A 56,780-nucleotide genomic window follows, 5' to 3' on the forward strand; every position below is an offset into this window, starting at 1 on the left:
CGGACGTAGTTGTGAAGCCGCTTGTAGGAACTGTCGATCAATGGATTGTTCAGGCTGGCAATGATGGAGTGATGCAGCAAGGTCTCGAGTTGCTCGAGGTCGGCCCTGACCAGGTCGGTGAGCCCACCGCGCTCGATCTCCTCGATGACCGCCAAATGACGTCTTTCCAGTTCCGCCAGGTCCGCCTCGTCCGCGGTTTGCGCGTAAACCCCTGTCGCTGCACGCTCCAGAATGCTGCGAAACTGGTAGGTCGACCTGGTCAGTTCGAACCCGGGCTTGACGAACTGGATGCCCGAGCGCGAATGGATGATGACGATCCCCTCTGCCTCGAGCAGCTTGAGCGCATCGCGCAGCGGCGCAACCGGGATTTGCAGCATTTCGACAAGATCGCCTTGCGACAGAAAGGCCCCCGCGGGGATCTTCCGCTCAAACAGTGTCTCAAGAATGCGCGTGTAGGCACGATCGCCAAGGCGTTGGCCGGCTGCCGCCCCGGCGGCCCCATCGGACTGATCGTCGTGCTGCGCCACTTTTGACCTCGCATCTGAAATATCTAAACATGATTCTAAAACATTACCGGCCGTGCCATCGTAAAGTATCGCATTGCCGGTTATCAATGGACCTTTGCAGGGATACGACTGACCGGGGTACTGCGCTGCGCGCAACCGGTATCCCGGGCTGCTTGCAGGTCGTCGCGCGGCCATCGAGCCAGGGCCGCTAACCGGTCGACGAAGCGTCGCCCACTGCATTTGCGTGCCTGCCTGCCGGACGGTTTTGCGCCTGGCCGCTTGCCTCTTTTCCAAAACTGAAATATCTAAAGCGCATTCTGACATATCAGAGACGCAGTATGCGCATCGCCGAGTATCGCATTACCCGCTATCAATTCGCTCGTGACCGGACCATCGGTGACAGTCAGGTCCGCATCGATGCGGCACACGTGGCCGCGCTTGAGCTCGTTGCCGAGAATGGCCTGGTCGGGCTGGGCTTTGTCCAGAGCCTGTTTCACCCCTTGCCGGACCAGGCCGAGATCGTTCGTGTTTTTGAAGAGGAGGCTTGGCCCGATCTCGCAGGGCAATCGCCTTTGGGGCTCGTGCATCGGGTCCAGCGGCCCCGCGGCGGAAACAGGCGCGCCTTCGGCTTACCTTTCGAGGAAGCCCTCCAGGTTGCGTTGTGGGATCTGAGTGCGAAGCTGGTCGGCCTGCCGTTGCACGAGCTCCTGGGGAGCCGACGCAAACGCGTGAAAGCCTACGCATCCGGTCTCGATTTCCACCTCAGCGACGATGAATTCCAAGCGTTCTTTGCCCATGCCGAGGCGCTTGGTTATCGCGCGTTCAAGATCAAGGTGGGGCATCCCGATTTCGACCGGGATTTGTCCCGGCTGGAGCTGTTGCGAAAGACGGTGCGGCCCGGCTCGTCGATCATGATTGACGCAAACGAGGCTTGGGGGGCCAAGGAGGCATCGGTAAAACTGCAGAAAATTCATAGCCTTGGCTTTGATCTGCTTTGGGTCGAGGACCCTATCCTGCGCCACGACTTCGACGGCCTTCGCAACCTCAAGGCGGCAACGCCGTGGACCATGATCAATTCAGGCGAATACCTCGATGCGGCCGGCAAGCGCCTGTTGATGCAGGCCGGCGCAACCGACATGCTGAATGTCCATGGGCAGGTGACGGACGTGATGCGGATCGGCTGGCTGGCAGCCGAACTCGGCGTTCCGGTGACGCTTGGCAATACGTTTCTCGAAATCGGCGTACACATGGCCTGTGCGCTGCCCGAAGTCGAGTGGCTCGAATACTCGTTCCAGAACTTCGATCACCTGGTCGAGCAAACAATCGAAATTCATGACGGCTGGATTCATGCGCCCGATCGAACGGGCCATGGGCTGGTCTTGTCGGAGACCGGGCGTCTGGATTGGACGCGCCCCGAAATCCTGTCGCGCGAAGACCTTGGTGAAGCGCCCGTCAACCCGCGGGTTGACGGGATCCCAAACTCGCAGCGAGCGCTGGATGAAGCGAAGGCCTGGTAGATAAAAAGGGAGGAATGACGTGCAGAAGCTGAAGATATTGACCGCTATTGCGACCATGGTGGTGGCGTCGCCGGCGCTGGCCCAGGAGATCACCGTCTGGGACGTCAACGTGGACGATGCCGCCCACGCGACATACTACGATCACGCGAAGGCCGCATTCGAGGCCGCGCACCCGGGAGCAACTCTCAACCTCCTGTCTCAACCGGACGCCGAGTACTACACGCTGCTGGGCACCGCGCTCGCTTCGAAGGCAGGCCCTGACGTCATCTGGGCCAATGGCGGCGCCCAGGCCAAGGCCCTGGTCGGCGGGCTGATCCCGCTCGACGACAAGCTGCCCGACCTGATCCCGAAGCTCGTTGGAAAGTCCGCGTTCACCGGACCTGATGGCAAGCTGTACTTCATCCCGACGACGCTGCAGGGTCACGTCGTCTACTACAACAAAGCGCTTTACAAGGCCGCAGGGCTCGATCCGGAGAAGCCGCCGACGAGTTGGGCCGAACTGACCAAGGTCTGCGACGCCTTCAAGGCGCAGGGTAAACCCGCATGCTTCATGATGGCCAACAAGGAAGGCTACAACGCCGAGTTCTTCCTTTCGGAAGCGGCGAACCAGTCGCTGACCGCGCAGCAACAGGCCGATTGGCTGGCAGGCAAGCTCCATTGGTCGGATCCGCCGATCAAGACGATCTTGCAGGCCTGGGTCGATACCGCCAAGAATGGCTGGTACCAGGAGGGCGGTAACTCGCAGACCATGTTCATGGATGAGTTCGCCCTCTTCGAGCAAGGTGTCGGAGCCAACGTGATGGGTCTGCTCTCCAACGTCGCGCATTGGAAGCAGTTCGAGACCAACATGGGCGTCGACAAGGTCGGGGTCTATCCCATGCCCTCGCCGACCGTTGCTGCCGATCAGCATGAAGGTGCCCCCGGCGTTCCGCTTGACGGCGGCGTTGGCTACGGCGTGAACAAGGACTCCGCGAACATCGATCTCGCCGTCGACGCGGTGCGAATCCTCGCTTCGCCGGAAGTCCTGTCATACCTGGTCAACGACACCGGCTCGGTGCCAGCAAACACCGAAGTCAACACATCCGGCATTGACAGCCCTGGCCTCAAGCAGATCATGGGCTGGCTTGCGACCAGGGCCGTTCCGACCACGCATGCCAATTCTTCAGCGGCCGAGCTCGATGAATGGCACCACCAGAGCCAGCTCCTGTTCAACGGTGAAACCACCGTGGACCAGGCCGCGACAGCGCTGGACAAGGTCCAGGCTGAAGCCAAGCCGCAATAGCAATCTTCTCACGCAGACAGTGGGGGCGCTGCGACGCGCCCCCGTCCCCGCATCAGTGACGTGCCCATGACCGCCAATTCGTTACACCAGACTGGCCAAGCCGCGCGGACCGGTACCCGCCCAGGCCGGAGCCGCCGGACAGAGGCGCGCGTTGCGGTGTTGTTCCTGCTTCCGGCCATCCTGCTTGTCCTGGTGTTTCGCATCTTTCCGCTGTTCTGGGGGTTTGGCATCTCCCTGACCAGCGCGACGTCGACCGACCCGGGCCAGTTCATCGGCGCCGGCAACTATCTGCGCGCACTGGACGACCCGAATTTCCGCTCCGCCATGGCCAACGCCGTCGTGGTGCTGCTATCGGTGCCGATCTTTGTGACCATCCCGATGCTGCTGGCCATCCTGATCCACCAGGGCGTGCCGGGGCGCACGTTTTTCCGCTCCGTCTATTTCTTTCCCGCCATTCTCTCGAGCGTCATCATCGGTTCTATTTTCAGCGTGGTGCTGAGCTTCAATGGCAATCTGAACGCGTTGCTGGGCATCGCGGGGATCAGCGGCGTGGACTGGCTGGGCCACTCGGCGACCGCACTTCCGGTGACGCTGGCGATCCAATGCTGGTCGACCTTCGGCATGGGTGTGCTGATCTTCCTTGCCGGGCTGTCGACCGTGTCCAAGGAAATGGTCGAAGCGGCACGTCTCGACGGCGCCAAGATGTGGCAGATCTGGTGGCATGTCATCATCCCGGAGCTTCGCCCCATCATCGAGTTCTCGACGGTGATCACGACCATCGGCCTGCTGACTTCGATGTTCGGCCTGATCTACGTGCTGACCGGCGGCGGACCTGGCACGGCGACGACGGTGCCCGAATATCTCATCTGGGCCGCACAGGGAAAGCTCAACCGGCCCGCCTACGCCGCGGCTGTCTCGATGGTGCTGTTTTTCATGACGAGCATTCTCGCATGGCTGCAGATTCGCATTTTGTCGCGCAACGCGAACATCTGAAGGAGGGGTCGTGCCAGGAGCAGGAAAACGACAGCGTCTGACCCTCAGGATCGCGGCGATCCCGATGGGGTTGCTGGCCTTGAGCTGCCTCTACCCGATCTTTTTCGCCGTCAACAACGCACTCAAGACACGTCACGATTACATGCTCGACCGCTTCGGGCTGGCCACGCAGCCCACGCTCGACAACTTCGTGCAGGCCTGGACCCGGGCGCACCTTGATGAGTATTTCCTCAATTCCGTGATTGCGACGCTCGGGGCGGTCATCCTGTTGATGGTCGTGTCTTCCATGGCCGGCTTCGCCCTCGCGTCGCTGCGCTTTCCCTATCGGCGCTTCCTGTTCGCGGTAATCCTGTCGTCGCTGATGATCCCCGTGCAGGTCGTGCTCGTGCCCTTCATGCGCACGATGCTTGCCCTCAACCTGGTCAACACGCACATCGGGCTCATCCTGTCCTACACCGCATTTTTCCTGCCTTTCTCGGTCTACATGATGACGGCGTTCTACTCCGGGCTGCCGCGCGAGCTGATCGAAGCGGCGCGGATCGACGGGGCCTCGCTGCTGCAGGTCTGGTGGCACGTGATGCTGCCCCTGGGAACGCCGGCATTGGTGACGCTGGCCATCCTCAACACGCTGAGCTGCTGGAACGACATTCTGATCTCCCTGCTGGTCATGCAGAAGCACCGCACCCTCATGGTGGGGATTTCCGCGCTCAAGGGCCAGTACTCGGACCAGATACCCCTGTTTACCGCTGGCATCGTCATCGCGGCGGCGCCGATCGTTGTTCTTTACATCCTGTTCCAGCGACGAATTGTTTCGGGCATCGCCGTGGGCGCAGTGAAAGGTTAGCCGATGGCGCGTGTCGAACTGAAACAGGTTAGCAAGAGCTTTGGATCGACGGACGTTATCCGCGATGTCTCGCTTTCGATCGAGGAGGGCGAGTTCGCCGTATTCGTTGGCCCGTCGGGCTGCGGAAAATCCACCCTGCTGCGCATGATTGCCGGGCTCGAAGAGACGAGCGGGGGCGAGATCTTCATCGGCGGCGACGACGTGACAGACGCCGAGCCTGCCGACCGCGGAGTGGCGATGGTGTTCCAGTCCTATGCGCTCTATCCGCACATGACGGTGGCGGACAACATGAGCTTCGGCCTGCGGATGGCGCACCGCCCGAAGGAGGAAATCGCCAGCAAGGTCGGGCGCGCGGCCAAGATCCTGCAGCTCGAAGAGTTTTTGCAGCGCAAGCCGGCCCAGCTCTCGGGAGGACAGCGCCAACGGGTGGCAATAGGGCGCGCGATCGTGCGCGACCCGAAGGTGTTTCTCTTCGATGAGCCGCTCAGCAACCTGGATGCCGAGCTGCGGGTGCAGATGCGCGTGGAACTCGCCAAGCTCCACCGGGTCCTTGGCAACACCATGATCTATGTGACGCACGACCAGACTGAAGCGCTGACCATGGCCGATCGGATCGTCGTGCTGCGCAGTGGGCGCATCGAGCAGATCGGCACACCGCAAAACCTCTATCAAGATCCCGACAACGCGTTCGTCGCGGGTTTCATCGGCTCTCCGCGGATGAACTTTCTGACCGCCATTGTGCAGGCGGGGGGCCGTCTCGCGTTTGGAGGCCAAGAGATGGACAGCCCGGCACAGACCCCGCTTGAGCCCGGGCGGAAACTGCAACTGGGCTTGAGGCCCGAACATCTCGACCAGGACAACGGAATCGACCTCGAGGCAAAGGTGGAATTCGTCGAAGCGATGGGCTCCACGTCCTATGTCCACGCAACGCTGGCGACCGGCGAGACCATCATCGCGGAGCGGCGGTCGTCGCAACCAAGGACCGGCGACAAGATCATCCTGCATTTTGCGCCCGCATCGTCGCGGCTCTTCGGCGAAGACGGACGCATCCGGTGAGCGTTCACGCGCCTCCTCGACCGCATGAGAACGAGAGCCGACCATCCGCCGCGTGGGACGTGATCAAGACCGGCGACGACTGAAGCGATAATCTTGGGTCCGCCGGCCCGGCGCCGGCACCGGTTGCTCGCTCTGGCTGGCTTGACGCCCAATCAGTCGAAGAACCCGGCGTCCTCTGCCAGCAGATACTGCTTGGCACCCTGGGCGTCGATGTCGAGCCCGAGCCCGGGAGCTTCGAGCAGATCGACCATCGAATCCTTTACCACCTGCTTGGGCAGGCCGATGACGATATCGTTCCACCACGGGTCCGAGGCGCTGGGATATTCGAATGCCACGTAGTTGGCGGGCAAGGTGGCGCAGACGTTGATCAGCGCGCCGAGGCCGAGCAGGCCGTTGGCGGTGCCGTGCGGCGCCATCAGGATTGAGTGCATGTAGGCGTGCTCGGCGACCCATTTGAGCTCGGCAATGCCGCCAATATCGGCCGGATCGGGGCCGATGACGCGCACCGCCTGGGTCTCGATCAGTTCCTTGAAATTGTGGCGCAGGTAGATCTGCTCGCCGGTATGGATCGGCGTCGAGGTGGAGGTCGTCAGCTCCCGGTAGGCCTGCGGATTGACCCAGGGCACATAGTCGCCGGTCAGCATGTCCTCGAGCCACATCAGATTGTACTTCTCGACCGCGCGGGCGAACCTGATCGCATCCGGCAACATCCAGCCCGGGCCGCAGTCGAGCGCCAGGCTGACCTTGTCGCCCAGCACTTCCTTCATCGCGATCACGCAGTCGAGCATGTGATTGAAACCGCGCTCGCTGATCATGCCCTGATCCATGGCGCCGTGATAGCCGGCCTTCTTCTGCGTCACGCCGTAATGGAAGCCCTCGATGGTGTCCTTCATATTGGAATGGAACGAGATTCCCTGCTTGATCATGAAGAAGTTCTGCGGCTGCTCCATCATCCATTTGACGTCGGCGGCGTAATCCTCCGGCCGATCGCCCGTGCGTTTGCGACGGATCGAGCCGTTGTAGACACGCACCTTGTCGCGCACCTTGCCGCCGAGCAGCTTGTAGGCCGGCACGCCTGCCGCCTTGCCGGCGATGTCCCACAAGGCATGCTCGATGGCGGAAACGGCAGCACCATAGGGCTTGAACGAGCCGCGTTGGCGGATCTTAAGCATCACTCGCTCGACGTCTGTCGGATCCTCGCCGATCAGCGCGTCGCGGAAATGCAGCACAAAGGGCTTGAGGTAGGTCTTGGTGAACTCGACCTCGCCAAGGCCATAGAGGCCCTCATCGGTCACGATGCGCACGATCGGGTGCTTGCCTATCACAGCGCAGCGCAGGTCGGTGATCTTCATGGCGCAGTCCTATTTCACAGACGAGAAAGCTGTCGGCGTGAGCAGCTGGCTGCTGATATTGGCAATGATCTGCCCGTCGCGCTCAGACTCGTCCCGGGCCCTGTGCCATGCCGGATCGGTGACGAAAGCCGCCCATTTCGCCTCACGCTCGGCCAGCGATTCCCAGGCGAGGAAATAGGTGAGGCGATTGCTGTTTTCGCCGATCGCCGTGGTGAAAAACCCGGCTTGGCGGATGCCATGCCTCTCCCAGATGGCCAGCGTCTGGTCGGAAAAGCGCTTGAGCAAAGCCGGCAGCCTGCCCGGCAGGCAGTCATAGTTACGCAGTTCGTAGATCATGGTTTCGTCCGTTTCTTTCTTCGCGTCTCCCCTGGGGAGGTCGACACGAATGGTCGGTCGTTGGCCCTGTGAGCCTGGAGGGCAAGGGGTCTGGGCTAACTCCAGGTCCGGTCCCAGCTATATTCATTGTCCCAATGCTCGGTGGATTGCCATATCCCCGTGACACCCGGTTGCAGGTGATGCGAGATGACCTCGTCGACGACGTCGTCGATCCCGAGGCCCGGCTTGTCCGGCACGGTGATGAAGCCGTCCTTGACGAGCGGCCTGGGGAGACCGGTGACGATATCGTCCCACCAGTCGACGTCGGCGGAGTGGTATTCGAGCGCCATGAAGTTTTCGGTCGCGGTGGCGACATGCGCCGCGGCCATCGCGGCGATCGGGCTTTCTGCCATATGGATGGCCATGGCGACGCCGTGGTTCTGCGCAATATCGCCGATCTTCTTGGTCTCGAGAATGCCGCCACTGGTGAGCAGGTCCGGGTGGATAACGGAGAGGCCGCCGCTCTTGAGCAGAGGCTCGAAGGCCTCCTTGAGGTAGATGTCCTCACCGGTGCAGATCGGCACCGTGGTGGCTTGCTGCAGTTGCCGGTATTGCTCGGTGTACTGCCAGGGGATCACGTCCTCGAGCCAGGCAGGTACGTATTTCTCGATGCGGCGCGACAGGCGTATGCCGTCCTGCAGCGAGATGTGGCCGACATGATCGATGGCTAAAGGGATCTCGTAGCCGATGACCTCGCGAACCTCGTGGATATATTGTTCGAGCAGATCGATCCCCTTGTCGGTGAAATGCAGGCCCGTGAACGGGTGCTGCACGTTCTGCGCATCGTAGGCTAGGTTGCGGGCCTTACGCTCCTCGGGTGTGCCGCCACGGCCGCGCGGATTGGCGTGAAACCCGTCGAGAGCGCCGGCGGGCGCGACGACGGCGCCCGGAACGTGGGCGATCTGCATCAAACCCAGGTCCATCTTCAAGAATGTGAACCCGCGGTCCATGCGCTCCTTGAGGCGCTTGCCGGTTTCGGTCCCGCTCGGTTTCTCGGCGTCGGTATCGCAATAGACGCGCACGTGATCGCGAAACTTGCCGCCCAGCATCTGATAGATCGGGACGCCATAGGCCTTGCCTGCGAGATCCCACAGCGCGATCTCGACTGCGGAGACGCCGCCGCCTTGGCGGCCGTGCCCGCCAAACTGCTTGATGCGGCGGAACAGGCGATCGATGTCGCAAGGGTTCTCGCCCAGCAGCCGGCTCTTCAGCATCAGCGCGTAGGTGGCGCTGGCGCCGTCACGCACCTCGCCAAGTCCGACGATGCCCTGGTTGGTGTAAATCTTGAGCAGGGCCGAGGTGAACGGCGCGCCGACGATTTCGGCAACCCGCATGTCGGTGATGCGGAGCTCGGACGGCCTGGAATTCGTGTTCACCCGATCGAGCGCCCCGTCGGCTCCACCCGTCTCTGGCATGACTTATCCTCGTTCTGGTCGATGGGGCTTATGACCCGCACATGGGCCGGCGGGCACGGCTAACTCAGCTCGATCTCGTGAGCCTGCAGGTAGTCGCGGTTCATCTCGACGCCGAGACCGGGTCTCGACGTCAGCTTGAGGCTGCCGTTCGAAACGTCGAGTGGTCTGTCGATCAGGTGATCGTATTTTCCCAGGTTCCACTCCGACGTTTCGAGTTTGTAGAAGTTGGGAACGGTCATCATCACCTGTGCTCCCGCAACCACGTTTATCGGTCCCGCGGCATCATGGGGCGAGACCGGGATGTAGTAGGCCTCGCACAGCGCGGAGATCTTCTTGAGCTCGGTGATGCCGCCGGTCCAGGTCACGTCGGGCATGATGTAGTCAGCGAGCCTGTTCTCGAGCACCGGCACGAAATCCCATTTCGTGTGACCGCGCTCGCCCCACGAGATGGCAGCGCTGACCTTCTCGCGCACCTGCTTGAGCGCGTTGAGGCTTTCGGGCGGACAAGGTTCCTCGAACCAGTCGATCTGGCCAGCCTCCTCGAGGCTGCGACAGAGGCGAATGGCGGTGGGAACGTCGAAGCGGCCATGCGCATCGATGAGGATGTCGACATCGGGGCCTGCCGTTTCGCGGATGAGAGCTGTGAGTTCGGCCGCCTCTCGCTCGTCCTTGCGAGTCATACTGCCGTCGAGGTAGCCGTCCCGCTGCTCGCGCGACAGTCCATCGGTGGTGCGGCCCTGGTGCGGGAACGGATCGAACTTCAGCCCAGTGTGGCCGGACTCGACGATGTCTCGAATTTCACGAACCACAGCCTCCTTGCTGGTGAACTTGGCCTGGTTGGGATGGGTATAGAGGGCGATTTCGTCGCGCAGCGGTCCGCCCAGCAACTCGTAGATCGGCTTGTCGAGGACTTTGCCGCGGATGTCCCAGAGGGCTATGTCGATGGCGCTCACGCATTCGACGGCAGCGCCGCGGCTGCCCATATATGTGAAGCTCCGGAAAATCTTATGCCACAGATGCTCGATACGCGCTGGATCCTCGCCTGTCACGGCGGCACCGATCTGTCGCAAGATCGTGCATAGCGCGCGGTTGGCCAGCTTTGTCGTGGTGGTGATCTCTCCCCAGCCACTCACTCCCTCGTTGGTCGACACTTCGACGAACAGGTACTCCCCCCAATAAGAAGCATCGGACTTGATTAGCCACGGCCGAATGCTCGTGATTTTCATCTCAATTGCCTCTATCTGAAGTGATCGGGATAGCGATGTTCCAGACCGGATATTCTACCCTGCCCGCGCGGCGTTGCGTGCGCGCATGTGTTCGAGGACATGCCGCCCGGAGCCCTCGACATGGCGTGCAATGAGTTCGGCTGCCTCGTCCGCATTTCCCGCTTTGACATGCGCGATGAGCTCTCGGTGCTCGCGAATGATCGCGGCGCGCCGGGCGAGCGTGAAATTGAAGCGCCGGCTCACCGCCCGTAGCACTTCCCGATGCTTCCACCAAAGCTCGGCGGCATGGCGATTATAGTGCCTCTGGTACATCACGGTATGGAAGGCGGTATCCAGTTCGCTGTGCCTGAGCGTGTCGGCAAAGTTATTCTCTTCGATCAGGCCCTGGATGCGTTCGAGCTCAGCAATGTCCTCGACGGTAGCCATATTCACGAACCATCGCGTCAGAGCCGGCTCGATCAGGACTCCGATCTCGTAGATATCCCGGACAAAATCCTGATCTATAGGTCGAACGCGCGCCCCGCGGTTGGGAACGAAGGTGACAAAGCCTTCGCCGCGCAACAGTTGCAGGGCTTCGCGCACAGGGTTGGTCGAGGTGCCGTGACGCCGGGCGAGATCGGTTACCACAAGCCGCTCGTTGGCGGCGAGCCGCCCTTCGATGATGTCTTCCCTGATCAGTTGATAAAGCGAGGCGCCCTCGCTTGAGGCCCCGAGAGGGTCAATCCCCTCGGGTGGCTCTGCTTTAAAATCGCGTGTTTCGGCCAAGACCGGCTCCCCTCGATCAATACACGTTTTGTTCGATATCACGCACGGTATCCATAAACAATGTACGATTTATCGCGTTGACAGACAACCCGCGATCTGAAAACGTACAAATTGCTCGAAGGGATACATTGATTGAGCTTGTCCCGCGGTCGACGAGCAAAGACCGCTCGCCTCGATGCAGAGCGGCATGGGAGAGAAACCTGGAGGATACCTATGACGAGGATTACACTCGGCGGTGCCGTCCTGCGCGGCACTGTCTCCACTGCCTTAGTGGCATCGTTGATGTCCGCACCTGCGCTGGGCGCGGCGCCGGTCGACTTGAGCAAGTGGTCGCCGGAATATGTGCGCTCCATTGCCGGCACACAGGATTTTGATACGGCGGCCGATTGCGGCAAGGTCACCCCGCTCGACTACAAGGGGCGACTGACTTTCTGGTATCAGGGCGTGTTCGAGGGCGACCCCGACCTCCTGCGCCAGTACTACAAGGACTTCTTCGAGACCTTCCGAAAGACCTATCCGAACATCCAGCTCGAGGAACAAGCCCTCACCTATAACGATCTCCTCGACAAGTTCCGCACGGCGCTCCTTGGCAATGCAGCGCCGATGGCGGTCCGCCTGCAAATCCTGGGTGGCACCGAGTTCGCCTCAAAGGGCTATCTGGAGCCGCTCAAGCCCGAGGATGTCGGGTATTCGACCGAGGATTTCTGGCCTGGCGCCATGAAAGCCGTGACCTGGGACGGGGTGACCTACGGCATTCCAACCAACAATGAGACGATGGCGTTCATCTGGAATGCCGACATCTTCAAGCGCGTGGGCCTTGATCCGAACAAGCCTCCGGCGACCTGGGACGATGTCGTCAAATATTCCAAGCAGATCCACGACAAGCTCGGCATTGCCGGATACGGCCTCGTGGCACGCAAGAATGCCGGCAATACGCCGTACCGCTTCATGCCGCAGCTGTGGGCCTATGGCGGCGGCGTCTTCGACGAAGCAAAGGCGAACCCGACCTATAAGGACATCGAGCTCAACAGCCCGCAGAGCAAGGCGGCGCTGCAGGCCTCTTACGACATGTATGTCCGCGACAAATCGGTTCCGGTTTCGGCACTCACCAACCAGCAGGCCGACAACCAGCCGCTGTTCCTGGCCGGCCAGCTCGGCATGATGATCTCGCACCCGTCCGACTACAATGTCATGCTCGACCTGCAGAAGAAGGCAACGGGCACCGACAAGGACAAGGCGCAGACGGTCATCGACAACATGCGCTACGGCCTCATCCCCACTGGCCCCGACGGCAAGCGCGCAGTGGTGTTCGGCGGCTCGAACATTCACATCCTGAAGCCCGAATATGTCGAAGGCGGCAAGGTAGACGAGCCGGCCGCGAAGGCCATCATCTGCATGTGGACCAGCCCTGAATGGTCGCTGAAGATGGCCTACGCCGGCTCGAACCCCGGCAACCTTAACGGCTTCAAGACCAAATGGATGAAGGAACGTCTGGACAGCATCAAGTTCCTCGATGTCACCACCTCGATGCTGCCATACGGCATCCCGTTCCCAGCGCTGCCGCAGTCGCCGGAGATCATGAACATCATCGTCCCCGACATGCTGCAGAATGCACTGACCGGAGCAATGACCGTCGACCAGGCAGCCGACGACGCGGCCAAGAAGGTGAAAGACCTGATGGGCGGCGGCCTCTAGCCGAAGCCTGACCCGATCTTGCCGGCTGCGCCGAGAGCGCAGCCGGTTCGCTCCGAAAAACAAGGGCACGCCAAAGTGACGATCGTGGCCGGAAAGACCGGGGCTCGGCGAAGATTGCTACCCCTGCTAGGCAAGATTTGGGAGCATCGCGCTGACTACGCGTACGTGCTTCCTGCGATTGCTGTGATGCTGATCGTCATCGCGTATCCGATCTACTACACGATCGAGCTGTCGTTCTTCAACACGCCACCCGGCCTGCAGCTCCGCGACAAGATCTTCGTCGGCTTCGGCAACTACACCGCCATCCTCACCAGTCCGGTGTTCTGGAAGGTCACCTCCAACACCCTTATCTGGACACTGGCATCCACCTTCATCTCCTTTGTCCTGGGATTTGGCTGCGCGCTGGCGCTTCATCGCGAGTTTGTCGGCCGGGGCGTGCTGCGCGCGGTCCTGATCATTCCCTGGGTCATCAGCGCGGTCGCCGCATCCTATATCTGGAAGTGGATCTACCATTCGGACTTTGGAATCATCGGCGCGGTACTGGTCGGCCTCGGATTGGCCGACCGGCCGCCGAATTTCATCGACAGCGTCAGCACGGTGCTGCCCTCCCTGATCGTCGTCAATATCTGGCGGGAGTTTCCGTTCGCCATGATCATGATGATGGCAGGTCTGCAGACAGTCCCCGAGCAGTTGTTGCGCGCCGCCAAGGTAGACGGAGCCAATGCATGGCAGCGCTTCTGGCACGTCACCTTCCCGCATTTGAGAAACGTCTCCACAGTGACGATCCTGCTGCTGGCGGTGGCCAACTTCAATTCCTTCATCATCCCCTGGATCATGACCGGCGGCGGGCCGTCGAACGCATCGCACATCTGGATCACCCACATCTATGAGCTCGCCTTCGGCCGGCAGCGCTGGGGAGTGGCATCGGCCTATTCGGTGCTTCTTTTCCTCATCCTGATGACGCTCGGCTACTTCTACGTCCGCGCGCTAAGCGGAAACGAACGCAAGGATGCGAGCACATGAGCACGATCGCCGAGACAGCCCGTCTGGGTCAGGCCCGTCGACATGCGAGCATCGACGGATGGCGGTGGGGCGGGCGTATCTTCCTCACATTCATGCTGCTCTACACCGCGTTGCCGATGGTCTGGATGCTAATCACCTCGATCAAGTCCGGCTTCGCCGCGATGCAGCTCCCGCCGCAATGGTGGCCTGACCAACCAACCCTTGCCAGCTACCAGAAGCTGCTCGATCCGCAGAACAGTGTCGGCCAGGACTTCCTCCGCTTCTTCTGGAACAGCCTTTTCGTTTCCACTGCCACGACCATCCTTTCGGTGATCGTGGCGGTTCCTGCGGCCTACGCGTTTTCGCGCTTCACGTTCCCGGGCCGGAACTTCCTGTTCTTCGCCGTCTTGCTGCGCAACATGTTCCCGGCGGTGATCTTTCTCGTGCCGCTCTTCATCCTGATGCGCGCGATCGGGCTGGTGAACACGCATGGGTCGCTCATTCTCACCTACCTCACATTCGGCCTGCCGCTGGCAATCTGGCTCCTCAAGGGCTTCTACGACAACATCCCAGTGCAGCTCGAGCAGGCGGCGCGCATCGACGGGGCGACGCGGTTCCAAGCCTTTGTCCTGATAGTGATGCCGCTATCGGCGCCAGGCATCATCGCCACGGCGATCTATTCCTTCATCGGCGCATGGAACGAATACATCTACGCGTACACCTTCCTCTCCAAGAACGAGCAGCTGACATTGCCGGTCGGTATCCAGCGCTTCTTCTCGGAAAACACGACCGATTTCCCGGGTCTGATGGCTGCCAGCTTCATGATGAGCGTGCCCGTCGTGGTCCTTTTCCTCGTCCTGCAACGATACTTCGTACGCGCCCTTACAGAAGGCGCGGTCAAGCACTAGGGAGTTGCCGATGGCCCACGTGGTCCTCAAAGATCTCGTCAAGACCTATGGCGGCTTCAAAGCCGTCAACGAGGTTTCGCTGACGGTCGATGACGGCGAGTTCGTTGCGCTCGTCGGCCCTTCAGGCTGCGGCAAGACAACAACACTCAACCTCATCGCCGGGCTGATCCCGATCACATCGGGCGACATCCTCATCGGCGACCGGGTGGTCAACGACCTCGACCCCAAGGACCGGGACATCGCAATGGTGTTCCAGAACTACGCGCTCTATCCGCAAAAGTCGGTCTATATGAACCTCGCCTTCCCGCTGCAGATGCGCAAGCTGCCCAAGGACGAGATCGACAGGAAGGTCAGGGAAGCGGCGCGGGTGCTCGACATGACGCAACTGCTTGAGCGCAAGCCGCGCGAACTTTCGGGCGGGCAACAGCAGCGCGTGGCGCTCGGCCGCGCGCTGGTTCGAGATCCGGCGGTATTCCTGATGGACGAACCGCTCTCCAATCTCGACGCAAAGCTGCGCGTGCAGATGCGGTCCGAAATCAAGCGCTTCCATCAGGACCTCGAGGCGACGATCGTCTACGTGACGCACGACCAGCTGGAGGCCGTCACCATGGCAGACAGGATGGCCGTGATGAACGGCGGCTATCTGCAGCAATACGATTCGCCGGCACAAGTTTTCGCCCATCCCGCCAACATGTTCGTCGCGAGCTTCGTGGGCAGCCCGGCCATGAGCCTTATTCCGCTGGAGGCATCGACGGCCAACGGCGCCACCGTTCTGACGAGCGCTGAAGGCTGGAGCCTTGCACTGTCGCAACTCAACGCGCGCAAGGTCCAGGGAGCGACCACCAGGAAGGTCGTGCTCGGTGCGCGACATTCGACGATCAAGCTGCACAAGAGCGCCGTTCCCGGCGCCATTCCGGCCAAGGCCTACACGGTGGAACCGACGGGAGACATCACCTTCGTGCAAGCGTTCCTCTCCGGCGCGATCGTCAATATCAGCGTGTCCCCCACAATCGCCGTCGCACCCGACGAGCAGATCTGGCTCGAGTTCGACCAGGAGCGCATCCACCTGTTCGACGGCGAAACGGAGATGGCCCTCGAGGCCAACTGAGACAGGGCGGATGCGTGTGGAACGAGTGTGAATGACCACGAAGCTCAAGATCACGGCGATCAAGCCCTATCCGGTGTGGGTGGGGACCCGCAACCAGATGCTCGTCAAGATCGAGACCGATCAGGGCATCTTCGGCTGGGGCGAGAGCGGCTTGAGCGGTCGCGAGAAGGCCGTGGCCGGCGCGATCGAGCACTATCGCGAGTTCCTGATCGGCCGTGACCCGATGCAGATCGGCCGGATCTGGCAAGAGATCTATCGCAGCCAGTACTTCGAAGGCGGGCGCGTCCTGCAGGCGGCCATCTCGGCGATCGACATCGCCCTTCACGACATCAAGGGCAAGGCGCTGGGGGTGCCGGTTTATGAGCTGCTCGGCGGCAAGCAGCGCGACCGCATCCCGACCTTCGCCTCGACCGGAGACGAGGCCGAGGGCGATGCTGCCATCGAACGGGCCAGGGAACTGCGCGCGCAGGGGTGGCAGGCGATACGCTTCTTCCCGGTCGGGCAAAGCAGCAGGGACATCTTCGAGCCGCGCGAATCGATCGGCGCCACCGCGAGCATGCTGAACAGGGCACGCGAGGCGTTGGGCAACGACCTCGTGCTCGGCATCGACTACCATCATCGGCTATCGGTGGCCGAGGCGGCAAGCTTCTGCAACAAGCTCGGCCGCGGCGTGCTTGATTTCCTCGAGGAGCCGATACGGGACGAGACGCCGGAGGCCTACGAATCCCTGCGTACGATGACCGACATCCCATTCGCCATCGGCGAGGAATTTGCCAGCAAGTGGCAATTCCTGCCCTACATCGAGCGCGGCATCCATCAGTTCAACCGGCTCGATGTCTGCAATGTCGGCGGGCTCACCGAAGCGATGAAGGTCGCTGGCTGGAGCGAGACGCACTATGTGGACCTGATGCCGCACAATCCCCTTGGTCCGGTGTGCACCGCCGCGACCATACATCTCGCCGCCGCGGTGCCGAACTTCGCCTGGCTCGAGACCAGGGCGCCGGAAAGAAAGCTGGGTTTCGACAGTTCCGAGTTCTTCCCGGTGCAACCACAGCTCGACGGCCCCGATTATCGGGTCAGCGATCTGCCGGGGCTCGGCGTCGAGATCAACGAGGCGGCGATCCAGGCGCAGAGTTTCCGTTTCTGGGAAGCACCCCACCTCAAGCGCCGCGATGGTTCTGTCACGAACTGGTAGCTCAATTACAATCGGAGGCCACCATGACGCATACTCCCGACATCACGCGGCCGTCCAAAGACCTGATCGACGCACTGAGGGAGATCGGTGCCGCGACCGTTGCCGGCACGCTTGGCCACATGGGCTTCCGCAATCCGCATATGGTCGGTCCGGTGGCGCAGAACCACGGCAAGTCGATCGTCGGCCCGGCGCTGACGCTGCAGTTCCTGCCGCAGCGGCCTGACCTCTTCAACGAGGGAGAATATGCCGATCCGGAGACACAATTGCACCGGCACGTGCTCTACCACGCTCAGGAGGGCGATGTGGTCGTGGTCGACGCGCGCGGTGACATGAGTTCAGGTGTCTTCGGCGATATGATGTCGACGTATTTCAAGGGCAGAGGCGGCGCTGGCATCGTCATCGACGGGTGCATGCGCGATCGGCCCAATGTCGAGAAGCTCGATCTGCCCCTATGGCTGCGCGGCTGGACGCCCAATTACCATGTGCAGACCAGCATCTATCCCAATGCCGTCAACGTTCCGATCGCATGCGGCAATGTCACGGTGATCCCCGGCGACATCATCGTTGCCGACGATGACGGGGTGGTGGTGGTTCCCGTCGCAATGGCCGCGAAGGTGATCGAAGAGGCGCAGAAGCATCACGATTGGGAGGAATTCTCGCGCGAAAAGCTCATGCAGGGCGGGTCGTTGCAACGCTATTATCCGCTGCATGACGATGCCCGCGGAGAGTACGAGGAGTGGCGAAAAACCAGATCCTGATAGACGTTTTTGCCACCCCTTAGTGTCAAATCGGAAAATTATGGCGGACCAAAAACGGTAGCGAAGGTGATGTCCTTGAACCGTCGGAGCGGTTCGCCGGAACGCTCCACTTTCATGCGCAGGATCGCGCCTTCCCAGGAGGCAAGAAGAAACTCCGCCAGATCCCGTGGAGTGAACGTGCTGTCGATTTCCCCGGCAGCCTGGGCCTCCGCGATGCAGTCGCTAAAGGGCTGAAGCCACTCCCGGTACATCGCGACGAGATGTTGGCGCAGCGGCTCGCTCTCCTGGACCACCTCCAGGCTGAAGTCGCCGATCAGACAGCCCCGCACATAGCCATCGGCAGCGAGCCGATCCGAGATGATGTCCAGGTACCGCAGCAGTCGTTGCCGGGGCGCAAGACCAGCGTCAAGGAGCGACTCGGAGATCCGCTTTTGGATCGAGGCAAAATACAGGTCCAAAACCTCGGCGGCGAAATCCTCTTTCGATCGAAAGTGGTTCGTAAACGAGCCCTGGGCGACCCCGGCCTCCGCAACGACATCTCTGACGCCGGCGCCGTGATAGCCCTGGCGGAACATCACGGCCAGGCCAGCTTCGAGAATCTTGCTTCTAGCGGACGGTTTGGGCATGCTTGCAAACTACGTACGACCGTATTTTTGTCAAGCTGTATTGACTTTAATACGTACGTACGTATTGTATCGCCATATGAGCTTTAGGGGAGGGAATAATGTCATCCGACCAGACACTACCCGCAGTTCGCGTGCTCGATTCGACCATGGCCTATCGGGAGGCTGGTGAGCCCGGATTGCCGGTGGCCCTGTTTCTCCACGGCAACCCAACCTCCTCCTTCATTTGGCGTCACATCCTTCCGATCGTGGCGGGATCGGCACGCTGTATCGCGCCCGACCTGATCGGGTTCGGCCAGTCCGGCAAGCCCGAAATCGGCTATCGGTTCTTCGATCACGTGGCCTATCTCGATGCATTCCTCGAGGTTATGGGAATCGAGGCCGCTTACATCGTCGCGCAGGATTGGGGCACAGCTCTGGCCTTCGAACTGGCGGCCCGGCGGCCCGACATCGTGAAGGGATTGGCTTTCATGGAGTTTATCCGGCCAATCCCGACATGGAACGATTTCCATCAGAGCGAGGTCGCGCGGGATACGTTCAGAAAGTTCCGCACGCCGGGAATCGGCGAGGACATGATTCTCGGACAGAACGCGTTCGTCGAGCGCGTGCTTCCCGGGTCCGTCCAGCGGGGGCTTAATGTGCAGGAGATGGAAATCTACCGCGCCCCCTTTGCGACGCCCAAGTCGCGCACCCCGACCTGGCGCCTTCCGAACGAGTTGCCGATTGCGGGCGAGCCGGCGGACGTCTGGCATACGCTGGACGAGGCACACGCCGCATTGCGGGCATCGGACTATCCGAAGGTGCTGTTTGCCGGCAACCCGGGCGCTCTCGTTTCGCCTGCCCATGCCGAAGCGTTTGCGGCTGGGCTCAGGAACTGCCGCTTGATCAAACTGAACTCGGGCCTGCACTACCTCCAGGAAGATGAACCCGACGCAATCGCTGCTGGCGTCTTAGATCTGATCGTGGGTGCCGAGCATTCTGCCGGTCATGGAACGGCTGAAGTCGAGCCCTGCCAGGGGATCACCATCACCTATTGCGGGCCGTGCGGATATGAGAGCCGCGCCACCCGGGCTGCCAGGAGCTTGACTGATGAACTCGGTCTTCCCGTGGAGTTGAACGCTGGCAAAGGGGGCGTATTCCAAGTCGCGGTTGCCGGTCAGGTCGTGACATCGAGGCGTAGGGGATACTTTCCCGACAACGCTGACATCGTGCGCGCGGTAAGAGAAGCTCTCCAAAGGCGTCGCGAGAACGATCGATAGCGGTCGCCTCAAAATCATAGCCGGAATTGGTGGAGACGGCCGTGGTCACGGTCGAAGGATGCGTCAGCTTTCCGGCGCGCGTCATTTGTTGGTCGGCCACGCCGCTTTGATCCACGAGCGGTCATGATCTGCCGCTACGCCGGTTCCCTGCGCTTGTGAAGGAACTTGGGCTCATGCGCGCGAGGCATTTCCGACCGACCGACGCCCAGGTTCGGATCAGATTTCCAGGTCGTCGATGATGCGGGAGAGCGTCGAGCGGCCAAGGGCACTCATGGCGGGGTTGGTGCCCCGGTAGTACCAGACCAAGCCCATTGCCTGCTGGAAGGCCCATGCCGCTCCGCGCTGCCACTCGACTTGGCTTGATCCAAGATGGGAACGCACGGCTTCGCGCCGACTGCTATCGAAGAGATGCCATGCGGCAACAAGATCCAAGGCCGGGTCGGCCGGTCCGAAACTGCCGCTGTCGAGCACACCAACAAGGCGGTCACCACGCACGAGGAGGTTGGCCGGAATAAGATCGCGGTGGCTCATAACGTCGAGACCGGACGGCGGCAGTTCACGCAGCCGAGCCCATATGCGACGGAGCCGAGACACGTCCAGGAGACCCTCGCTGTTCTTGAAACAGATCGACATCCAGTCGTCGTGGTCAGGAAGGCTGCCGCCCCTCCCTTGCCCATCAAAACGACGGCCATGCGTGTCCGCTGCTCGTAGCGACGCAATCAGTTTGGCAATGTCGAGTGCGAAGGTCGTAGAGGCAGCAAGCCCATCGTGCGTGGCAACGTCACCTTCTATCCAACTCTGCATTGCCCACGGCAACGGATAGAGCGGACCCGGTTGACCAATCCCGATCGGTCGAGGACAGGCAAACGGGGAATGCGCAGCAAACTCCGTCATGGCCGCGGCTTCGTTGCGTAGCATATTGGCGCACTCGACTGGCTCCATTGCGCGCAGGGGGAATCTTGCCGCTTCGATCCAATCCTGAAGATTGCATTGACCGTACCAATCGCGCCAAGCTGCACGATCCGCTCGTGGCGATACTCTGGGAACTGGTCGAAGATCATCTCGCGAACGATATCGGCATCGATATGGACCTGGTCCGAGTGCATCATGGTGCTGGCGTCTCCCTGCCAATTTTTCGCCGAATAAACCAGACAAGCGTCGAACCTGCGCGCCCATCGTGAGCGGCACCGCGGCCCAAAGCGCCTGCGTGATCCAGTCAAGCATCCTAGACGCTTGGAAGATGGTGGCCCACGCCCAACGCGATGAGGAGTGCCGCGCCAATTCGTTGCACGACCATCGCGGTCATGGCTTTCGCTGCATGGAAGTAGCCGACGCGATGGATTCCTGGCCAGCTCAGTTTCAGCTGTTAATAGCCGCCGCAAGATGCTCCACCGTTCTGAGGTAGTGCTCTCTCAGCAGAGCAGAGGCCTTCGCCGCGTCCCTGTCGAGCGTCGCTTGCGCGAGTGCGCTGTGCTCGGCCTGGACATCGCGGCCAACCGGCAGCGCGGACGCAAGCAGAACCGGAATGCGATAGCGCTCGGTCGCTGCATAGAGCCGTTCGAAGAATTCCAGCGTCCAGGGCGAATTGCAACCGGCCAGCAAGGCGCGGTGGAACGCGTGGTGCCGCTTTTCGAGGGTCCAGATATCGGCTTCGGGGCCCGTTCGCGCCGCCTGCACATTCAAGGCGTAGAGCGAGGACACGATGCCCGACGCCCAGGCGTCGTCGCCGTTCTTGATTGATGCCTTGAGCGCTTCCGTCTCGATGACGATGCGCAGTGACGTGGCGTCGTGCAGCTCGTCGAGCGACAACGGCGCTACACGGAAGCCGCGCAGCGATTCGGCCGTCACCAGGCATTCGGCCTGGAGGCGGTTCAGTGCCTCGCGCAGAGGCGAGAAGCCCATGCCGTAGCGCTCGCCCAGGTCGGCAAGTCGCAACGGTCGGCCAGGCGGAAGTTCGCCGCGTATGATGTCGTGGCGCAGGGCATCGTAGGCTTTTTCGGCAAGCGTCATTCAGGTTTCCTCGCCCGTACAGCCTTACCTTATAGAGTAACGCGTCGGCAATTTCATTTATTTTCGAAAATTTCTGTTGCAATCGAAAATCCTAGACGTCATGCTAGACTAACGGGCTACAAGCAGGAGGATCCCATGGCACAGGAGCGCGAAAACCATCGCGAGGATGTCGTCGGCCGGGCGAACGTCGAGGACACGCCGGAATTGCTTGCCTATTACGACGAGCTGGCGCGCCACAAGGCAGGCGCGCTGTGGACCGTCGCCAACAAGATCGAGCCCTGGGAGCCGAAGTCGCAGTCGGTGCCGGTGGTCTGGCGCTATCGCGACCTGCGCGCGCATGTCCTTCGCTCGGTCGAACTTGTCACACCGGAAAAGGCCGGACGGCGGGTGGTCTATCTGAACAATCCGGGGCGCACCGACGTGGCCGCCGCGGTCGGCTGGATCTATGGTGGGCTGCAGGTGATGAATCCTGGCGAGGTCGCGTCGGCCCACCGCCACTCGGCCTCGGCAATCCGCTTCATCATGGAGGGTTCGGGCGCCTATACGGTGGTGGACGGACACAAAATGACGCTCGGCGCGAACGACTTCGTGCTGACGCCCAACGGCACTTGGCACGAGCACGGCGTGGAGGCGACCGGCTCACCCTGCATCTGGCAGGACGGCCTGGACATCCCTTTCGTCAACGCCATGGAAGCCAATTTCTATGAGGTCCATCCAGATCTCAGCCAGGCGGTCGGTTACGCGGTCGACGACATGACCAAGACCTGGGGAAATGCAGGTCTCAGGCCGATGGGCGAGAACTGGGCCAAGGGCTACAGCCCAATGTTCAAATACGAATGGGCGCCGACCTACGAAGCGCTGACGAGATACGCGGGTTGCACCGATGGCTCGCCCTTCGACGGCGTGCTGATGGAGTATGTGAACCCGGTGACGAACGGCCCGGTCATGCAGACGCTCGGCGCATCGATGCAGATGCTGCGTCCCGGCGAGCACACAAAGGCGCACCGGCACACGGGCAGCGGCCTCTACCATGTGGCGAAGGGCAACGGTCATTCGATCATCAACGGCCGCCGCTACGATTGGCAGGAGCACGACATCTTCTGCGTGCCTTCCTGGGCCTGGCACGAGCATGCCAACGGCTCGGATCGCGAGGCCGCCTGCCTGTTCTGCCTGTCCGACCTGCCGGTGATGCGGGCGCTCGGGCTCTACCGCGAGCAGGCATTCGGCGACAATGGCGGCCTGCAGCCGCTCCTTTGAAGGAAAGATCATGAAACTTGTGACCTATCGCGCCTCGGTCGAAGCGGCGGCAAGGCTCGGCGTCCTCGTCGACAATTTGGTGGTGGATGTGGGGGCGCTCGCCACGGCGCAAGGCACGATCCTGCCCGACACCATGCTCGGCCTGATCGATGCCGGGCGCGGCGGACTGGAGACGCTTCGCGACTGCCTCGGCAGGGCAGCGGGGCGCTTCCCGGCCGGAACCGCCACCGCGGTGGACAATGTAAGGCTGCTGGCGCCCATTCCCCGACCGCGCAAGAACATCTTCGGCATCGGCCTGAACTATATCGAGCATGTCGCGGAGAGCGCGAAGTCGCTCGACACGTCAAAAGACCTGCCGAAGCAGCCGGTCGTCTTCTCGAAGCCGCCGACCACGGTGATCGGGCCTGGCGACGGCATCGAGCACAACAAGAAGATGACGCAGCAGCTCGATTGGGAGGTGGAACTTGCCGTCATCATCGGCACCACCGCCCGCCGCGTGCGCAAGGAGGACGCGCTAAGCCACGTCTTCGGCTATTCGGTGATGATCGACGTTTCGGCGCGCGACAACCGGCGCGCCGGTCAATGGATCTTCTCCAAGGGTCAGGACACGTACGCGCCGTTCGGGCCGTGCATCGTGACGGCCGACGAGATCCCGGACCCGCAGGTGCTCGACCTGTGGCTGACGCTCAACGGGGTCGAGAAACAGCGGTCCAACACCCGCCACATGCTGTTCAAGGTCGATCACCTGATCGCCGACATCTCGTCGGCGATCACGCTGGAGCCCGGCGACATCATCGCCAGCGGCACGCCGGAAGGTGTCGGCGCCGGGCGTGATCCACAGGAATGGATGTGGCCAGGCGACGTGGTCGTGGCCTCGGTCGAAGGGATCGGCACGCTGCGACACCCCGTGGTGGACGCGACGCCCGAGTAGACACGTGCCCACGCCGTTCAAGACAGCCGTCGTGCGGTTGGTCCCGGATCTGAGCGATCAGAAGGCCTCTGGCGTCCAAGACAGCCCGCCTGGTGGCTCGATGAGAGCAGGAGAGTTGCCATGCTGAAGCTACCAAAGTTCGTTGCCGCGGCGGTGCAAGCCGCACCCGTTTTTCTCGATACGCCGGCGACGATCGAGAAGGCCGTCTCCCTGATCCGCGAGGCAAGGGCCAACGGCGCGGATCTCATCGCCTTCCCGGAGGTGTTCATCCCGGCCTATCCGTACTGGAGCTGGATCACCGATCCGGTGACCGGCGGAGCCTGGTTCGACAAACTGGCGCGCGCCGCCATTACCGAGCCCGGTCCGGAAGTCGAAATCCTGCGCAGTGCGGCACGCGAAGCCGGCATCCACGTCGTGATCGGCATCAACGAGCGCAGCACGAGTTCGATTGGAACTCTCTACAACACCCTTTTGACCATCGGCCCGGATGGAACGCTGCTTGGCAAGCACCGCAAATTGATGCCGACCTGGGCCGAAAAGTTGACCTGGGCGCCCGGCGATGGAGCCGGCCTGAAAGTCCACGACACTGCAATCGGGCCACTCGGCGCGCTTGCTTGCGGCGAGAACACGAACACCCTTGCGCGCTTCACCCTTCTCGCCCAAGGCGAACTGGTTCACGTCGCCAGCTACATTTCGCTGCCCGTTGCGCCGCCCGACTACGACATGGCGGAGGCCATAAAGCTGCGCGCCATGGCCCACTCGTTCGAAGGCAAGGTGTTTACGATCGTTTCCTGTTCGACCGTCTCGGAAGAAATCATAGCCGCAATGGAAGGTGTCGTTCCGGATGCAAGGGCGCGCCTGCAGCGCAAGTCCAGCGCCTTCTCTGGGGTGATCGGCCCGGACGGACGCGTGGTTGGCGAGCCGCTGATCGACGAAGAAGGAATCGTTTACGCCGAGATTGATCTCGGACGCTGCATCCAGCCGAAGCAGATGCATGACATAGTCGGCCACTACAACCGGTTCGACGTTTTCGACCTGCGGGTAAGCCGCCGCAGGCTGGAACCGATTTCCCTGACCGAAAGGGTGCAGACCTTCGACAGCGACGACGCCGGCTTGATCGAAACGGCACAGCCAGGCCCATTCGGCATAAGCCGAAGCCTACCAGTTACAGCAGTCAGACGGAGCGGATCCAGCATGGCAAGCACTTTTCGCATCGGGCAGATCGTGCCTTCCTCCAACACCACAATGGAGACGGAAATCCCGGCGATTTTCCGCACGAGGGAAATATTCCTGCCTGAACGTTTCACTTTCCATTCCAGCCGGATGCGGATGAAGAAGGTGGTCAAGGAAGAGCTCGAGGCCATGAATCGTGACAGCGACCGCTGCGCGATCGAGCTTTCCGACGCGCGCGTCGACGTCCTCGGCTATGCCTGTCTGGTCGCGATCATGAGCATGGGCAAGGGTTATCACCGCACCTCGGAAGCGCGGCTGCATATGCGCACAGCGGAGAACGGCGCTCCTGCTCCAGTTGTCACGAGTGCAGGTGCGCTCGTCGACGGCCTCAAGGTGCTCGGGGCGAAGAAGATCTCGGTGATATGCCCTTACATGAAGCCGCTTACCCAGCTGGTGGTCGACTACATTGAGCATGAGGGAATAGCGGTGAAGGACTTCGTCGCCCTCGAAATTCCCGACAACCTCGAAGTCGGCAGGCACGATCCGAACAACCTGCTCGATATCTACAAGAGGGTCGACACAACCGGGATCGACGCGTTTGTTGCGTCCGCCTGCGTGCAGATGCCTTCCTTACCGGTGATCGACGAACTCCAGAAGGCGCTGGGCCTTCCCGTTGTCAGTGCCTCTGTCTGTACCAGCTATCAGATGATGTCACGGCTTGGACTGCTCGCCGCGTCACCCGGCGCCGGGGAACTGCTCTCCGGCAGGTATTGAGAGCGCAGGTTCAGTCTAGGCCCCTGGATCTAAGATAGACCCCGGTTACCAGTCGGCAATGCAGTCCGGATTTCCGCGATGCCCGTCCCACCGCCTGACCGCGTTGGTTAGCCCGGATTCCTGTGACACGTCATTATTCTCGAAAAAAGAAGAATCTTCGAAAATTTCATTGACAGGCTTATGCGAACGTGAAAACTTAACTGACAAGTAAAGAAATCCGAAACAAGCCGGATCGTCAATGGGAGTTTAACGATGCTGCAAGAGCGCATCGAAGGACGGTGGCTGGACTGCTTCCGCCGCGTCTTCGTGCTAAATGCTATCGGCAAAGGGACAAGGGTGGCGATCCTGTCTGAGACGCAGTCGCGTCCGGTGCTGGTCCACCTGTCGGAACTCGCCCTGCACGATCTCGGTGCCGAATTCTGCATGATCCAGATGCCGACGCCGCGCCAAACGGCGCCGGTGCCGGTGAAGTCCACCGGCACGTCCTGGGCGATCCAGGGCAACCGCGCCGTGATCGAGGCGCTGAAGCTCTGCGAGGTGATCGTCGACTGCACGGTCGAGGGGCTGATCCATGCCCCGGAATGGCCCGAGATCGAGGCGGCAGGACGAACCCGCCTCCTGGTCGTCACGAACGAACATCCTGAAATTCTCGAGCGCACCGAGCCGACGGCCGAACTCGGCCCGAAGGTGGCGCTCGGCGTGCAGATGCTGCGCGAGGCGGGCGAGATGCGCGTCACCTCGCCGGCCGGTACCGATCTCGTCATCGATCTGCGCAACGCACCCTGCGGCGGTACGCCGGGCTTCGGCACCACGCCCGGCGCGGTGGCGCACTGGCCGGGCGGGCTTTGCCTCGCCTTTCCCGGAAAGAACTGCGTCAACGGCCGGATCGTCATGGACGTGGGCGACATGAACCTTACGTTCAAGACGACGCTCACCAGCCGCATCGACTTCACCATCGAGGACGACTTCGTCACCGCCATCAACGGCGACGGCGTCGATGCCATCCATTTTCGCGAATACATGGAAGCCTGGAACGACCGCAACGCCTACGGCATGAGCCATGTCGGCTGGGGTATGCATCCGCGCGCCCGCTGGGTCTCGGCCGCCATGTACGACAAGCGTGACATGCAGGCGGTGGAGTTCCGCGCGCTGGCGGGATCGTTCCTGTGGTCTACAGGCGCCAACCAGTATGCCGGCCGCTATACGCTCGGTCATTTCGACCTGCCGATGCGCAACTGCACGATAACTCTGGACGGGAACGTCGTCGTCAAGGACGGCCTCCTGCAAGGCGAACTGGCGTCCTGACGCCCCTCGGAGAAGACCATGAGCGACATTGCCGATTACTACGACCTCTCCCGCATCCGCCCGCAGGTGCAAGCCAAGCTGCGGCTGGTCAACGAGCTTGGCCGCGATAAATTCGCGTCGCGCGCCAAGGGGATCGACGATGACGCCTCCTTCCCGGTCGAGAACTACAAGGATTTGGCGGCTGACGGCTTTCTCGGGCTCTGCATCCCGGAGGAATTCGGTGGCTGGGGCTTCTCGATGTTCGAGTATGCCATGGTCGGCGCCGAGATCGGCAAATACTGCGGCGCCACCGCACTGACCTTCAACATGCACAACTCGTCCATGGCTTGGTCGCGTTTCATGTTCGATATGCCGAACCTGACGCCCCAGGAGAAGGCGGCATTCGCGCCGCTGCGCGAGCGCCAGTTCCGCCGCGCCATCGCCGAAAAGGCGATCTATTCGCAGCCTATCTCCGAGGGTGGCCAGAACTGGACCTCGAAGCCGAACCAGACGCAGTGCCGCAAGGTCGACGGCGGCTGGAAGATCAACGGCTTCAAGAAATTCGCCTCGCTGGCCGGCTATTGCGACTACTACACCATCGTTTGCACCGAGGTGTTCGAGGGCCGGGAGCCGCGCCACGAGGACACCATGCTGTTCGTCGTCCACAAGGATGCGCCGGGCCTCAGCGTCAAGGGCGACTGGGATCCGCTCGGCATGCGCGGCACCAACAGCCGCGACCTCATCCTCAAGGACGTCTTCGTCACCGAATTGGACCTGTTGATGCCGCGGGGCATCTTCGGCAAGACGCTGCCCAACTGGCCTCACATGATGGTGACCCTTTCGCCCACCTATATGGGTGTCGCGCAGGGCGCCTTCGACTTCATGGTCGACTATCTCAAGGGCAAGGTGCCCGGCCAGCCACCGATAGATCGGCGCATGTATGCGACCAAGCGTATCGCGGTGGGCAAGATGTACGCCCGGCTGGCGAACATGCGCGCGCTGTGGTGGCAGGCTTTCGGCGAGTCGAAAGGCTTTCCGACCAAGGGCGAGGTGCTGCGCATGTACGCCGCGCAATACAACGTCATGGAAGGCGCGGCCGAGATGACGTCGATGGCCATCCGCACCTGCGGCGGCCAGTCGATGCTGAAATCGCTGCCGCTGGAGCGTATGTACCGAGACAGCCGTTGCGGCGCGCTGATGCTGCCCTTCACATCCGAGATCATGGAGGACTACCTCTCGGTACTGGCGCTCTACGAGATGGACGAGATCGACTCCGCCCCTGGCGATGAAGGCGGCGCCCGTATGTCGCTGTGGCGCGGCGAGCACGGCGCCGCGCGGTCGGCCCGGTAGACGCCAATGGCGCGCGAAACGGTCGAGGTCGTCGGCGTCTCAGCCGCCTCGCCGGAGGCGGTGTGGTCCGTCGTTTCGGATTTCTGCGGACAATGGCACCCGGCCATCGCCACCATCTACGCCGAGCACGACGCACGCGGCACGCTGGTCCGCGCCTTTACCGCCCATGGGGAGGGTACCGTCTATCGCGAGCAACTCACCTGGCTGAGCGACAGCGACCGCACGCTTGCCTACACACATCTCGAAGGCATTGCCGGTGCGCAATCCTATGACGGCCGCATTGCCATTGGCGCCGGCGATCATGGCGGCAGCACGCTGCGCTGGAGCGCGCGGGTCGAAGCCGCGTCGCCGCGTCTGCAGGCGATTTGCGAGGGCACGAAGGCGATCTTCGAAGCGGGCATCGCCGCCCTGTCGGAGACAACGCTCGCTACCGACGCGGCGGAGCAGCCAAGGCCCCTGCCCGCCTCTGCCGCCACGCGGGACATAGTCATCGATGGCGAGCCTCGCCTCGCGCTAACGACGACGGATAGCGACGGGCCGCTCTGCCTGTTCCTGCACGGCATCGGCGGCTCGCGCGGCAACTGGCTGCCGCAACTCGCGGCCGCAGGCGGCGTTATGCGCGCGGCGGCACTCGACTTGCGCGGCTACGGCGACAGCGCGCTCGGGCGAATGCAGTCGACCGTAGGGGACTACTGCGACGACATCCTGCGCGTGAAGGAAGAACTTGGCGCCGATCGGCTGGTGCTGGTCGGCCTCTCCCTGGGCTCGTGGATCGCCACCTCCTTCGCCATGCGCCACCCGGAGATGCTGGCGGGGCTGGTCCTTTCGGGTGGCTGCACCGGCATGTCGGAGGCAAGCCTCGAGGAGCGTGAGACCTTCCGTGTCAGCCGCAAGGTGCCGCTGGATGCCGGCCAGACGCCGGCCGATTTCGCTCCCACGGTGGTGGAAGTGCTGGCGGGGCCGAACGCCTCCGACGCGGTGAAGGAACAGCTCTTCCGGTCGATGGCGGCGATCCCGTCCGCCACCTATCGCGACGCGCTCGTCTGCTTCACCAATCCCTCCGAGCGTTTCGATTTCTCGCGCCTGACCATGCCGGTGTTGATGATGACGGGCGAGCACGACCGGCTGGCGTCGCCATCGGAGATCCGCGGCGTTGCCGGACGAATACTCGACCAGGCCTTTCGGCCAGACATCCGCTACGAGACCATCGCGGATGCCGGCCATGTCTGCAATGTCGAGCAGCCCGCAGCCTACAGCCGCATCCTGCTGGACTTCCTGAGGAAACTGCCGCGATGACCGCCTTGTCCCGCCGACAGCAAAACAAAATCGAGCGCGAGCGGCGCATCCTGGAAGCCGCGCTGAAGGTCTTTTCCGAAATGGGCTATTCCGGCGCCAACATGGATGCCGTCGCTCTCGAGGCGAACTTGTCGAAGCCGACGCTTTACCAGTACTTCCAGTCCAAGGAGGCGCTGTTCTCGGCCATGATGCTTGGCGAGCGCGACCAGATGCTGGCGGTCTTCGAACATCCTTCCGATCGCGGCATGGTGGCGGACCTGCTGGAATTCTCATGGGACTACGCCGACACCGTGCTGCGTCCGGACCTCCTGTCGCTGGCAAGGCTCATCATCGGCGAGGTGCAACGCTTTCCGGAGATCGGCCGCGCCTATCAGGAGGTGGGGCCGGACCGCCTGCTGCGCGGCATCATGGATTATCTGGAAGGCCAGCGACGCGCCGGCCGGCTGGCCTTCGACGACGCCGAACTCGCCGCGCAGGATCTATGGGGCCTGATCCTGTCGGCGCCGCGCACGCAGGCCCTCTACATGCCGGACCACTCTCCCTCGCGCGCCGAGATCGCTCGTTATCTGCACAACGGCCTCAAGGTATTCCTCAAGGCCTATTCGACACAGCCCGAGACCGATCTCGCCGAACTCGCACGACTTATCGGCGCCCATTCCCTCAATCAGGTGCAACATGACGCTTGACGATTACCTGGCCGACCAGGCCAGCCGCTTTGCCACGGTCGCGATGACCGACACCAACGGGCTGCTGCGCGGGCAGATGGTCTCGGCCAACAGCCTCAAGGGCATTGCCAAGAACGGCATGGGCATGGCCCCCGCGCAACTGGCGCTGGACCCGACCGATGCGATGCTCATCATTCCTGGCGTCAATGACGATAAGGGTGATTTCCACGATGACCCGTTGCAGCTCGATCCCGGTTCCGCCCGCCGCCTGCCGTGGTCGAAGGCCGGGCATGACCTGCTGGTGCTGTCGAACTACACCGGCGCTTCAGCGCAGATATGCCCCCGCGCGATCCTGAAATCCGTTCTTGCCCGTGCCGGCGAAGCGGGGCTGGTGCCGAAATACGGAATGGAGCTGGAATACACGCTGTTCGACGAGACGCCGGAGAGCGCGAAGGCCAAGGGCTACCGCAATCTGAAAACCGCGACGGCGCATGCAAGCCACGACCTGATCCTTTACCAGGTCGTCCAGACCGAGTGGTACGAGGCCGTGGCCGCCATGTGCGAGCCGCTGAGGATCGACCTCGCCAAGATGCACGAGGAGATCGGCGCTGGTTTCATGGAGGCTTGCATCGGCGCCGGCGAAGGCCTGGAGCCGGCCGACCAGCTGGTTCTCCTGAAGAACTTCATCCGCGCGCTGGCGCTGCGGCAGGGCCGGTCGGTCACCTTCATGCCGCGCTGGAACGAAAAGGCGGATAGCCAGTCGATCCACCTGCACATCAGCCTGAAGGACAAGACAGGCAGATCGCTGTTCTGGGACGCGAAGGAGAAGAACGGCGTCAGCCGCACTTTCCGCCACTTCCTCGGCGGCCTGCAGGCCTATGTCGGCGACACGACGCTGGTCTTCCAGCCGACGGTGAACAGCTACCGGCGTTTCGCCCCCGGCACCTTCGCGCCACCCGGCCTGACATGGGGTTTCGAAAACCGCACCACCTGCTTTCGCCTCGTCGGTCACGACGCGGGGTCCCTGCGGGTGGAAAATCGCCTGCCCGGTGCAGACTCCAATCCCTACCTCTCCGCCGCCGCAACCATCGCGGCCGGGGTTGCTGGCGTCATCGGTGAGATCGAGCCTAATCCCGAAACCATCGGCTCGGGTTATGCGCAGCAACCCGCCCGCGACTTCGCCCGCTCGATGCCGGAGGCGATCGACCGGCTGCGCGGCTCCGCCTTCGCCAAGGACTGGCTGGGCGCACGCTTTGTCGAGGCGTTCACGGCCACCCGCGAAAGCCAGCACAACGAGTTCCGCCGCAAGGTTCCGGACGTCGAACTGGAACGCTTCTTCGACCTGGGGTGAATGACCATGGATACCGATCTGCGCGCCCGTTTCATCGAAGGCATGAGCCGCGTGGCCGCCGCCGTCACCGTGGTGACCACGGACGGCGAGGCAGGTCGTTTCGGTGTGACCGTTTCATCGATGACGTCAGTGTCCGCCGATACCAGCCGGCCTTCATTGCTGATCAGCGTCCATCACCTCAGCCCGGCATGCGAGGCGATCAAGAAGAACAGGCGGTTCTGCGCCAATGTGCTCAGCGGCAACCAGAGTTTCGTCTCGGATCTCTTCTCCGGCCGCCTCAAGCATTTGAACCAGGACCGGTTCGACGCGATCGCCTGGCATCCCGGCGTGACTGGCGCGCCGATCATCGATGGCGCCGTCGTTTCCCTCGACTGCGAACTCAAGACGGCGCTGATGTGGGGAACCCATTTCCTCTTTATCGGCGAGGCCGGGACCATCGACCTTTCGGCGCAGCGCTCGCCGCTGGTCTATGGCAATCGCGGCTATCGGCGCGCCATCCCGATCGCGCCGGATGACCATCGGCCGCCACACCCGGAGAACCATCTCAGCATCGGCTTCTTCATCACGCTTGGACCGCAATTCGTGCCGGGCCTCGTCGCCGGCTTCGCCAGCCAGCAGCCGGATGTCGACATCCGCCTTCTGGAAGCCGACCATGACGATCTCATCGAGCAGATGCGCGCCGGCAGGATTGAGGCAGCGATCACTTTCGGGGCGGTGAACGAACCTGACCTCGATGCCGAACTTGTCTGCCCTCCGGCTCCGCATGTGCTGTTGAACGCCACCCACGCGCTGGCCGGCAGATTCAGTCTGCGGCTCAGCGATTTGGCTGATCTGCCCATGATCCTGCTGGATTATCCCTCGGTGCGCTCGGCCACGGACACCCTGTTCAAGCGCGGCGGGCTGCAGCCGCACATCCGCTTCCAGTCGCCTTCCTTCGCCATGGTGCGCGGCCTGGTCGCGCAGGGTCTTGGGTATTCGATCGTCCCGCAGGCGCCGCAGGCCAGGACCGCGCCCGACGGCAAGGAGATCCTCGCCATACCGCTGGACGAGGACTTCCCGGAAGGAGCGGTCGTGGCGATTACGCCACGCGGCAACGGCCGCAGCGAATGGGTCGGGCAGTTTCTGGCCAAATGCCGGGGGTCCTTCGGGCATGCCGCCAACGGAGGGGGATGACGGCCGGACGAAACGGCCGAGCCGTAACAGACACCAACAAACAATGGACCGGTCAATCGGCCATGGGGAACAGAGAGGGAGAACGACAGAAATGAGTACCGCAGGAAGCAATCAACTTCGCAGGAATTCGCTAGGCCTGATCGCCGTGACCTTCATGGTGATCTCGGCGGCGGCTCCGCTGACCGGCGTAGCCGGCGCGATGCCGCTGGCGTTCATGCTTGGCAATGGCGCCGGTATTCCAGCGACCTTCATTTTCGTGACGCTGGTGATGCTCGCCTTTTCGGCCGGTTACGTGGCCATGTCGCGGCATGTCACGAATGCCGGCGCCTTCTACGCCTATGCCGCGCGCGGTCTCGGCGGGCGCTCCGCCGGCGCCGTGGCGGTCGTCGCGCTGGTCGCCTACAACGCCATGCAGTTCGGACTGATCGGTCTGCTGGGTGGCATCGCCTCCGGTGTCTTCAGCGAGCTCGGACTGGTCCTGCCCTGGTGGGGATGGAGCCTGATCGCCGTCGTCCTGGTCGCCATTTTGGGCTACCGTCAGGTTGATCTGTCGGCAAAGGTCCTGGTCGTTGCCGTCGCGCTCGAATATCTGATTGTCCTGATTGTCGACTTTGCAATTCTCGGCAAGGGCGGCGCCAATGGGCTGGCGCTGAATATCTTCGACCCGAATGCGATGTTTTCGGGTTCGCTGACCGCTGCGATCCTGTTTTGCCTGGGCTCCTTCATCGGCTTCGAAGCAACCACGATCTATGCCGAGGAAGCCCGAGACCCGGAAAGCACCATTCCGCGCGCCACTTATCTTTCGGTGCTGATGATCGGCATATTCTTCGTGTTCACCACCTGGCTGATGATCGTTGGCATAGGTGCCGACAAACTGGTCCCGACCATCCAGGGCTATGGCGATCCTTCAGCGCTCTTCTTCGATCTGGCCGGGCGCTATGTCGGCGGGCCGATACCGACGATTGCCGGCATCTTGCTCGTATCGAGCCTCTTTGCCGCGTTGTCGGCCTTCCACAACTACATCGCCCGATACAGCTACGTGGCAGGACGCGAAGGCCTGTTGCCCGCCGCCTTCGGGCGCACCCATGCAGATCACCAGAGCCCCCACATCGGTTCGGTCGTGCAGACGATCGGCGCCCTGATCGTGCTGGCGATCTTTGCCGGCCTCGGGCTCGATCCGGTGCTCAACATGTTCACCTGGATCAGCCAGGTCGGCACGCTCGGCGTGCTCGGCATGATGACCGTCACCTCGCTTTCGGTGATCGTCTTCTTCCGCAACAAGCAGGCTGGCGCGCCGGCGCTGTCGACTGTGGTCCTGCCTGCCTTGTCGGGGCTGATCATGGCGGCCCTGTTCGTCTACATCTTCCTGCATTTTGGCGACCTCACCGGCACCACCGGCGGCGCGCTCGGGCTCATCCTGCCGGCATTGATCCCGGCCGCCGCCGTGGTCGGATATGGGCTGTCGCTGCGACTGGAGAGGGCAGATCCGGCCCGCTTCGCCCGCATGGGTGAAAATCAGGCCTGATATTGCCTATGCGGAAGCGTGCGTGGTCGCGCTTCCGCCAGCAAACGGAAGTGATATCAGCGCCAAACATTTTAAGCTTTAAACAACTGGACTCCTGTGCCACCGTCGGCTGGTCGTTTCCATTGCACATTTCACGACGGGTGGAGGTTTGCGAATGCTTGGTCGGTCTGCACATGTCGATACGTTCGCGCGTGACAATCTTCCGCCCGGCGATCAATGGCCGGACCTTCCGCTCGATGGGTTCGACTATCCGGAGCATCTGAATGCCGCGGTCGAGCTTACCGATCGGCAGGTCGAGCGCGGCTTCGGTGATCATGTCGCGCTGATCGGCAACGGTCGCCGCAGGACCTACAAGGAACTGTCCGACTGGACCAACCGCCTGGCGCACGCGCTCGTAGAGAACTACGGCCTGCGGCCGGGCAACCGCGTACTGATCCGCTCAGCCAACAACCCGGCAATGGTGGCGTGCTGGCTGGCCGCCACCAAGGCAGGCGCGGTCGTGGTCAACACCATGCCGATGCTGCGATCAGGCGAACTGTCACAGATCGTGGACAAGGCCGAGATCACGCTTGCGTTATGCGATACGCGGCTGATGGACGAGATGGTGGCTTGCGCCAAGGACAGCCGCTTCCTCAAGCAGGTCGTCGGCTTCGATGGCACGGCCAATCACGACGCAGAACTCGACCGCGCGGCGCTCGACAAGCCGGTCGTCTTCGATGCGGTGGAGACCGGCCGCGACGACGTGGCCCTGCTTGGGTTCACCTCGGGCACCACCGGCTCGCCGAAGGCGACGATGCATTTTCATCGGGACCTGCTGATCATCGCCGACGGTTATGCGCGCGACGTGCTGCAGGTCACGACCGAGGACATTTTCGTCGGCTCGCCGCCGATCGCCTTCACCTTCGGCCTTGGCGGACTTGCCATTTTCCCGCTCCGCTTCGGCGCCACGGCGACGCTGCTGGAGCACGCCTCTCCGGCCAACATGATCGAGATCATCGAGAAATATGGCGCGACCATCGTATTCACGGCTCCGACGGCCTACAGGGCGATGATCGCCGCGCTCGATGAAGGGGCCAATCTTTCGTCGCTGCGGATCGCGGTCTCTGCCGGTGAAACCCTTCCCGCGCCGGTGTTCGAGGCCTGGGTGCAACGGACCGGTAAGCCGATTGTGGACGGCATCGGCGCAACCGAGATGCTGCATATCTTCATTTCCAACCGGCTGGACGATCTCGCGCCGGGCAGGACCGGGCATCCGGTTGCCGGCTACGAGGCCCGGATCGTCGATGCCGATATGAACGAGTTGCCGCGTGGCGAGGTCGGCCGGCTTGCCGTCCGTGGCCCGACGGGATGCCGGTACCTGAATGATCCCCGGCAGAAGGACTATGTGCGCGACGGCTGGAACCTGACCGGAGATTCATTCATCCAGGACGAAGACGGCTATTTCCATTTCGCCGCCCGATCGGACGACATGATAGTCTCCGCTGGCTACAACATCGCGGGTCCCGAAGTTGAGGCGGCGTTGCTTTGTCACCCCGATGTCAGGGAATGCGCGGTCATCGGCATACCGGACGTGGATCGGGGGCAGATCGTCGAGGCACATGTCGTCCTGAGCGATGGGATCGAGCCTGGCGAACTGGAACGAAAGCTCCTGCAGGACCATGTCAAAGCCACCATCGCCCCTTATAAATATCCGCGATCGATCAAGTTCACCGACGCGCTTCCCAAGACCCAGACCGGTAAGATCCAGCGGTTCAGGTTGAAGGTAAAACAATAGTCGGCAAGGATGATGCATGCGATGCGGTGTTCGTAGAGGCTTTGCCGATTTGCGCGCCTTGGTACGCCAAAGCCCCCTGCGACAAGGTCACGGGACCAAAACGCCAATCACAGCGGCACAGTCCCCCGCTTTGACCAAGCCCGGAAAGTGACGTGCGGCCAGCAGGCCCGACAGTCTCGCCTTGATTTCCCGGGGCGCGTTGCCGGTGCGGCCGGTTGAATGAACGCGCGCCACGACCTGACCCTCTTCAACCGTCTCCCCGAGATCGACCATGGTCTCGATCATGCCGTCGTCTTCGGCAAAGGCAAAGCAATCGCCGGACGGCATATCGAGCCATTGTGTTTGAGTCTTCTCGACCGCACCATCGACGATACCGGCATGGCGAAGCACATTGACCACACCCCGACGCGCGATGCGCACGGTTTCGGCGCGAGACGTGCCGCCGCCGCCGAGCTCGGTGGTGACGAACACCTTGCCCATCGCCTCGGCGGCCGTATCGTACATGCCGACCGCATCGATCTCCGTCATGCGCATCGAGAAGGGCGCGGAAAAGGCCTCGACGGCCGCGAAAGCCTTCTCCTCCTGCGCCTTGTCGGGAAGCGTGTGGGCGGCGCAGAACGGCACGAAGTCGAGCGTCTTGCCGCCCGAGTGGAAATCGAAGACGATGTCCGCGCGGGGAAGCAGATCGCGTTGAAAATAGTCGGCGATCTTCTCCGTCACCGTGCCATCGGGCCGGCCAGGGAAGCTACGGTTCATGTTGCCCTTGTCGATCGGCGAAGTCCGCGTGCCGGCGCGGAAGGCCGGATAGTTCATTGCCGGCACGATGATCACGGTACCGGCGACGTCCTTCGGATCGAGCGTGCGGGCAAGATCGTAGAGCGCCAGCGGCCCCTCATACTCGTCGCCGTGATTGCCGCCGGTGAGAAGCGCCGTCGGTCCCTTGCCGTTGCGGATGACACAGACCGGGATCATCACCGAGCCCCAGGCGGAATCGTCGCGGCTGTAGGGCAGGCGCAGGAAGCCGTGCTGGACGCCGTCCTTGTCGAAATCGACGGTCGGGGCGATCGGTGAGGGACGCAAGGCCGGCATCGGGATCAATCCTTCGCGACCAGCTTGCGCGGCACATTGGCCAGGCACTCGACGCCGGTCTCGGTGATCAGGATGGATTCGGTGATCTCTAGCCCCATCGTCTCCAGCCATAGGCCGGTCATGAAATGGAAGGTCATGCCGGGCTGGAGCTCGGTGCGGTCGCCGGGGCGCAGGCTCATGGTGCGCTCGCCCCAGTCCGGCGGATAGGAGATGCCGATCGGGTAGCCGGTTCGGTTGTCCTTGACGATGCCGTACTTCTTCAAGACGGCGAAAAAGGCATTGGCGATGTCTTCGCAGGTGTTGCCCGGCTTTGCGGCGGCAAGGCCTGCCTCCATGCCTTCCAGCGTCGCCTTCTCGGCATCGAGGAAGGCCTGCGTCGGCTTGCCGAGGAAGACGGTGCGCGACAGCGGACAATGGTAGCGGTTGTAGCAGCCGGCGATCTCGAAGAAGGTGCCCTCGCTGGCCTTCATCGGCCGGTCGTCCCAGGTCAGATGCGGCGCCGAGGCGTCGGCGCCCGACGGCAGCAGCGGCACGATCGCCGGATAGTCGCCGCCGATCCCATCGACGCCGCGGGTGCCGGCATCGTAGATCTCGGCGACCAGATCGCATTTGCGCATGCCGACCTCTATTCTGTCGACGATGCGCTGGTGCATGGCCTCGACGATGCGGGCGGCCCTGCGCATGTAGTCGATCTCGGTCGGGCTCTTTACCGCGCGCTGCCAGTTGACCAGCGCTGTCGCATCGACGAAGCGGGCGTTGGGCAGATGCTTCTGCAGGGCGGCGAAGGCGGCGGCCGAGAACCAGTAATTGTCCATCTCGACGCCGATGGTCAGCTTGCCCCAGCCGCGATCGGAAAGCACGCTGGACAAGAAGTCCATCGGGTGGCGCTCGGTCGACTGCACATAGTGGTCGGCGTAGCCGATGATGTTGTCGTGAGCGAGGTAGGCGGTACGCTTGGCGCCATTGGCGTCCTGGCCGCGGCCATACCAGACCGGCTCGCCCGAAGGCGGCACGATGACCGCCTGGTGGACATAGAACGACCAGCCGTCGTAACCCGTCAGCCAGGCCATGTTGGAGGGATCGCTGACGATCAGCAGATCGACCCCCTTGGCCGCCATGGCTTGCCTTGTCTTGGCGAGGCGATCCGCATATTCGCCGCGCGTGAATTTAAGGTTCGGCTGCATTGTTCTTGATCCTCGTTTGTTGGGCCTGGCGGCCGGTATCAGCTTTCGAAAATGGTGCCGGCATTGGCCGCTTGGGCGCGGTCACGGGCCAAGGTGGCGATCGCCGTGTCCTGCACGCCGGTGCCGGTGAGGTCGGCGATGGTGATGTCGCTGTCCGAGCGCCGGCCGTGCTTGTCGCCGGCGATGATCTGGCCGAGTTCGGTCACATCGGCGTCGGCCGTCATCACCCCTGTCGCGATGGCATGATGCAGTTCGCCGAGCCGTTTGGTTTGCCTGGCGCTGTCGGCAACATAGAGATCGGCCATGCGCAGGATCGCCGGCGCGATCTCGTTCTTGTGCTCGGCATCCGAGCCCATGGCGGTGATGTGCTGGCCGGCCACGACGAAGCCGGCCTTGATCAGCGGCTCGGTCGATGGCGTCGTTGTGACGATGATGTCGGCGCCGGCTGCCGCCTTCGCCGCGTCCGGTTCGGCGCGCACCAGGATGCCGAGCTTCTCGCGCAGGCTGGCGGCGGCCACCTCGGCCTTGGCGGCATCGCGCGCCCAGATGCGGGCCTCCTCGATTGGCCGCACCAGGCGCAGCGCCTCGAGCTGCAGCCCGGCCTGCAAACCAGCGCCGAAGATCGCCGCCACGGTAGAGTCTTCGCGCGATAGATGCTTGGCCGCGACCGCGCCTGCGGCGGCGGTGCGGATGTCCGTCAGATAGCCATTGTCGAGCAGCAGCGCCTCGACCACTCCGGTTTTCGCCGAGAGCAACACCATCATGCCGCCGCCGCTCGGCAGGCCGAGCTTCGGATTGTCGAAGAAGCCGGAGCTGATCTTGACGGCGAAGCCGTCGATGCCGGGCACATAGGCGGACTTAACGTCGACCTCGCCGTGATGTTCGGGAATGTCGAGACGCAGGATCGGCGGCATCGCCACCGGCAGGGTGGCAAGCGCGCGGAAGGCGTTCTCGACGCAGGCGGCGGTATCGAGATCCAGGGTCACAATGTTGCGCAGTTCGGCCTCGGTGAGGATCATCATCCGGCTCATGCGGCACGCTCCACGGTTGATGGCGCCTCGCCGCAGACGATCTTCCTGTGCAGCGCCATGTCGATGTTGCGGCCGGAAAGGATGAGCACGGCAGGCCCGGCCGTCTTGACCTTGCCGGCAAGCAGCGCTGCGATGCCGACGGCACCGGCGCCTTCGACGATTTCGCGCTCCTGCTCATAGGCATGACGGATGCCGGTGGCGATCTCGTCCTCGGAGAGCAGGATAACATCGTCGAGCAGGTTGCGGCACATTCCAAAGGTCAGCCGGTTGTCGAGCCCGATGCCGCCGCCGAGCGAATCCGCCAGCGTCGGCAGTTCCTCGACCTCGACGGGACGGCCGGCGTCGAGGCTCGCCTTCATCGCCGCGCCCCGCGCCATCGACACCCCGATGACCTTGGAGCCGGGGCTGACCCCCTTGACGGCGGCGGCGACGCCCGAAGCCAGCCCGCCGCCAGACAGCGGCACCAGCACGCTTGCGGCGTCCGGAACCTGCTCGATGATCTCCAGACCGAGCGTGCCCTGGCCGGCGATGATGTCGGCGTGGTCGAAGGGCGGCAGCATGACCAGGCCTTGTTCGGCGACCAGCCTGTCGACCTCGGTTTGCGCATCGTCCTGGCTGTTGCCGACGATGCGTATCTCGGCGCCGAGGCGGCGGATCGCGTCGAGCTTGTTCTCGGGCACCAGCCGCGACATGCAGATCACCGCGCGGATGGCTTCGAGCCTCGCCGCATGCGCGAGCGCCCGGCCATGATTGCCGGTTGAGGCGGCGACCACACCGCGCGTCTTATCCTCAGGGCTTAGTGAAGCGATCGCGTTCGAGGCGCCGCGCAATTTGAAGGCGCCAGTGGTCTGATGGTGCTCGAGCTTGAGGTGGATGGGTTGGCCGACGCGATCCGTAAGGCTTTGCGACTGCACGGTTGGCGTGCGCTCGACCTTGCCGGCGATTCGCTCTCGGGCGGCGCGGATGTCGGCGAGGGTGGTGGCGCTCGTCATCGGGCGACCCCTTCTGGCCTGCCGGCCATCTCCCCCTCAAGGGGGGAGATAAGCAGCTTTGGCGCTGGCGCTCTTCCTGTGACTTCAGCGATTGGCGAAAGCCGGGCCGCAGTTGATCTCCCCCCTTGAGGGGGAGATGGCCGGCAGGCCAGAGGGGGTCGCTCGTGAATGCGGGACATCATCTTACTGCACCAGCGACTTCGTCATCAGCCGGCCGAACTGAGGCCGCGCCGTGGCGTCGCCGCACAGTCTGAGGCAATTCCAGGCGCTGGCCTGGTTGCTGGTGACGACCGGGCGGCCGATCGCCCGTTCCATGCCGGCGACCGCGAGCGCCGAGCGCAGCGCAGTGCAGGACACGAACAGCGCGTCAGCCTCGGCATCGGTTGCCTTGCCGGCCAGTTCGACAAGCGCGGCCGGCGGGATGCGCGCCATCTCGCGGTCGTCCTCGAAGCCGAGGCAGGTGAAGCTCACGATCTCGAAGCCGCGCCCGGCGAAATAGGCCGCCATCGGCCGGCTGGTCTCGACCGTGTAGGGGGTGAGCATGCTGATCCGTTTCGCGCCCAGCGCCTTCAGCCCGCGCACACCGGCCATCGGCGGCGTCACCACGGCAACGCCGGGCCTGGCGGCCCGGATCGCCGCCTCGATCTCGGCGTCGCCGATCACCACCGAGGCCGAGGTGCAGGAATAGCAGACGGCGTCGAGCGGCTCGTCCGGCAGGATGAGCGCGGCGGCGGCCTCCAGCTCCGGCTGCATCCTGCGCAGGTTCTCCGGCGTGGTCGGGTTCTTGTAGGGGATGCGGGCGACGTAGACGCCGATCCGCTCGCTCGCCACCATGCGATGGAAATCCGGCTCGCTGGTGTGGTCGGTGGCAAGGATGATCAGGCCGACGCGCTTTGCCAGCGGGCGCGCATCGAGGGCCGGCCTTGTCGGCAACAGCCTGATTTCGGGCAGCGGTTTCATCAAGACTACCTTTCGATCTTGCCGTAGCGATGTTCCAGCCAGCGCAGCAGCACGACCGAGAAAAGGCTGATGATCAGGAAGAAGGCGCCAACCAGCGTCATTGGCTCGACGTAGCGGTAATAGGTGTTGGCGACGCTCTTGGCCTGGTTCATCAGCTCCAGCACGGTGATCGCCGAGAGCAGCGGCGTCTCCTTGAACATGGCGATGAAGTAATTGGCCAAGGCCGGGATCATCGGCGGGATGGCCTGCGGCAGGATGATGTGCGTCCAGGTCTGGCCGGCGCCGAGATTGCAGGCCTTGGCCGCTTCCCACTGGCCGCGCGGGACGTTGTCGATGCCGGCGCGGTAGACCTCCGCCGTATAGGTGCCGTAGTGCAGGCCGAGCCCGATGACGCCGGCCACCAGCGGCGGCAGCAGGATGCCGAAGTCGGGAAGCACGTAGAAGATGAAATAGAGCTGCACCAGCAGCGGTGTGCCGCGGATGAATTCGGCGAGGAAGCCGACGGTGCGCGACACGGCCCGGTTCGGCGAGCGCCGCGCCAGCGCGATGGCCAGTCCGACCATCGCCGCCAGCACCGAGCCGAGCAGCGTCGCCAGGATGGTAATCTTCACCCCCTGGATCAGAGTCGGCAGGATCTCCCTGACGAAGTTCCAGTCCCAATCCATCAGACGCGCACTCCGTCGATGCCGCGCGCCATGCGGCGTTCCAGCGAGCGCACGCCCCAGGAGATGGCGAGCGCCAGCACGAAATAGATGATCAAGATGGTGGTGAACGGCATCAGCGTGTTGCCGGTCTGCGAGCGCACCACCTGCGCCTGGAAGGTGAGGTCGGCGAGCGAGATAAGCGAGACGACGGAGGTCGCCTTGAGCAGTTCGATGGCGTTGTTGCCGAAGGTCGGGAGCATGACCAGCAGCGCCTGCGGCAGGATGACATGGCGCATGCCTTGCCAGCGGCCGAGGTTGAGCGCGGTGCAGGCTTCGTACTGCTCGCGGCCGACCGACTGGATGGCGCCGCGCACCACTTCCGCCGCATAGGCGCCGACATTCAGGCCCAGCGCCAGCACGCCGGCCTGCAAAGGCGTCAGAGAAATGCCGGCAAGGGGCAGGACGAAATAGGCCCAGAACAGCTGCACGAAGATCGAGGTGCCGCGGAAGAACTCGATATAGGCGGTGGCCAGCGCGCGCAGCACGAAGAAGCGCGACAGCCGCCCCATGCCGGCCAGGAAGGCCATGATCAGCGCAAGCACCGACCCCATCAGCGTCAGCTCGATGGTGACAAGCGCTCCCTGCAATATCAGGCCGAGATAGCCGGACCACTGGGTCATTTTGCGTTTAGGACTTCCTGTCGTTTGCGGTTATGCGGGGCAGCCGCGACAGCCCCTTCTCCCCGTTCACGGGGAGAAGATGCCGGCAGGCAGATGAGGGGCAGAGCCGCCTTCTGATACCTTGGCGCTGCCCCTCATCCGTCACTTCATGACACCTTCTCCCCGTGAACGAGAGAAGGAAGAAAGCGCCCTACTTCGCCGCGCAGAGCTTTTCGCGCGTCGTCGACATCGCGGCGGCGGCCGAGAAGCCGTAGGGCTCAATGATCTTGGCGAACTCGCCGGACTTCTTCAGCTTGGCGAGTTCGACATCGTAGGCATCGCGCAGCGCCTCGTCGCCTTTCTTGAAGGCTGCGCCGTCGCAATAGACCGGCGCGCCCAGCACCGGAGCGATGACTTCGAGGTTCGGATCATTGGCCTTCTTGACCAGGTCATTGATCGACAGCACGGGCAGCGAATAGGCGTCGATGCGGCCGTCCTGCAGCATCTTCAGGCCGCTCTGGCCGTCCGGCACGACGATGACGCGCTCGCGCGGCACACCGGCATTGAGCGCCAGCTTTTCCTCGGTGCCGCCGCCCGGGGCGCCGATGGTGGCGGACGAGTCCTTGGCGACGTCCTCATAGCTCTTGAAGCCCTTCGGATTGCCCTTCTTCACCAGCATTGCCTCGGCGTCGCACAGCACCGGCTCGGAATAGGCGACCGCCGCGCAACGCTCCGGCTTCATGAACAGGCCGGCGGTGACGACGTCGAAACGGCCAGCCTGCAAACCCGGGATCATGGCGCCATATTCGGAGATCGAGGCGACGATGTCGTTGACGCCGAGGCGCTTGAATATCTCGCGCGCCACATCCGGCGCGGCGCCCGAGACCTTGCCGTCGGCGGCGACAGCCGTGTAGGGCGGCTCGTTGGCGATGGCGACGCGGGCGAAGCCCTGCCCCTTCAATTGCTCGAGCTTGGCGTCGTCGGCCGAACGCGCGCCGGAGGCCAGCAGCATCGTTGTCGCCGCGAGGCCGGCGACGCCGGCCAGAATGGCAAGTTTCTTCATCGTTCCCAACTCCTTGTTGTTGTCTTGGTTGTTCGGTTTAGGCGCTCAGGTTCCGCGGACGGCTTCTTCGCCTTGGGGACGGCTTTTTCCCCGTTGGTCAGACGCGATGTCCGGCCGCGATGATCTTCTTCAGGAAGCCCTGCGTGCGCTCCTGTTTCGGGTGGCGGAAAATCTCATCGGGCTTGCCTTCCTCGACGATGCGGCCGCGGTCGAAGAACAGCACCCGGTCGGCGAAGTCGTGGGCAAAGCCCATTTCGTGGGTGACGAGCAGCATCGTCATGTCGGTCTCGGCGGCGAGCTTGCGCATGACGTTGAGCACCTCCTCGACCAGTTCCGGATCGAGCGCCGAGGTGACCTCGTCGAACAGCATGATCTTCGGCGACAAAGCCAGCGCGCGGGCGATCGCCACGCGCTGCTTCTGGCCGCCTGAAAGCTGCGCCGGCATGCTCTTGGCCTTGTCGGCCATGCCGACCATGTCGAGCAGTTCCATCGCCCGCTTCTCGGCGGCGGCGCGAGCGACGCCCTTGGTCAGCATCGGCGCCAGGGTGACGTTGTCCATGACGCATTTGTGCGGAAACAGATTGAACAACTGGAAGACCATGCCGATCTTCTGGCGCATTTTTGCGAGGTGCCGCTCATCTGCCGGCAGTAGCTGGCCGTTGCGCTCCATGTGGTAGAGCTGCTCGCCGTCGATCTGGATGTGGCCGCCATCGATCTTCTCCAGCGTCATCAGGATGCGCAGGATCGTCGTCTTGCCGGAGCCGGACGGACCGATCAGCGCCAGCTTCTCACCCGGCATGACCTGCATCGACAGGCCGTCCAGCACCTTGAAGGCACCGAAGCTTTTCGAAATGGCGTCAACCTTGATGATGGGTGCGGGCAATCAATTTCCCCGTTCTGGAGAAGCCTATGCCCTTAACGATGCGGAACGCGCCAAATCATGTCAATTAGGAAAATAATATCATGACAATATTTCCGGCACGGCACAAAATCAGGGCAATTCGCGCATCAGATGGCGAGCAGCAGATGCTCCGCATCGCCAAGCAGGAGCTTGGCGACAACGCTCAGGCCCGCGCGCAGTTCCCCTTCGGTTGTAGAGCCGAGAGAAATGCGCACGGCCGGATGCCAGGGTGACTCGGCGATGCGGAAGGAGGTGCCGGGTGCGATCGCCACGCCGCGCAGGCGGGCCTGCGAGACAAAGCTCTCCTCGGCGCGGTCGCCGGGAAGCTCGAGCCACAGATGCAGCCCGTCGCGCTGGACGCGGTAGTCGATGCCGGCCAGCACTTGCGAAGCGATGTCCTGGCGCCGCCTGAGCGCCGAGCGCTGCCAGCGGACGAGCTCCATCGCCGTCCCGTCGGTGACCCAGCGCGTGGCGATCTCGGCCACCATCGGCGTCGCCATCCAGTTCGAGACGAGGTGGCGATTGGCCACCGCCGCGACATAGCGGTCTGGCGCGGCCAGGTAACCGATCCGCAGCCCGGGCACGGTGATCTTGGTGAAGGAGGTGACATAGAGCGTGCGCTCGGGCGCAAAGGCGGCTACCGGCGGCGGCCGGTCCTCGACCAGCGGCCCCAGCACGTCGTTCTCGATGATGGCGATGTCGTGCTTGCGCGCCACGGCCGCAATCTCCTCGCGCCGCCTGGCGTCCATCAGCGTCGCCGTCGGGTTGATGACCGAGGGCTGCACGAAGACGGCGCGGATGTCGGAAAGGCGGCAGGCCTCGTCGAGCGCTTCCGGGATGAGGCCGTTGCCGTCGATCGGCAGGCCTTCGAGGTTGAAGCCGAGATAGCGCGCGAGCGGCACCAGCGTATGGTGGCCAATGGCCTCGGTGGCGACCGTCGAGCCGGGCGGCGCCACGCTCATCAGCGCCACTGTCATGCCGGCGGTGGCGCCGTTGGTCAGGCTGACGTTCTGCGGCGAGGCGTCGAGGCCGCAGAGGCGCAGCCACTCGACCGCCACGGCGCGGTGGCGCGGAAAGACCATGTTCGGGCGGAAGGACAGCGCCGAGCTCGCCGGCAGGTTTTCGGCGAGCCAGCCCAGCGCCTGCTTCAGCCGCTCCAGGTGCATCGGCTCGCAGACCGGCTTGAGGATCGAGAGGTCGATGACCTCGCCCAGTCGCTCGGGAATGTAGGGCGGCTCCTCCTCGCGGCGTTGCGTCTGGACGAAGCTGCCGCGGCCGATCTCGCCGGAGATAAGGCCGCGCCGAATCAGCTCCTCATAGGCGCGGCTCACCGTTTGCACTGACAAATTCAGGTCTTCGGCCAGCCGGCGATGCGTCGGCAGACGGGCGCCATTGGCGAGGCGCCCGTCATGGATGGCGCGGGCAAACTGGTCGGCGAGCGACTGATAGGCCGGGCGGCGGATGAGGGCGGGATCTGGCTGCCACAATGTCATGACTTATTAGAGATCGAAATCAGTGCAATTGACAATCGAAATCATGCGCCGCCATGGTGGCGGGCAGCAAAAGGTGGACGCCGATGGCCGCAGCGAAACTCGATCCGATCGACCTCAAAATCCTCGACGCCATCCAGCGCGACGGGCGCATCACCAAGCTGGCCCTGGCCGACAAGGTCGGCCTGTCGCCGACGCCCTGCTGGATGCGGCTGCGCAAGCTGGAAAAGGCCGGCATCGTGGCCGGCTACCATGCCTCGATCGCCATGCGCACGATCGCGCCGGTGGCGACCGTGCTGATGGAGGTGACGCTAGCCAGCCACCGCCAGGCCGATTTTGACCGCTTCGAGCGCGTCATCCGCGACATCCCCGAGATCGTTGCCTGCTGGTCGGTCGGCGGCGGCGTTGACTACGTGCTGAAGGTGATGGCGCGCGACATCGATGCCTATCAGCGACTGGTCGACGCCCTGCTTGAGCGCGAGATCGGAATCGACCGCTACTTCACCTACATCGTCACCAAGACAGTGAAGGAGGGGACCGTGCTGCCGGTGGCGGATTTGTTGCCGGGGCAAGGGTGAGGGCTCAGCAAGGCCCCCTCATCCGCCGCTTCGCGGCCACCTTCTCCCCGAGGGGAGAGGTCGGATTGCCCCGATTGCCCTCGCAATTCGGTTGGCAATCCGGGTGAGGGCCTCTGTCTCAGTTGCGGTGGCTAGAGAGATCGCCCTGCTCTCCCGGCGAATAGAGACAATCTCTCTACCTGCGGCTGCCGAAACAGCCTCTCTGTCTCGGCCACGGGGCTAGTTTCTCCACATCGCCTTGGCACCCGGAGACCTGATCGATGTCCGCGCATCTTGCTTGCACGAACCGCCATGAAGCGCTCGACCGGCTTGCCGACCGTCGGCTGCTGCGTGCGCTCGCCTATGTCGACGGCCATTGGACGGCGAGCGAGGCGGCGGAAAGTTTCGAGGTGACCGATCCCGCGACCGGCGCCACCATCGCCTTCATTGCCGCGCTAGATTCCGGGCAGACGACAGAGGCGATCGATGCCGCGTCCCGCGCCTTTCCCGCCTGGCGGGCATTGCTACCGCAGGAGCGCTCGAAGATTTTGCGAAAATGGTTCGAGCTGATCATTGCCGCCAAAGAGGATCTGGCGCTGCTTATGACGCTCGAACAAGGCAAGCCGCTGAAGGAGTCGCTCGGCGAGATCGACTATGCCGCCTCCTTCGTCGAGTGGTACGCCGAGGAAGCTAAACGCCTCAACGCCGAAAACGTCACCAGCCATCTGCCGGGCGCCGAGATGATGGTCCGGCGCGAGCCGCTCGGCGTCGTCGGCGTCGTCACACCGTGGAATTTTCCATCGGCTATGCTCACCCGCAAGGCGGCCGCCGCCCTTGCCGCCGGCTGCACCATCGTCGCGCACCCCTCCTCAGAAACGCCGCTGTCGGCGCTGGCGCTGGCCGAACTCGGCGAGCGCGCCGGTCTTCCCGCCGGTGTCTTCAACGTCGTCACCGGCAATGCCCGCGCAATCGTCGGGCGGATGTGCGAAGATGTCCGCGTGCGCGCCATGAGCTTCACCGGCTCGACCGAAATCGGCCGGCTGATCGCCGCGCAAAGTGCGCCGACCATGAAGCGACTGATCATGGAGCTCGGCGGCCATGCACCGCTGATCGTGTTCGACGACGCCGATATCGACAAAGCGGTTGCGATCGCGCTCGACGCCAAATTCGCCACCTCCGGCCAGGATTGCCTGGCCGCCAACCGGATCTATGTGCAGCGGCCGCTCTATGACCGCTTCTGCGCCGCGTTCGCCCACCGCATCGAGCGGCTCCGCACCGGCAATGGGCTTTCTGGCGACGCCGATATCGGTCCGCTGATGCATGAGCGCGCCGTCAAGAAGGTGGAGGAGCAGGTGGCCGATGCACTCGCGCGCGGGGCGCGGTGTCTCGCCGGCGGCAAGCGCCACGCCGCCGGCCCGCTGTTCTACCAGCCGACGCTGCTTGTCGACGTGCCGGACGAAGCCCTGATCATGCGCGACGAAACCTTCGGCCCGGTCGCCGCGGTGACGCCCTTCGACGACGAGGCAGAGGTCGTCGCCCGCGCCAACGCTACCGAATATGGGCTCGTCGCCTATGTCGTGACCGAAAGCGGCGCCCGGCAGGCGCGCATGGGCCGCGCGCTGGATTACGGCATGGTCGCCATCAACCGGGTGAAGATCACCGGCGCGCCGATCCCGTTCGGCGGCGTCAAGCAGTCCGGCATCGGCCGCGAAGGCTCGCGCCACGGATCAGAGGCCTTTACCGACCTAAAATACCTGTGTCTCGATGTGGCCTAGGACCGCCCGGACCGCCGTCCTCAAGGAGTGAAAAAGATGCTTGAACAATCCAACGAACTCTCAGCCTGGGACCGTGACCACTTCTTCCATCCCTCGACGCATATGGGCACGCATGCGCGGGGCGAGTCACCGGCGCGCGTCATGGCCGGCGGTGAGGGCGTCACCGTCTGGGACAACAATGGCAAGAAAAGCATCGACGCCTTCGCCGGGCTCTATTGCGTCAATGTCGGTTATGGCCGCCAGAAGATCGCCGATGCCATTGCCACCCAGGCAAAGAGCCTCGCCTACTACCACGCCTATGTCGGCCACGGCACCGAGGCCTCGATCACGCTCGCCAAGATGATCGTCGACCGTGCGCCCGAGGGCATGTCGAGGGTGTATTTCGGGCTCTCCGGCTCGGACGCCAACGAGACCAACATCAAGCTGATCTGGTACTACAACAACGTGCTCGGCCGGCCGGAGAAGAAGAAGATCATCTCGCGCTGGCGCGGCTATCACGGCTCGGGCGTGATGACGGGCTCGCTGACCGGGCTCGACCTGTTCCACAACGCCTTCGACCTGCCGCGCGCGCCGATCCTGCACACCGAGGCGCCCTATTACTTCCGCCGCGCCGACCGCTCGCAGAGCGAGGAGCAATTCTCGCAATATTGCGCCGACAAGCTGGAAGAAATGATCCTCGCCGAAGGTCCGGAGACGGTCGCGGCCCTCATCGGCGAGCCGATCCTCGGCACCGGCGGCATCGTGCCGCCGCCGGCCGGTTACTGGGAAAAGATCCAGGCGGTGCTGAAGAAGTACGACGTGCTGCTCGTCGCCGACGAGGTGGTGACCGGCTTCGGCAGGCTCGGCACGATGTTCGGCTCCCACCATTACGGTATCAAGCCGGACCTAATCACCATCGCCAAGGGCCTGACCTCTGCCTATGCGCCGCTTTCCGGCGTCATCGTCTCCGACAAGGTCTGGCAGGTGCTGGTCAAAGGCTCCGACAAGCTCGGCTCGCTCGGCCATGGCTGGACCTATTCGGCGCATCCGATCTGCGTTGCCGCGGGCGTCGCCAATCTCGAACTGATCGACGAGATGGACCTGGTCAGGAACGCCGGCGAGACCGGCGCCTATTTCCGCGCCGAGCTTGCCAAGGCGGTCGGCGGCCACAAACATGTCGGGGAGGTGCGTGGCGACGGGATGCTGGCGGCGATCGAATTCGTCAAGGACCGCGACGACCGCGCCTTCTTCGATCCGGCGCTGAAAGTGGGGCCGCAGATCGCCACGGCACTCGCCGCAAGCGGCGTCCTCGGCCGCGCCATGCCGCAGGGCGACATCCTCGGCTTCGCGCCGCCGCTCTGCCTGACGCGCGAGGAAGCCGACACGGTGGTGGCGAAGACAGCGGACGCGGTGAACGCCGTGTTTGCCAGCCTCTGAGACGGGGGATGAATGCCGTGACCAGAACCATTCCGGCCACAATGGCCGCGGTCCAGCTCACCGGCCATGGCGGTCCGGAAAAGCTCGTCTACCGCACCGACGTCAAGGTGCCTTGGCCGGCTGCCGGCGAGGTGCTGGTCCAGGTCAGCGCCTGCGGCATGAACAACACCGACGTCTGGGTGCGGCAGGGCGCCTATGGCACGGAAGAGGACGCGGCGGCGGTGTCGACCTGGCGCCGGCAGGGCAACACGCTTGTTTTCCCGCGCATCCAGGGCACCGACACGGTGGGGACCATCGCCGCCGTCGGCGACGGCGTCTCGCCCGACCGTATCGGCGAGCGGGTGATGGTCGACTTTTCCATCTACAACCGCGACGACAATTCGCTGGCCGACATCGACTATATGGGCCATGGCCGCGACGGCGGTTACGCCGAGTATCAGACCTTGCCGGCCGAGAACGCGCATGTCGTCGACACCTATATGAGCGACGTCGAGCTCGCCACCTTCTGCTGCGCATATCTGACCGGCGAGCAGATGCTGGAGCGCGCGGCACTGAAAGCCGGCGAACTTGTGCTGGTCACCGGCGCTTCCGGCGGCGTCGGCTCGGGTATCGTGCAGTTGGCGCGGGCGCGCGGCGCCATCCCCTATGCCATTGTCGGCAAGGGCAAGGAGCAGGCGGTGCTCGATATCGGCGCCGAAAAGGTGATCACGCGCGGGGTGGCCGACCTGCCGGCCGCCGTTAGCGAAGCGACGGGCGGAAAACCGATCGACGTGGTCGCCGACCTTGTCGGCGGCGCCATCTTCAACGACCTGTTGCGCATCCTGCGGCCCGAGGGGCGCTACACCACGGCTGGCGCTATCGCCGGTCCAGTGGTGCAGTTGGATCTCCGTACCATGTACCTGAAGCAGCTGCAGCTGCACGGCTCGAGCCAGGGCACGCGGGCGGATTTTCGCCGCATCGTCCGCTACATCGAAGACAAAAAGATTCGGCCGCTGGTCGGTGGCGTCTACAAACTGTCTGACTTCCACCGCGCGCAGACGGATTTCGTGGCGAAGGACTTTGTCGGCAAGCTTGTCGTGGTGCCGGACGCGATGTGGAACCGCGGCGAAGATAACTGGTCGGGGACCGAACCGAGATCAGCTCAAATTGCAATTGAATAGTGCCATCTTGAGTCATCGCAGCTGACGCCATTCTCTACCTCAGCGCAACGAGGCGACAACAGACAAACCCAAGGTAATCAGTCCTCCCGGGAACAGTAGCGCTGTTTTCGAGTTGATAGTCTGATCAACCAGCAGCTCTTTTGCAGGATGCACGACAGGGCGAACGGGAGAGTTCCATGGGTCTCGGCACAATTCTGATAGTTCTGCTAATTCTTGTTTTGCTTGGCGGCTTCAGCGGCCTCGGCGGCGGTCCGTTTTACGGCACCGGTTATTACGGCGGCGGCGGCCTTGGGTTGGTATTGCTGATCGTCATCATCCTGGTTGTGCTCGGCCGCCTCTAGCGCCGCTGAGGCAGACATAGCGTTGCCCGCTGATCGAGCAGGGATCGGCGGGCAATTGGCGATGGCGACCGCGGAGGGAGCATTGGGCCGCAAACTCGACCTCAGAAGCGGCCGGCCGGTCTGGTTCGCCTATCGCGCGCCGCCCGTCCGAGTGGGAAAGCTGACACGAGACGTAAAGAGCGAAGTGCTGGTCGTCGGCATGGGCATCAGCGGCGCCATGATGGCGGAGGCGCTGACGCGTGCGGGCCATGAAGTGATGTGCATCGATCGACGCGGCCCGGTTCTCGGATCAACCTCGGCGACGACGGCGCTGGTGCAGTTCGAACTTGATCAACCGCTGGTCAAACTTTCCGCCATCAAGGGCAAGCTCGACGCCGCGCGCGCATGGCGGCGCTCGCGCTTGGCGGTGATCAACCTTCGCGGGCGGATCGCCGAACTCGGCATCGACTGCACCCTCGCCAACCCGCCTTCACTCTATCTGGCGGGCAACATGCTTGGTCCGGCGGAATTGCGCGCCGAAAGCAACGCACGCCGGCAGGCCGGGATTGCCGCGACTTATCTGACCCGCCAGACTCTGGCCGACAGTTTCGGAATCGATCGCGCAGCAGCCATCCTCAGCCACGACAACATTGCGCTCGATCCGCGCAAGCTCACAGCCGGACTGTTGCTGCGGGCTTTGGGGCGGAAGGCACGTCTTTATGCGCCAGTGCAAGCGACCGAGATCGAGCACGGTCGCGATCAGGTTGTTGTCAAAACCAGTCTCGGTCCGACGATCTCGGCACGACATCTGGTGCTGGCAACCGGCTATGAGTTGACCGACATCATTCCGGCGACCGCGCACAGCATCGTTTCAACCTGGGCGATCGCCACGAACCGCCAGCCCCAAGGCCTATGGCCTGCGACTACTCTGCTATGGGAGGCATCGGAGCCGTATCTTTACGTTCGGACAACGGCAGACGGCCGGGTCATTTGTGGTGGTGAGGACGAGGATTTCACCGATGAGGAGCATCGCGACGCAATGATCGCCGAAAAGGCCCAGCGCCTGGCGGCCAAGCTGGGCCATCTGTTGCCAAAGCTGGACACCAGACCGGAATTTGCATGGACCGGCTCCTTCGGCACCACGACCTCCGGCCTGCCCTATATAGGCGCCCTGCCCCGCTTCCCACGCATTCACGCCGTGATGGGCTATGGCGGCAACGGCATCACCTTCTCGCAGATCGCTTCTGAGATGGTTTCATCTGCGATTGGCGGCCTCCAGGACATCGATTCCGAGCTTTTTGCGTTCCGCGGCTGCTAGATCGACAGGCGAGAGCGCCGAAGGCCAGGACTACCTCCTGGGTGACTGAACTAGGTCCACTCCGACAGGATTGTCTCCATCTCCACTGTCTCGACCTGCTGCGCAAATCGTTGATGATAGACCGTTAGCAGCGCGTCGTGAGTGGCATCCGAAGTGCTGCACAGAGCGTCCGTCACCAGCACCACCCGGTAGCCGAAATCAATGGCGCCGAGAACGGTTGCCAGCACGCAGACGTCGGTCTCGCCGCCGGTGATCACCAGCGTGTCGATCCTATGCTGCGCGAGAAAGTTCCTGAGCCTGCCCTCGAACCAGGGCGAATAGATGTGCTTGTCGAGAACGGTTGCCGGCGGAGAGTGCCGCATCAGCGAAGGCAGAAGCTCAATCATTTCCGGGTCGAGCTCGGACATGGTCATCGACGCCCATCGGTCATAGTAGCGCTTCCACGTGCCCACCCCCTGCCCCGGCCTCTGTGCAGGCAGGAAGCGGGTAAAGATGGTTTGCGCCGCATGCCTTGCGACCAGCGTTTCGATGAGGGGCAGGACGCGGGCCATCCACGGCGTCGCCCAGGGCGATGGCTCCGCGAACAAGCGCTGCATGTCGACGCAGAGATGGACGCAACTGCTGCCCAATGGTCCGTAGGTCAATCCATGCGCTGACATTGAGGACCTCTTCGGTCCGACCTCTTTCCGACACGACGCCTGGTTAGGCCTTGCAGGCTTGCGTGCCGCTTCTTTGCGTCGCTGCAGCTATTCGGGGAGGTGCGGCGTATGCTGTTTGTCCTCGGCCGGATCGGCGTCGATGCGCGCCTTGTGCGGATCGAAAACGCCGTGCCGAGCGATAGCCAAGGCGGCTGTCTCAGGCGTCTCATAGGCCCACATGAAATTGTCGGCGGATGCACCGGCGGCATGAACGCGCCAATAGCTGGCCGTGCCCCATGGAGAATCCGAGGTGGTGTTCGTTTTCTCGAAGAGCTCGAAATAGATATCCTCGAACGGGATGTAGAAGACCGGATTTCGCCCATCTTCATAAAGCAGCTTTGCCCGCTCGCTGGACGCAACGATGGCGTCTGAAAACCTGACCGTCACTGTGCCGTCAAAGGGCACGATGGCAGGGGCGGTCGGAAAATGCATGGAACTCGCCGGTGAGGTTTGCATTCTCGTACTCCTTGACTGCGTGTTCATGGAAACGTTGCTCAGCCATGGCAGTTCCGGCCAAGCGCGCAATTGGCGCAAACCTTTTCGACCCCGACGGTAGACCGTCAGGGCTCGTCCTTGGAGTTCATGATTTGAATGGCGGGCGCGACCACCCGCCACGGCAGGTGGGCTTTTGCCCTGAACTGAGCCGGAGACGTCCAGCGCGTTAGCGTGAGCGCCAGGGTCGGACAAAAAGCGTCGTCAGCAAACTGCTGAGGACCATCCACGCAGCCACCTCGCGTCCGGATGCCCCAGGCCTGCCCCGCCTGGTGCTTGCGTGGGCCGCCATCACGGGCGCGAGGTCGGGTCGACTTCCGTGCCTGACAGAATAGGCGCGGGTTATCTCGGCGCCGAACAGGAAGATCTGGGCCGAATAGTAGACCCACAACAGCACGATTATCAGCGCGCCGGCCGCACCATAGGACGTCGCTATCGCACTCGTCCCGATGTACCAGCCGATCAGAGCCTTGCCGATCGTGAACAAAAGCGTGGTAACGAGCGAACCGACGGCGACGTCGCGCCATTGCAACGTCCTGTCAGGCAGGACCTTGTATATTGCCGCAAAGAGCAGTGCGATCAGCACGAAGGAAACCACTGTGTTGATGGCGCTGACTATCAGTTCGCCGAACGGAAGACCTGCATTGATGAGTTCGCCGAGGGCGGAGATTGCCGTGCTCGCAGCCAGCGATACCAGAAGCATGAAGCCGAGGGCGGCGACAAGCCCAAGGCTTGCGGCCCGCGCCCGCACCAATCGCGACAGCGACGTGCCGCCCGGCTTCACCTTCCAGATTTCGTTGAGCGAGAGCTGCATCTCGCCGAAGACGCCCGACGCGGTTACGAGCAACGTCACCATCCCCAATATGGCGGCCAGGGTACTCGATGATCCGCGCGAGGCGGTCTCGATCGTCGCCTGCAGGAGATCGGCGCTCTGCGCGCCCATGACGCCCGATATCTGCGCCGAAAGGGCCAGCCGGGCGGCGTCGTTGCCGAAGACCAGGCCAGCAATCGCCACCACGATCAGCAGGATCGGCGCAAGCGAGGTGGCGGCATAGAAGGCCATCGCCGCACCATGGCTCAGTGCGTTGTCGTTGACGAAGCCGCTGATGGCCTCTTTCAGCAGAACCCAGCCTTCACGAACCCACGCTCGCATCTTCGCTCTGCCGCCACATCTGGGACGCAAAATCGCGCACAGGACAAACCCGGGATGGGCACGATGGTTCCTTTGGGCATTGTTTCACCGAGCGCCCGACCTGCCCAGAAAGATGCTTCCGTGTTCGTGGAAGATGTGTTGCGCTAATCCTCTGTTTGTTCGCTTCGGCCAGCCGATTCGCACGCCCTAGCACCGCTGGCGCCGCAAGCCGCTCGATGATTTCAGGGTCGATCGCTTCAATCCCGCCCAGGTGCAATGAACTCGGCGGTCGAAAGCCTCGATTGGGATCTGCGTGGTGAACGTTGACGGGCAGCGTGCGGCAGTTCACCTTCGCGCGGATTGCCTGTCCAAGGCGCGTTGTTTTTCGGACCCTTCGCACCCTATGCAAAACAAGACTACGCAGGCGACAAGGCAGGCTACAAGCGCCAATCAGAGCCAGGCCGTCGGCGCGGATCTGATCGCTGTCGTCATTGCCGTAACCGCTGGCGAGCCACGTGTCCTGACCATTGAGCAAGCTCAAGCCTTGCCGTCCGGCCCTTTTGAGCTCGGCCATCGTTCCCTGCAGTCAGGCCTGAGGGCATGGGTGGAGCGGCAGACAAGCCATCCGCTGGGCTATATAGAACAGCTCTACACCTTTGCCGACCGCGACCGGACCGGCGACGAGCGTGTGCAGATCTCGATCAGCTATCTCGGCCTGACAAGAGAAGAGCAGGCCGAACGGTCGCCAACGCATGGCTGGCGAGGCTGGTATGACTATTTTCCCTGGGAGGATCACCGTGCGGGCGTGCCACCTATCGTGCCCGATGTGCTCATCCCTCGACTTTTGGCCTGGGCCGACGGCACGGATAATCTGAGCATACGCCGCGATCGCCGGCAGCGCGTGGCGTATGCCTTCGGCCTGGATGATCGCGGCTGGAACGAGGAGCTTGCTCTGCAGCGTTACGAACTGCTGTATGAGGCCGCCCTGGTGCCGGAGGCCACACGCGGCCGGGACAATGGCATTTCGCCGGCCATTCCCGGCCGGCCAATGACTGCCGACCATCGCCGCATTCTGGCGACCGGGATCGCCAGGCTTCGAACCAAGATCAAATACCGCCCCGTCGTGTTCGAGCTAATGCCGCCGGCTTTCACGCTCCTGCAGTTGCAGCGAACCGTTGAAGCGCTCGCAGGCCGGCTCGTGCACAAACAGAATTTCCGGCGCCTTATCGAACAGCAGGATCTGGTCGAGGAGACCGGGGAGACGATGTCGGACACAGGCGGGCGTCCGGCGAAGCGTTTCCGTTTCCGTCAGGCGATTCTGGCGGAACGAGCTGTCGCGGGGACAAAATTGCCACTTTCACGCGCTTGACATTCCTTATGCTCAAGTTAAGCATATGCCTCAGTTATACTCAGCTCGAGCATAATTGGAGACAGGGTATGTTCAACGCCTCCGCGCG

The 56,780-nt window shown here is 63.0% G+C and carries 54 protein-coding genes and 2 pseudogenes (2 of these 56 cut by a window edge); 34 read left to right on the forward strand and 22 right to left on the reverse strand.

Going from position 1 to position 56,780, the window contains the following annotated elements; translation table 11 throughout:
* Positions 1-527, reverse strand: partial view of a GntR family transcriptional regulator gene (locus tag EJ073_RS13445; protein ID WP_127282711.1) — the 5' portion only. Its footprint begins 175 nt before the window's first position; 527 of the gene's 702 nt are visible here — the first part of the coding sequence; the start codon lies at positions 525-527; its stop codon lies off the left edge, out of view.
* Positions 528-844: 317 nt separating this feature from the next.
* On the opposite strand from EJ073_RS13445, the gene EJ073_RS13450 reads away from it, so the two are divergent.
* The 5 genes from EJ073_RS13450 (at position 845) to ugpC (ending at position 6,198) form a co-directional block, all read left to right on the forward strand.
* The gene (locus EJ073_RS13450; RefSeq protein WP_126056164.1) at positions 845-2,023 is read left to right on the forward strand and encodes a mandelate racemase/muconate lactonizing enzyme family protein; all 1,179 of its coding nucleotides are present in this window, start codon (positions 845-847) and stop codon (positions 2,021-2,023) included.
* A 19-nt stretch (positions 2,024-2,042) separates the two neighbouring features.
* A complete protein-coding gene (locus EJ073_RS13455) occupies positions 2,043-3,305 on the forward strand; it encodes an extracellular solute-binding protein (RefSeq protein ID WP_245455566.1) in 1,263 nt (420 codons plus the stop codon).
* Between the two features lie 156 nt (positions 3,306-3,461).
* A complete protein-coding gene (locus EJ073_RS13460; RefSeq protein ID WP_245455567.1) occupies positions 3,462-4,298 on the forward strand; it encodes a sugar ABC transporter permease in 837 nt (278 codons plus the stop codon).
* 10 nt (positions 4,299-4,308) lie between these two features.
* Positions 4,309-5,142 (forward strand): carbohydrate ABC transporter permease, encoded by an 834-nt coding sequence (locus EJ073_RS13465; protein ID WP_210211290.1) that lies wholly within the window; start codon positions 4,309-4,311, stop codon positions 5,140-5,142.
* A 3-nt stretch (positions 5,143-5,145) separates the two neighbouring features.
* Positions 5,146-6,198 (forward strand): sn-glycerol-3-phosphate ABC transporter ATP-binding protein UgpC, encoded by a 1,053-nt coding sequence (gene ugpC, locus EJ073_RS13470; RefSeq protein ID WP_126056166.1) that lies wholly within the window; start codon positions 5,146-5,148, stop codon positions 6,196-6,198.
* 152 nt (positions 6,199-6,350) lie between these two features.
* Here ugpC and EJ073_RS13475 read toward each other — a convergent pair whose 3' ends face one another.
* The 5 genes from EJ073_RS13475 to EJ073_RS13495 all read right to left on the reverse strand — a co-directional run bounded on the left by EJ073_RS13475 (position 6,351) and on the right by EJ073_RS13495 (position 11,331).
* Positions 6,351-7,550 (reverse strand): mandelate racemase/muconate lactonizing enzyme family protein, encoded by a 1,200-nt coding sequence (locus tag EJ073_RS13475; protein WP_126056167.1) that lies wholly within the window; start codon positions 7,548-7,550, stop codon positions 6,351-6,353.
* 9 nt (positions 7,551-7,559) lie between these two features.
* A complete protein-coding gene (locus EJ073_RS13480; protein WP_126056168.1) occupies positions 7,560-7,886 on the reverse strand; it encodes an NIPSNAP family protein in 327 nt (108 codons plus the stop codon).
* 95 nt (positions 7,887-7,981) lie between these two features.
* Positions 7,982-9,340, reverse strand: a complete 1,359-nt coding sequence (locus EJ073_RS13485) for a mandelate racemase/muconate lactonizing enzyme family protein (protein ID WP_126056169.1) — start codon at positions 9,338-9,340, stop codon at positions 7,982-7,984.
* A 59-nt stretch (positions 9,341-9,399) separates the two neighbouring features.
* Positions 9,400-10,566, reverse strand: coding sequence for a mandelate racemase/muconate lactonizing enzyme family protein (locus EJ073_RS13490; protein ID WP_126056170.1), 1,167 nt, complete (start codon positions 10,564-10,566; stop codon positions 9,400-9,402).
* A 54-nt stretch (positions 10,567-10,620) separates the two neighbouring features.
* The gene (locus tag EJ073_RS13495) at positions 10,621-11,331 is read right to left on the reverse strand and encodes a GntR family transcriptional regulator (protein ID WP_126056171.1); all 711 of its coding nucleotides are present in this window, start codon (positions 11,329-11,331) and stop codon (positions 10,621-10,623) included.
* A 213-nt stretch (positions 11,332-11,544) separates the two neighbouring features.
* On the opposite strand from EJ073_RS13495, the gene EJ073_RS13500 reads away from it, so the two are divergent.
* The 6 genes from EJ073_RS13500 to EJ073_RS13525 all read left to right on the forward strand — a co-directional run bounded on the left by EJ073_RS13500 (position 11,545) and on the right by EJ073_RS13525 (position 17,997).
* Complete coding sequence (locus EJ073_RS13500; protein WP_126056172.1) at positions 11,545-13,026, forward strand: sugar ABC transporter substrate-binding protein; 1,482 nt, start codon at positions 11,545-11,547, stop codon at positions 13,024-13,026.
* Between the two features lie 75 nt (positions 13,027-13,101).
* Positions 13,102-14,049, forward strand: coding sequence for a sugar ABC transporter permease (locus EJ073_RS13505; RefSeq protein WP_126059212.1), 948 nt, complete (start codon positions 13,102-13,104; stop codon positions 14,047-14,049).
* The gene (locus EJ073_RS13510; RefSeq protein WP_126056173.1) at positions 14,046-14,936 is read left to right on the forward strand and encodes a carbohydrate ABC transporter permease; all 891 of its coding nucleotides are present in this window, start codon (positions 14,046-14,048) and stop codon (positions 14,934-14,936) included. Before EJ073_RS13505 ends, EJ073_RS13510 begins: the two co-directional genes overlap by 4 nt.
* Before the next feature lie 10 nt (positions 14,937-14,946).
* Positions 14,947-16,044, forward strand: coding sequence for an ABC transporter ATP-binding protein (locus EJ073_RS13515; RefSeq protein ID WP_126056174.1), 1,098 nt, complete (start codon positions 14,947-14,949; stop codon positions 16,042-16,044).
* Between the two features lie 31 nt (positions 16,045-16,075).
* The gene (locus EJ073_RS13520; protein WP_126056175.1) at positions 16,076-17,239 is read left to right on the forward strand and encodes a mandelate racemase/muconate lactonizing enzyme family protein; all 1,164 of its coding nucleotides are present in this window, start codon (positions 16,076-16,078) and stop codon (positions 17,237-17,239) included.
* A gap of 23 nt (positions 17,240-17,262) precedes the next feature.
* Positions 17,263-17,997 carry a ribonuclease activity regulator RraA gene (locus EJ073_RS13525; RefSeq protein ID WP_126056176.1) on the forward strand — a complete coding sequence of 245 codons (735 nt, stop codon included), beginning with the start codon at positions 17,263-17,265 and terminating at the stop codon, positions 17,995-17,997.
* Between the two features lie 38 nt (positions 17,998-18,035).
* Here EJ073_RS13525 and EJ073_RS13530 read toward each other — a convergent pair whose 3' ends face one another.
* Positions 18,036-18,623: a TetR/AcrR family transcriptional regulator gene (locus tag EJ073_RS13530; RefSeq protein WP_126056177.1), complete on the reverse strand. Its 588-nt coding sequence runs from the start codon at positions 18,621-18,623 to the stop codon at positions 18,036-18,038.
* Positions 18,624-18,721: 98 nt separating this feature from the next.
* Here EJ073_RS13530 and EJ073_RS13535 point away from each other — a divergent pair.
* Both EJ073_RS13535 and EJ073_RS31845 read left to right on the forward strand, forming a co-directional pair.
* A pseudogene (locus tag EJ073_RS13535) lies at positions 18,722-19,558 on the forward strand (haloalkane dehalogenase); the annotation flags it as partial.
* Between the two features lie 24 nt (positions 19,559-19,582).
* Entirely contained in the window at positions 19,583-19,879 is a 297-nt protein-coding gene (locus EJ073_RS31845; RefSeq protein WP_245455720.1) for an Rdx family protein, read from the forward strand.
* A gap of 216 nt (positions 19,880-20,095) precedes the next feature.
* On the opposite strand, the gene EJ073_RS13540 is transcribed toward EJ073_RS31845, so the two are convergent.
* On the reverse strand, positions 20,096-20,797 hold the full coding sequence (locus tag EJ073_RS13540; protein WP_245455569.1) for a phosphotransferase: 702 nt from the start codon (positions 20,795-20,797) through the stop codon (positions 20,096-20,098).
* Positions 20,798-20,838: 41 nt separating this feature from the next.
* On the opposite strand from EJ073_RS13540, the gene EJ073_RS32095 reads away from it, so the two are divergent.
* A complete protein-coding gene (locus EJ073_RS32095) occupies positions 20,839-21,060 on the forward strand; it encodes a hypothetical protein (RefSeq protein ID WP_245455571.1) in 222 nt (73 codons plus the stop codon).
* 178 nt (positions 21,061-21,238) lie between these two features.
* Here the strand turns inward: EJ073_RS32095 and EJ073_RS13545 are convergent, their stop codons facing one another.
* Complete coding sequence (locus EJ073_RS13545; RefSeq protein ID WP_126056178.1) at positions 21,239-21,889, reverse strand: GntR family transcriptional regulator; 651 nt, start codon at positions 21,887-21,889, stop codon at positions 21,239-21,241.
* A 135-nt stretch (positions 21,890-22,024) separates the two neighbouring features.
* On the opposite strand from EJ073_RS13545, the gene EJ073_RS13550 reads away from it, so the two are divergent.
* The 12 genes and pseudogenes from EJ073_RS13550 to EJ073_RS13605 all read left to right on the forward strand — a co-directional run bounded on the left by EJ073_RS13550 (position 22,025) and on the right by EJ073_RS13605 (position 36,442).
* On the forward strand, positions 22,025-23,146 hold the full coding sequence (locus EJ073_RS13550) for a cupin domain-containing protein (protein ID WP_126056179.1): 1,122 nt from the start codon (positions 22,025-22,027) through the stop codon (positions 23,144-23,146).
* 10 nt (positions 23,147-23,156) lie between these two features.
* Positions 23,157-24,077, forward strand: a complete 921-nt coding sequence (locus tag EJ073_RS13555; RefSeq protein ID WP_126056180.1) for a fumarylacetoacetate hydrolase family protein — start codon at positions 23,157-23,159, stop codon at positions 24,075-24,077.
* A 120-nt stretch (positions 24,078-24,197) separates the two neighbouring features.
* Positions 24,198-24,998, forward strand: a pseudogene (locus EJ073_RS13560) (carbon-nitrogen hydrolase family protein); the annotation flags it as partial.
* 273 nt (positions 24,999-25,271) lie between these two features.
* Positions 25,272-26,024, forward strand: a complete 753-nt coding sequence (locus EJ073_RS13565; RefSeq protein WP_126059213.1) for an Asp/Glu racemase — start codon at positions 25,272-25,274, stop codon at positions 26,022-26,024.
* A gap of 252 nt (positions 26,025-26,276) precedes the next feature.
* Entirely contained in the window at positions 26,277-27,329 is a 1,053-nt protein-coding gene (locus EJ073_RS13570) for a peptidase M29 (protein WP_126056181.1), read from the forward strand.
* An 18-nt stretch (positions 27,330-27,347) separates the two neighbouring features.
* Positions 27,348-28,658, forward strand: coding sequence for an acyl-CoA dehydrogenase family protein (locus tag EJ073_RS13575; RefSeq protein WP_126056182.1), 1,311 nt, complete (start codon positions 27,348-27,350; stop codon positions 28,656-28,658).
* A 6-nt stretch (positions 28,659-28,664) separates the two neighbouring features.
* The gene (locus EJ073_RS13580) at positions 28,665-29,954 is read left to right on the forward strand and encodes an alpha/beta fold hydrolase (RefSeq protein ID WP_126056183.1); all 1,290 of its coding nucleotides are present in this window, start codon (positions 28,665-28,667) and stop codon (positions 29,952-29,954) included.
* Positions 29,951-30,640, forward strand: coding sequence for a TetR/AcrR family transcriptional regulator (locus EJ073_RS13585; RefSeq protein ID WP_126056184.1), 690 nt, complete (start codon positions 29,951-29,953; stop codon positions 30,638-30,640). Before EJ073_RS13580 ends, EJ073_RS13585 begins: the two co-directional genes overlap by 4 nt.
* On the forward strand, positions 30,630-31,970 hold the full coding sequence (locus tag EJ073_RS13590) for a glutamine synthetase family protein (RefSeq protein ID WP_126056185.1): 1,341 nt from the start codon (positions 30,630-30,632) through the stop codon (positions 31,968-31,970). The genes EJ073_RS13585 and EJ073_RS13590 overlap by 11 nt, the downstream gene beginning before the upstream one ends.
* Before the next feature lie 6 nt (positions 31,971-31,976).
* On the forward strand, positions 31,977-33,143 hold the full coding sequence (locus EJ073_RS13595) for a LysR substrate-binding domain-containing protein (RefSeq protein ID WP_190233854.1): 1,167 nt from the start codon (positions 31,977-31,979) through the stop codon (positions 33,141-33,143).
* 91 nt (positions 33,144-33,234) lie between these two features.
* A complete protein-coding gene (locus EJ073_RS13600; RefSeq protein ID WP_126056187.1) occupies positions 33,235-34,668 on the forward strand; it encodes an APC family permease in 1,434 nt (477 codons plus the stop codon).
* Positions 34,669-34,822: 154 nt separating this feature from the next.
* The gene (locus EJ073_RS13605; RefSeq protein WP_126056188.1) at positions 34,823-36,442 is read left to right on the forward strand and encodes an AMP-binding protein; all 1,620 of its coding nucleotides are present in this window, start codon (positions 34,823-34,825) and stop codon (positions 36,440-36,442) included.
* Positions 36,443-36,529: 87 nt separating this feature from the next.
* Here the strand turns inward: EJ073_RS13605 and doeB are convergent, their stop codons facing one another.
* The 10 genes from doeB to EJ073_RS13660 all read right to left on the reverse strand — a co-directional run bounded on the left by doeB (position 36,530) and on the right by EJ073_RS13660 (position 46,458).
* Positions 36,530-37,531 carry a N(2)-acetyl-L-2,4-diaminobutanoate deacetylase DoeB gene (gene doeB, locus EJ073_RS13610; RefSeq protein WP_126056189.1) on the reverse strand — a complete coding sequence of 334 codons (1,002 nt, stop codon included), beginning with the start codon at positions 37,529-37,531 and terminating at the stop codon, positions 36,530-36,532.
* 5 nt (positions 37,532-37,536) lie between these two features.
* Positions 37,537-38,715: an ectoine hydrolase DoeA gene (gene doeA, locus EJ073_RS13615; protein WP_126056190.1), complete on the reverse strand. Its 1,179-nt coding sequence runs from the start codon at positions 38,713-38,715 to the stop codon at positions 37,537-37,539.
* Between the two features lie 38 nt (positions 38,716-38,753).
* Positions 38,754-39,746 (reverse strand): cyclodeaminase, encoded by a 993-nt coding sequence (locus EJ073_RS13620; protein ID WP_126056191.1) that lies wholly within the window; start codon positions 39,744-39,746, stop codon positions 38,754-38,756.
* Positions 39,743-40,738 (reverse strand): hydroxyectoine utilization dehydratase EutB, encoded by a 996-nt coding sequence (gene eutB / locus EJ073_RS13625; RefSeq protein ID WP_126056192.1) that lies wholly within the window; start codon positions 40,736-40,738, stop codon positions 39,743-39,745. The genes EJ073_RS13620 and eutB overlap by 4 nt, the downstream gene beginning before the upstream one ends.
* 183 nt (positions 40,739-40,921) lie before the next feature.
* Positions 40,922-41,698: an ectoine utilization protein EutA gene (eutA, locus tag EJ073_RS13635; RefSeq protein WP_126056193.1), complete on the reverse strand. Its 777-nt coding sequence runs from the start codon at positions 41,696-41,698 to the stop codon at positions 40,922-40,924.
* Between the two features lie 5 nt (positions 41,699-41,703).
* Positions 41,704-42,363 (reverse strand): ectoine/hydroxyectoine ABC transporter permease subunit EhuD, encoded by a 660-nt coding sequence (gene ehuD, locus EJ073_RS13640; protein WP_126056194.1) that lies wholly within the window; start codon positions 42,361-42,363, stop codon positions 41,704-41,706.
* Positions 42,363-43,022: an ectoine/hydroxyectoine ABC transporter permease subunit EhuC gene (gene ehuC, locus EJ073_RS13645; protein ID WP_126056195.1), complete on the reverse strand. Its 660-nt coding sequence runs from the start codon at positions 43,020-43,022 to the stop codon at positions 42,363-42,365. The genes ehuD and ehuC overlap by 1 nt, the downstream gene beginning before the upstream one ends.
* A gap of 190 nt (positions 43,023-43,212) precedes the next feature.
* Positions 43,213-44,013, reverse strand: coding sequence for an ectoine/hydroxyectoine ABC transporter substrate-binding protein EhuB (gene ehuB, locus EJ073_RS13650; protein WP_245455723.1), 801 nt, complete (start codon positions 44,011-44,013; stop codon positions 43,213-43,215).
* 148 nt (positions 44,014-44,161) lie between these two features.
* Positions 44,162-44,947: an ectoine/hydroxyectoine ABC transporter ATP-binding protein EhuA gene (gene ehuA, locus EJ073_RS13655; RefSeq protein ID WP_126056197.1), complete on the reverse strand. Its 786-nt coding sequence runs from the start codon at positions 44,945-44,947 to the stop codon at positions 44,162-44,164.
* A 125-nt stretch (positions 44,948-45,072) separates the two neighbouring features.
* Positions 45,073-46,458 (reverse strand): PLP-dependent aminotransferase family protein, encoded by a 1,386-nt coding sequence (locus EJ073_RS13660; protein WP_126056198.1) that lies wholly within the window; start codon positions 46,456-46,458, stop codon positions 45,073-45,075.
* A gap of 83 nt (positions 46,459-46,541) precedes the next feature.
* Here EJ073_RS13660 and EJ073_RS13665 point away from each other — a divergent pair, with 83 nt between their 5' ends.
* From EJ073_RS13665 to EJ073_RS13690, 6 genes are all read left to right on the forward strand, one after another.
* Positions 46,542-47,033 carry an Lrp/AsnC family transcriptional regulator gene (locus EJ073_RS13665; protein WP_126056199.1) on the forward strand — a complete coding sequence of 164 codons (492 nt, stop codon included), beginning with the start codon at positions 46,542-46,544 and terminating at the stop codon, positions 47,031-47,033.
* Between the two features lie 260 nt (positions 47,034-47,293).
* On the forward strand, positions 47,294-48,787 hold the full coding sequence (locus EJ073_RS13670) for an NAD-dependent succinate-semialdehyde dehydrogenase (RefSeq protein WP_126056200.1): 1,494 nt from the start codon (positions 47,294-47,296) through the stop codon (positions 48,785-48,787).
* A 36-nt stretch (positions 48,788-48,823) separates the two neighbouring features.
* A complete protein-coding gene (locus EJ073_RS13675) occupies positions 48,824-50,203 on the forward strand; it encodes an aspartate aminotransferase family protein (protein ID WP_126056201.1) in 1,380 nt (459 codons plus the stop codon).
* An 8-nt stretch (positions 50,204-50,211) separates the two neighbouring features.
* Positions 50,212-51,363, forward strand: coding sequence for an alcohol dehydrogenase family protein (locus EJ073_RS13680; protein ID WP_126056202.1), 1,152 nt, complete (start codon positions 50,212-50,214; stop codon positions 51,361-51,363).
* Positions 51,364-51,539: 176 nt separating this feature from the next.
* A complete protein-coding gene (locus EJ073_RS13685; RefSeq protein ID WP_126056203.1) occupies positions 51,540-51,704 on the forward strand; it encodes a DUF3309 family protein in 165 nt (54 codons plus the stop codon).
* Positions 51,705-51,786: 82 nt separating this feature from the next.
* On the forward strand, positions 51,787-53,001 hold the full coding sequence (locus EJ073_RS13690) for an FAD-binding oxidoreductase (RefSeq protein WP_126056204.1): 1,215 nt from the start codon (positions 51,787-51,789) through the stop codon (positions 52,999-53,001).
* A 50-nt stretch (positions 53,002-53,051) separates the two neighbouring features.
* Here EJ073_RS13690 and EJ073_RS13695 read toward each other — a convergent pair whose 3' ends face one another.
* The 3 genes from EJ073_RS13695 to EJ073_RS13705 all read right to left on the reverse strand — a co-directional run bounded on the left by EJ073_RS13695 (position 53,052) and on the right by EJ073_RS13705 (position 55,344).
* Positions 53,052-53,660 (reverse strand): isochorismatase family cysteine hydrolase, encoded by a 609-nt coding sequence (locus EJ073_RS13695; protein WP_126056205.1) that lies wholly within the window; start codon positions 53,658-53,660, stop codon positions 53,052-53,054.
* Positions 53,661-53,747: 87 nt separating this feature from the next.
* Complete coding sequence (locus tag EJ073_RS13700) at positions 53,748-54,182, reverse strand: DUF427 domain-containing protein (protein ID WP_245455573.1); 435 nt, start codon at positions 54,180-54,182, stop codon at positions 53,748-53,750.
* Between the two features lie 178 nt (positions 54,183-54,360).
* Complete coding sequence (locus EJ073_RS13705; protein ID WP_126056206.1) at positions 54,361-55,344, reverse strand: YihY/virulence factor BrkB family protein; 984 nt, start codon at positions 55,342-55,344, stop codon at positions 54,361-54,363.
* Positions 55,345-55,726: 382 nt separating this feature from the next.
* On the opposite strand from EJ073_RS13705, the gene EJ073_RS13710 reads away from it, so the two are divergent.
* Positions 55,727-56,692, forward strand: a complete 966-nt coding sequence (locus tag EJ073_RS13710; protein WP_126056207.1) for a hypothetical protein — start codon at positions 55,727-55,729, stop codon at positions 56,690-56,692.
* 68 nt (positions 56,693-56,760) lie between these two features.
* Positions 56,761-56,780: the beginning of a quinolinate synthase NadA gene (gene nadA, locus EJ073_RS13715; RefSeq protein WP_189347625.1), read on the forward strand. Its footprint extends 955 nt past the window's final position; the window shows 20 of its 975 coding nt (coding positions 1-20); it begins with the start codon at positions 56,761-56,763; its stop codon lies off the right edge, out of view.

It is taken from the genome of Mesorhizobium sp. M4B.F.Ca.ET.058.02.1.1, assembly GCF_003952505.1.
GTDB lineage: Bacteria > Pseudomonadota > Alphaproteobacteria > Rhizobiales > Rhizobiaceae > Mesorhizobium.

What these genes read in the sequence shown, in the direction of transcription:
- doeB (WP_126056189.1), bottom strand. Translation starts at nt 37,531, where the DNA reads ATGCCGGCCTTGCGTCCCTCACCGATCGCCCCGACCGTCGATTTCGAC.
- EJ073_RS13695 (WP_126056205.1), bottom strand. Translation starts at nt 53,660, where the DNA reads ATGTCAGCGCATGGATTGACCTACGGACCATTGGGCAGCAGTTGCGTC.
- EJ073_RS13570 (WP_126056181.1), top strand. Translation starts at nt 26,277, where the DNA reads ATGCTGCAAGAGCGCATCGAAGGACGGTGGCTGGACTGCTTCCGCCGC.
- EJ073_RS13525 (WP_126056176.1), top strand. Translation starts at nt 17,263, where the DNA reads ATGACGCATACTCCCGACATCACGCGGCCGTCCAAAGACCTGATCGAC.
- EJ073_RS13600 (WP_126056187.1), top strand. Translation starts at nt 33,235, where the DNA reads ATGAGTACCGCAGGAAGCAATCAACTTCGCAGGAATTCGCTAGGCCTG.
- EJ073_RS13660 (WP_126056198.1), bottom strand. Translation starts at nt 46,458, where the DNA reads ATGACATTGTGGCAGCCAGATCCCGCCCTCATCCGCCGCCCGGCCTAT.
- EJ073_RS13550 (WP_126056179.1), top strand. Translation starts at nt 22,025, where the DNA reads ATGGCACAGGAGCGCGAAAACCATCGCGAGGATGTCGTCGGCCGGGCG.
- EJ073_RS13475 (WP_126056167.1), bottom strand. Translation starts at nt 7,550, where the DNA reads ATGAAGATCACCGACCTGCGCTGCGCTGTGATAGGCAAGCACCCGATC.
- EJ073_RS13565 (WP_126059213.1), top strand. Translation starts at nt 25,272, where the DNA reads ATGGCAAGCACTTTTCGCATCGGGCAGATCGTGCCTTCCTCCAACACC.
- eutA (WP_126056193.1), bottom strand. Translation starts at nt 41,698, where the DNA reads ATGAAACCGCTGCCCGAAATCAGGCTGTTGCCGACAAGGCCGGCCCTC.
- EJ073_RS13545 (WP_126056178.1), bottom strand. Translation starts at nt 21,889, where the DNA reads ATGACGCTTGCCGAAAAAGCCTACGATGCCCTGCGCCACGACATCATA.
- ugpC (WP_126056166.1), top strand. Translation starts at nt 5,146, where the DNA reads ATGGCGCGTGTCGAACTGAAACAGGTTAGCAAGAGCTTTGGATCGACG.
- EJ073_RS13555 (WP_126056180.1), top strand. Translation starts at nt 23,157, where the DNA reads ATGAAACTTGTGACCTATCGCGCCTCGGTCGAAGCGGCGGCAAGGCTC.
- doeA (WP_126056190.1), bottom strand. Translation starts at nt 38,715, where the DNA reads ATGCAGCCGAACCTTAAATTCACGCGCGGCGAATATGCGGATCGCCTC.
- EJ073_RS13480 (WP_126056168.1), bottom strand. Translation starts at nt 7,886, where the DNA reads ATGATCTACGAACTGCGTAACTATGACTGCCTGCCGGGCAGGCTGCCG.
- EJ073_RS13680 (WP_126056202.1), top strand. Translation starts at nt 50,212, where the DNA reads ATGAATGCCGTGACCAGAACCATTCCGGCCACAATGGCCGCGGTCCAG.
- ehuD (WP_126056194.1), bottom strand. Translation starts at nt 42,363, where the DNA reads ATGGATTGGGACTGGAACTTCGTCAGGGAGATCCTGCCGACTCTGATC.
- EJ073_RS13620 (WP_126056191.1), bottom strand. Translation starts at nt 39,746, where the DNA reads ATGAGCCGGATGATGATCCTCACCGAGGCCGAACTGCGCAACATTGTG.
- EJ073_RS13520 (WP_126056175.1), top strand. Translation starts at nt 16,076, where the DNA reads ATGACCACGAAGCTCAAGATCACGGCGATCAAGCCCTATCCGGTGTGG.
- EJ073_RS13590 (WP_126056185.1), top strand. Translation starts at nt 30,630, where the DNA reads ATGACGCTTGACGATTACCTGGCCGACCAGGCCAGCCGCTTTGCCACG.
- EJ073_RS13710 (WP_126056207.1), top strand. Translation starts at nt 55,727, where the DNA reads ATGCAAAACAAGACTACGCAGGCGACAAGGCAGGCTACAAGCGCCAAT.
- EJ073_RS13490 (WP_126056170.1), bottom strand. Translation starts at nt 10,566, where the DNA reads ATGAAAATCACGAGCATTCGGCCGTGGCTAATCAAGTCCGATGCTTCT.
- EJ073_RS13575 (WP_126056182.1), top strand. Translation starts at nt 27,348, where the DNA reads ATGAGCGACATTGCCGATTACTACGACCTCTCCCGCATCCGCCCGCAG.
- EJ073_RS13595 (WP_190233854.1), top strand. Translation starts at nt 31,977, where the DNA reads ATGGATACCGATCTGCGCGCCCGTTTCATCGAAGGCATGAGCCGCGTG.
- EJ073_RS13605 (WP_126056188.1), top strand. Translation starts at nt 34,823, where the DNA reads ATGCTTGGTCGGTCTGCACATGTCGATACGTTCGCGCGTGACAATCTT.
- EJ073_RS13485 (WP_126056169.1), bottom strand. Translation starts at nt 9,340, where the DNA reads ATGCCAGAGACGGGTGGAGCCGACGGGGCGCTCGATCGGGTGAACACG.
- EJ073_RS13705 (WP_126056206.1), bottom strand. Translation starts at nt 55,344, where the DNA reads ATGCGAGCGTGGGTTCGTGAAGGCTGGGTTCTGCTGAAAGAGGCCATC.
- EJ073_RS13515 (WP_126056174.1), top strand. Translation starts at nt 14,947, where the DNA reads ATGGCCCACGTGGTCCTCAAAGATCTCGTCAAGACCTATGGCGGCTTC.
- EJ073_RS13450 (WP_126056164.1), top strand. Translation starts at nt 845, where the DNA reads ATGCGCATCGCCGAGTATCGCATTACCCGCTATCAATTCGCTCGTGAC.
- eutB (WP_126056192.1), bottom strand. Translation starts at nt 40,738, where the DNA reads ATGACGAGCGCCACCACCCTCGCCGACATCCGCGCCGCCCGAGAGCGA.
- EJ073_RS13685 (WP_126056203.1), top strand. Translation starts at nt 51,540, where the DNA reads ATGGGTCTCGGCACAATTCTGATAGTTCTGCTAATTCTTGTTTTGCTT.
- EJ073_RS13675 (WP_126056201.1), top strand. Translation starts at nt 48,824, where the DNA reads ATGCTTGAACAATCCAACGAACTCTCAGCCTGGGACCGTGACCACTTC.
- EJ073_RS13585 (WP_126056184.1), top strand. Translation starts at nt 29,951, where the DNA reads ATGACCGCCTTGTCCCGCCGACAGCAAAACAAAATCGAGCGCGAGCGG.
- EJ073_RS13540 (WP_245455569.1), bottom strand. Translation starts at nt 20,797, where the DNA reads ATGCTACGCAACGAAGCCGCGGCCATGACGGAGTTTGCTGCGCATTCC.
- EJ073_RS13510 (WP_126056173.1), top strand. Translation starts at nt 14,046, where the DNA reads ATGAGCACGATCGCCGAGACAGCCCGTCTGGGTCAGGCCCGTCGACAT.
- EJ073_RS13670 (WP_126056200.1), top strand. Translation starts at nt 47,294, where the DNA reads ATGTCCGCGCATCTTGCTTGCACGAACCGCCATGAAGCGCTCGACCGG.
- ehuC (WP_126056195.1), bottom strand. Translation starts at nt 43,022, where the DNA reads ATGACCCAGTGGTCCGGCTATCTCGGCCTGATATTGCAGGGAGCGCTT.
- EJ073_RS13700 (WP_245455573.1), bottom strand. Translation starts at nt 54,182, where the DNA reads ATGAACACGCAGTCAAGGAGTACGAGAATGCAAACCTCACCGGCGAGT.
- EJ073_RS13580 (WP_126056183.1), top strand. Translation starts at nt 28,665, where the DNA reads ATGGCGCGCGAAACGGTCGAGGTCGTCGGCGTCTCAGCCGCCTCGCCG.
- EJ073_RS13665 (WP_126056199.1), top strand. Translation starts at nt 46,542, where the DNA reads ATGGCCGCAGCGAAACTCGATCCGATCGACCTCAAAATCCTCGACGCC.
- ehuB (WP_245455723.1), bottom strand. Translation starts at nt 44,013, where the DNA reads ATGCTGCTGGCCTCCGGCGCGCGTTCGGCCGACGACGCCAAGCTCGAG.
- EJ073_RS13500 (WP_126056172.1), top strand. Translation starts at nt 11,545, where the DNA reads ATGACGAGGATTACACTCGGCGGTGCCGTCCTGCGCGGCACTGTCTCC.
- EJ073_RS13530 (WP_126056177.1), bottom strand. Translation starts at nt 18,623, where the DNA reads ATGCCCAAACCGTCCGCTAGAAGCAAGATTCTCGAAGCTGGCCTGGCC.